This is a genomic window from Streptomyces sp. NPDC001410, assembly GCF_042895235.1.
Taxonomy (GTDB): Bacteria; Actinomycetota; Actinomycetes; order Streptomycetales; family Streptomycetaceae; genus Streptomyces.
Genome location: NZ_JBIAWE010000009.1, coordinates 166734 through 223220 on the forward strand (window position 1 = coordinate 166734; position 56487 = coordinate 223220).

52 protein-coding genes and 1 riboswitch (2 of these 53 running past the window's edge) are annotated in these 56487 nt (G+C 70.8%); of the genes, 36 read left to right on the forward strand and 16 right to left on the reverse strand.

What is annotated here, in order from left to right:
- Positions 1–156, forward strand: partial view of a hypothetical protein gene (locus ACFY3C_RS21245; protein WP_390771858.1) — the end only. Its footprint begins 219 nt before the window's first position; the window shows 156 of its 375 coding nt (coding positions 220–375); the start codon falls outside the window, past its left edge; it ends in the stop codon at positions 154–156.
- Between the two features lie 116 nt (positions 157–272).
- Here the strand turns inward: ACFY3C_RS21245 and ACFY3C_RS21250 are convergent, their stop codons facing one another.
- Positions 273–1091, reverse strand: a complete 819-nt coding sequence (locus ACFY3C_RS21250) for a C40 family peptidase (RefSeq protein ID WP_386577110.1) — start codon at positions 1089–1091, stop codon at positions 273–275.
- 745 nt (positions 1092–1836) lie between these two features.
- Between ACFY3C_RS21250 and ACFY3C_RS21255 the strand changes: the two genes are divergently transcribed.
- The 14 genes from ACFY3C_RS21255 to nuoN are packed head-to-tail and all read left to right on the forward strand — an operon-like array spanning position 1837 to position 17739.
- Positions 1837–2196 (forward strand): NADH-quinone oxidoreductase subunit A, encoded by a 360-nt coding sequence (locus tag ACFY3C_RS21255; protein WP_003992243.1) that lies wholly within the window; start codon positions 1837–1839, stop codon positions 2194–2196.
- Between the two features lie 15 nt (positions 2197–2211).
- Positions 2212–2766, forward strand: a complete 555-nt coding sequence (locus tag ACFY3C_RS21260; protein ID WP_023547484.1) for an NADH-quinone oxidoreductase subunit B family protein — start codon at positions 2212–2214, stop codon at positions 2764–2766.
- Positions 2763–3527, forward strand: a complete 765-nt coding sequence (locus ACFY3C_RS21265; RefSeq protein WP_386577111.1) for an NADH-quinone oxidoreductase subunit C — start codon at positions 2763–2765, stop codon at positions 3525–3527. The genes ACFY3C_RS21260 and ACFY3C_RS21265 overlap by 4 nt, the downstream gene beginning before the upstream one ends.
- Positions 3524–4864 (forward strand): NADH-quinone oxidoreductase subunit D, encoded by a 1341-nt coding sequence (locus ACFY3C_RS21270; protein ID WP_389187400.1) that lies wholly within the window; start codon positions 3524–3526, stop codon positions 4862–4864. Before ACFY3C_RS21265 ends, ACFY3C_RS21270 begins: the two co-directional genes overlap by 4 nt.
- On the forward strand, positions 4861–5643 hold the full coding sequence (gene nuoE / locus ACFY3C_RS21275; protein ID WP_386577113.1) for an NADH-quinone oxidoreductase subunit NuoE: 783 nt from the start codon (positions 4861–4863) through the stop codon (positions 5641–5643). Before ACFY3C_RS21270 ends, nuoE begins: the two co-directional genes overlap by 4 nt.
- Entirely contained in the window at positions 5643–6986 is a 1344-nt protein-coding gene (gene nuoF / locus ACFY3C_RS21280; protein ID WP_386577114.1) for an NADH-quinone oxidoreductase subunit NuoF, read from the forward strand. The genes nuoE and nuoF overlap by 1 nt, the downstream gene beginning before the upstream one ends.
- Entirely contained in the window at positions 6983–9487 is a 2505-nt protein-coding gene (locus tag ACFY3C_RS21285) for an NADH-quinone oxidoreductase subunit G (protein ID WP_390771859.1), read from the forward strand. Before nuoF ends, ACFY3C_RS21285 begins: the two co-directional genes overlap by 4 nt.
- Positions 9484–10848 (forward strand): NADH-quinone oxidoreductase subunit NuoH, encoded by a 1365-nt coding sequence (gene nuoH / locus ACFY3C_RS21290; RefSeq protein WP_390771860.1) that lies wholly within the window; start codon positions 9484–9486, stop codon positions 10846–10848. The genes ACFY3C_RS21285 and nuoH overlap by 4 nt, the downstream gene beginning before the upstream one ends.
- Complete coding sequence (nuoI, locus tag ACFY3C_RS21295) at positions 10841–11470, forward strand: NADH-quinone oxidoreductase subunit NuoI (protein WP_390771861.1); 630 nt, start codon at positions 10841–10843, stop codon at positions 11468–11470. Before nuoH ends, nuoI begins: the two co-directional genes overlap by 8 nt.
- On the forward strand, positions 11467–12309 hold the full coding sequence (locus ACFY3C_RS21300; RefSeq protein WP_390771862.1) for an NADH-quinone oxidoreductase subunit J: 843 nt from the start codon (positions 11467–11469) through the stop codon (positions 12307–12309). Before nuoI ends, ACFY3C_RS21300 begins: the two co-directional genes overlap by 4 nt.
- On the forward strand, positions 12306–12605 hold the full coding sequence (gene nuoK / locus ACFY3C_RS21305) for an NADH-quinone oxidoreductase subunit NuoK (RefSeq protein ID WP_386577119.1): 300 nt from the start codon (positions 12306–12308) through the stop codon (positions 12603–12605). The genes ACFY3C_RS21300 and nuoK (ACFY3C_RS21305) overlap by 4 nt, the downstream gene beginning before the upstream one ends.
- Before the next feature lie 15 nt (positions 12606–12620).
- Positions 12621–14516, forward strand: coding sequence for an NADH-quinone oxidoreductase subunit L (gene nuoL / locus ACFY3C_RS21310; protein ID WP_386577120.1), 1896 nt, complete (start codon positions 12621–12623; stop codon positions 14514–14516).
- A gap of 5 nt (positions 14517–14521) precedes the next feature.
- Positions 14522–16093 (forward strand): NADH-quinone oxidoreductase subunit M, encoded by a 1572-nt coding sequence (locus ACFY3C_RS21315; protein WP_390771863.1) that lies wholly within the window; start codon positions 14522–14524, stop codon positions 16091–16093.
- Positions 16090–17739, forward strand: a complete 1650-nt coding sequence (nuoN, locus tag ACFY3C_RS21320) for an NADH-quinone oxidoreductase subunit NuoN (RefSeq protein ID WP_390771864.1) — start codon at positions 16090–16092, stop codon at positions 17737–17739. Before ACFY3C_RS21315 ends, nuoN begins: the two co-directional genes overlap by 4 nt.
- Positions 17740–17800: 61 nt before the next feature.
- Here the strand turns inward: nuoN and ACFY3C_RS21325 are convergent, their stop codons facing one another.
- Entirely contained in the window at positions 17801–18346 is a 546-nt protein-coding gene (locus ACFY3C_RS21325) for a hypothetical protein (protein ID WP_390771865.1), read from the reverse strand.
- A 328-nt stretch (positions 18347–18674) separates the two neighbouring features.
- Here ACFY3C_RS21325 and recQ point away from each other — a divergent pair, with 328 nt between their 5' ends.
- Complete coding sequence (recQ, locus tag ACFY3C_RS21330; RefSeq protein WP_390771866.1) at positions 18675–20714, forward strand: DNA helicase RecQ; 2040 nt, start codon at positions 18675–18677, stop codon at positions 20712–20714.
- A gap of 69 nt (positions 20715–20783) precedes the next feature.
- Here the strand turns inward: recQ and ACFY3C_RS21335 are convergent, their stop codons facing one another.
- From ACFY3C_RS21335 to fahA, 4 genes are all read right to left on the reverse strand, one after another.
- Positions 20784–21722, reverse strand: a complete 939-nt coding sequence (locus tag ACFY3C_RS21335; RefSeq protein WP_389187430.1) for a M56 family metallopeptidase — start codon at positions 21720–21722, stop codon at positions 20784–20786.
- Positions 21723–21922: 200 nt separating this feature from the next.
- Positions 21923–22300: a GntR family transcriptional regulator gene (locus ACFY3C_RS21340; protein ID WP_390771867.1), complete on the reverse strand. Its 378-nt coding sequence runs from the start codon at positions 22298–22300 to the stop codon at positions 21923–21925.
- The gene (locus tag ACFY3C_RS21345) at positions 22297–23076 is read right to left on the reverse strand and encodes a hypothetical protein (protein ID WP_390771868.1); all 780 of its coding nucleotides are present in this window, start codon (positions 23074–23076) and stop codon (positions 22297–22299) included. The genes ACFY3C_RS21340 and ACFY3C_RS21345 overlap by 4 nt, the downstream gene beginning before the upstream one ends.
- 125 nt (positions 23077–23201) lie before the next feature.
- Positions 23202–24419 (reverse strand): fumarylacetoacetase, encoded by a 1218-nt coding sequence (gene fahA, locus ACFY3C_RS21350; protein ID WP_390771869.1) that lies wholly within the window; start codon positions 24417–24419, stop codon positions 23202–23204.
- A gap of 272 nt (positions 24420–24691) precedes the next feature.
- Between fahA and ACFY3C_RS21355 the strand changes: the two genes are divergently transcribed.
- The 3 genes from ACFY3C_RS21355 (at position 24692) to ACFY3C_RS21365 (ending at position 28155) form a co-directional block, all read left to right on the forward strand.
- Positions 24692–25942 carry an ATP-grasp domain-containing protein gene (locus tag ACFY3C_RS21355; RefSeq protein ID WP_390771993.1) on the forward strand — a complete coding sequence of 417 codons (1251 nt, stop codon included), beginning with the start codon at positions 24692–24694 and terminating at the stop codon, positions 25940–25942.
- A 44-nt stretch (positions 25943–25986) separates the two neighbouring features.
- Positions 25987–27189, forward strand: coding sequence for an FAD-dependent oxidoreductase (locus ACFY3C_RS21360; RefSeq protein WP_390771870.1), 1203 nt, complete (start codon positions 25987–25989; stop codon positions 27187–27189).
- Between the two features lie 153 nt (positions 27190–27342).
- Complete coding sequence (locus ACFY3C_RS21365; protein ID WP_390771871.1) at positions 27343–28155, forward strand: HAD family hydrolase; 813 nt, start codon at positions 27343–27345, stop codon at positions 28153–28155.
- 35 nt (positions 28156–28190) lie between these two features.
- Here ACFY3C_RS21365 and ACFY3C_RS21370 read toward each other — a convergent pair whose 3' ends face one another.
- Entirely contained in the window at positions 28191–28679 is a 489-nt protein-coding gene (locus ACFY3C_RS21370) for a transglycosylase SLT domain-containing protein (RefSeq protein ID WP_386577131.1), read from the reverse strand.
- 5 nt (positions 28680–28684) lie between these two features.
- Positions 28685–28898: riboswitch (cyclic di-AMP (ydaO/yuaA leader) on the reverse strand.
- 499 nt (positions 28899–29397) lie between these two features.
- Between ACFY3C_RS21370 and ACFY3C_RS21375 the strand changes: the two genes are divergently transcribed.
- From ACFY3C_RS21375 to ACFY3C_RS21390, 4 genes are all read left to right on the forward strand, one after another.
- Positions 29398–30408, forward strand: coding sequence for a polyprenyl synthetase family protein (locus ACFY3C_RS21375; protein WP_386577132.1), 1011 nt, complete (start codon positions 29398–29400; stop codon positions 30406–30408).
- A 247-nt stretch (positions 30409–30655) separates the two neighbouring features.
- The gene (locus ACFY3C_RS21380; RefSeq protein WP_390771872.1) at positions 30656–31852 is read left to right on the forward strand and encodes an outer membrane lipoprotein carrier protein LolA; all 1197 of its coding nucleotides are present in this window, start codon (positions 30656–30658) and stop codon (positions 31850–31852) included.
- A gap of 39 nt (positions 31853–31891) precedes the next feature.
- A complete protein-coding gene (locus ACFY3C_RS21385; protein WP_386577134.1) occupies positions 31892–32866 on the forward strand; it encodes an ABC transporter ATP-binding protein in 975 nt (324 codons plus the stop codon).
- Positions 32853–33755 carry an ABC transporter permease gene (locus ACFY3C_RS21390; RefSeq protein ID WP_390771873.1) on the forward strand — a complete coding sequence of 301 codons (903 nt, stop codon included), beginning with the start codon at positions 32853–32855 and terminating at the stop codon, positions 33753–33755. The genes ACFY3C_RS21385 and ACFY3C_RS21390 overlap by 14 nt, the downstream gene beginning before the upstream one ends.
- Positions 33756–33780: 25 nt before the next feature.
- Here ACFY3C_RS21390 and ACFY3C_RS21395 read toward each other — a convergent pair whose 3' ends face one another.
- Complete coding sequence (locus ACFY3C_RS21395; RefSeq protein WP_390771874.1) at positions 33781–34368, reverse strand: flavodoxin family protein; 588 nt, start codon at positions 34366–34368, stop codon at positions 33781–33783.
- A 205-nt stretch (positions 34369–34573) separates the two neighbouring features.
- Between ACFY3C_RS21395 and ACFY3C_RS21400 the strand changes: the two genes are divergently transcribed.
- Positions 34574–35839: a tetratricopeptide repeat protein gene (locus tag ACFY3C_RS21400; RefSeq protein ID WP_390771875.1), complete on the forward strand. Its 1266-nt coding sequence runs from the start codon at positions 34574–34576 to the stop codon at positions 35837–35839.
- A gap of 54 nt (positions 35840–35893) precedes the next feature.
- Here ACFY3C_RS21400 and ACFY3C_RS21405 read toward each other — a convergent pair whose 3' ends face one another.
- From ACFY3C_RS21405 to ACFY3C_RS21415, 3 genes are all read right to left on the reverse strand, one after another.
- Entirely contained in the window at positions 35894–36361 is a 468-nt protein-coding gene (locus ACFY3C_RS21405; protein ID WP_390771876.1) for a VOC family protein, read from the reverse strand.
- A 43-nt stretch (positions 36362–36404) separates the two neighbouring features.
- The gene (rarD, locus tag ACFY3C_RS21410; protein WP_390771877.1) at positions 36405–37355 is read right to left on the reverse strand and encodes an EamA family transporter RarD; all 951 of its coding nucleotides are present in this window, start codon (positions 37353–37355) and stop codon (positions 36405–36407) included.
- Positions 37356–37493: 138 nt separating this feature from the next.
- Positions 37494–38348, reverse strand: a complete 855-nt coding sequence (locus ACFY3C_RS21415) for an SDR family oxidoreductase (protein ID WP_390771878.1) — start codon at positions 38346–38348, stop codon at positions 37494–37496.
- A gap of 92 nt (positions 38349–38440) precedes the next feature.
- On the opposite strand from ACFY3C_RS21415, the gene ACFY3C_RS21420 reads away from it, so the two are divergent.
- Positions 38441–38851: a winged helix-turn-helix transcriptional regulator gene (locus ACFY3C_RS21420; RefSeq protein ID WP_390771879.1), complete on the forward strand. Its 411-nt coding sequence runs from the start codon at positions 38441–38443 to the stop codon at positions 38849–38851.
- A 16-nt stretch (positions 38852–38867) separates the two neighbouring features.
- Here ACFY3C_RS21420 and ACFY3C_RS21425 read toward each other — a convergent pair whose 3' ends face one another.
- The 5 genes from ACFY3C_RS21425 to ACFY3C_RS21445 all read right to left on the reverse strand — a co-directional run bounded on the left by ACFY3C_RS21425 (position 38868) and on the right by ACFY3C_RS21445 (position 45702).
- Entirely contained in the window at positions 38868–39965 is a 1098-nt protein-coding gene (locus ACFY3C_RS21425; RefSeq protein WP_390771880.1) for a 2-oxoacid:ferredoxin oxidoreductase subunit beta, read from the reverse strand.
- Positions 39958–41886 carry a 2-oxoacid:acceptor oxidoreductase subunit alpha gene (locus ACFY3C_RS21430; protein ID WP_390771881.1) on the reverse strand — a complete coding sequence of 643 codons (1929 nt, stop codon included), beginning with the start codon at positions 41884–41886 and terminating at the stop codon, positions 39958–39960. Before ACFY3C_RS21430 ends, ACFY3C_RS21425 begins: the two co-directional genes overlap by 8 nt.
- Before the next feature lie 295 nt (positions 41887–42181).
- On the reverse strand, positions 42182–42841 hold the full coding sequence (locus tag ACFY3C_RS21435) for a response regulator transcription factor (protein ID WP_315903872.1): 660 nt from the start codon (positions 42839–42841) through the stop codon (positions 42182–42184).
- A gap of 155 nt (positions 42842–42996) precedes the next feature.
- Positions 42997–44361, reverse strand: a complete 1365-nt coding sequence (locus tag ACFY3C_RS21440; RefSeq protein ID WP_390771882.1) for a sensor histidine kinase — start codon at positions 44359–44361, stop codon at positions 42997–42999.
- Positions 44362–44514: 153 nt separating this feature from the next.
- Entirely contained in the window at positions 44515–45702 is a 1188-nt protein-coding gene (locus tag ACFY3C_RS21445; protein WP_386577145.1) for a sensor histidine kinase, read from the reverse strand.
- A gap of 220 nt (positions 45703–45922) precedes the next feature.
- Between ACFY3C_RS21445 and ACFY3C_RS21450 the strand changes: the two genes are divergently transcribed.
- From ACFY3C_RS21450 to htpX, 11 genes are all read left to right on the forward strand, one after another.
- Positions 45923–46339, forward strand: coding sequence for an NADH-quinone oxidoreductase subunit A (locus ACFY3C_RS21450; RefSeq protein WP_386577146.1), 417 nt, complete (start codon positions 45923–45925; stop codon positions 46337–46339).
- Positions 46330–46980: an NADH-quinone oxidoreductase subunit B gene (locus tag ACFY3C_RS21455; protein ID WP_390771883.1), complete on the forward strand. Its 651-nt coding sequence runs from the start codon at positions 46330–46332 to the stop codon at positions 46978–46980. Before ACFY3C_RS21450 ends, ACFY3C_RS21455 begins: the two co-directional genes overlap by 10 nt.
- Entirely contained in the window at positions 46977–48311 is a 1335-nt protein-coding gene (locus ACFY3C_RS21460; RefSeq protein WP_390771884.1) for an NADH-quinone oxidoreductase subunit C, read from the forward strand. The genes ACFY3C_RS21455 and ACFY3C_RS21460 overlap by 4 nt, the downstream gene beginning before the upstream one ends.
- Positions 48308–49276, forward strand: a complete 969-nt coding sequence (locus ACFY3C_RS21465) for an NADH-quinone oxidoreductase subunit H (protein WP_381655411.1) — start codon at positions 48308–48310, stop codon at positions 49274–49276. Before ACFY3C_RS21460 ends, ACFY3C_RS21465 begins: the two co-directional genes overlap by 4 nt.
- On the forward strand, positions 49276–49827 hold the full coding sequence (locus ACFY3C_RS21470; protein WP_386577149.1) for a NuoI/complex I 23 kDa subunit family protein: 552 nt from the start codon (positions 49276–49278) through the stop codon (positions 49825–49827). The genes ACFY3C_RS21465 and ACFY3C_RS21470 overlap by 1 nt, the downstream gene beginning before the upstream one ends.
- On the forward strand, positions 49824–50447 hold the full coding sequence (locus ACFY3C_RS21475) for an NADH-quinone oxidoreductase subunit J (protein ID WP_390771885.1): 624 nt from the start codon (positions 49824–49826) through the stop codon (positions 50445–50447). Before ACFY3C_RS21470 ends, ACFY3C_RS21475 begins: the two co-directional genes overlap by 4 nt.
- The gene (gene nuoK / locus ACFY3C_RS21480; protein ID WP_386577151.1) at positions 50447–50833 is read left to right on the forward strand and encodes an NADH-quinone oxidoreductase subunit NuoK; all 387 of its coding nucleotides are present in this window, start codon (positions 50447–50449) and stop codon (positions 50831–50833) included. The genes ACFY3C_RS21475 and nuoK (ACFY3C_RS21480) overlap by 1 nt, the downstream gene beginning before the upstream one ends.
- Positions 50830–52851, forward strand: a complete 2022-nt coding sequence (locus ACFY3C_RS21485; protein ID WP_390771886.1) for an NADH-quinone oxidoreductase subunit L — start codon at positions 50830–50832, stop codon at positions 52849–52851. The genes nuoK (ACFY3C_RS21480) and ACFY3C_RS21485 overlap by 4 nt, the downstream gene beginning before the upstream one ends.
- A gap of 6 nt (positions 52852–52857) precedes the next feature.
- Complete coding sequence (locus tag ACFY3C_RS21490; RefSeq protein WP_386577153.1) at positions 52858–54432, forward strand: NADH-quinone oxidoreductase subunit M; 1575 nt, start codon at positions 52858–52860, stop codon at positions 54430–54432.
- Positions 54429–55952, forward strand: a complete 1524-nt coding sequence (locus ACFY3C_RS21495) for an NADH-quinone oxidoreductase subunit N (protein ID WP_390771887.1) — start codon at positions 54429–54431, stop codon at positions 55950–55952. The genes ACFY3C_RS21490 and ACFY3C_RS21495 overlap by 4 nt, the downstream gene beginning before the upstream one ends.
- A 212-nt stretch (positions 55953–56164) precedes the next feature.
- Positions 56165–56487: the start of a zinc metalloprotease HtpX gene (gene htpX / locus ACFY3C_RS21500; RefSeq protein ID WP_389187511.1), read on the forward strand. 541 nt of this gene lie beyond the right edge of the window; only the first 323 of its 864 coding nucleotides appear in the window; its start codon is at positions 56165–56167; its stop codon lies off the right edge, out of view.

Sequence of the window (56487 nt, forward strand, 5' to 3'; positions counted from 1 at the left end):
CGCCGGGCCGTCAACGCCCTCCTGGGCGCGGACAATTCGGACACCGGGCGCTGTCGGATCCGGGAGCTGTTCCGCCCGCCCGAGACGGAGGTCCTCAAGCGCGTCGACGAGCTGCGGTACCGGATGGGTCTCCCCAACACCTTCGACCTGGGATGAGCCCAATAGGGCGAATTTGCCCGGATCGCCCTGGAGGTGAGGGGGCGGGATGAGCCCGAAGGGCCGCTGCCCCCGAGCGGCTGCGGCCCTGCGCGCGTAAGTGGTGTGCCGAGTGCTCAGAGCACCCGCACGGCGCCGGTCGGCGGGTCGTACGACAGCGGCTTCTCCACGATGCCCGTGGACGGGTTCTGCGCACCGACGAACATGCCGTCGCCGGCGTAGATCGCCACGTGGTACGCGCTGCCCGCGCTGCCCCAGTAGAGAATGTCGCCCGGCTGCAGGTTGCTCAGCGAGACCGGGGTGCCCTGGGTGGACTGGTCCTGGGAGACGCGCGGCAGGCTGATGCCGGCCTGCTTGAAGGCGGCCTGCACGAGGCTGGAGCAGTCCCACGCGTTGGGGCCGGAGGCGCCCAGAACGTAGCTCTTGCCGATCTGTGCCTTGGCGAAGGCGAGGACCGCCGCGGCCGAACCGGTGGCCGTGGACGAGCCGGTGGAGGTGCTCGTGCCGGTGTTCGCCGTGGTGGAGAGCGTCGTCCGCTCCGCGCTGCGCGAGGCACGCTCGGCGGCGGCCTTGCGGGCGGCCTCCTGAGCCTTCTTCTTGGCCTCCGCCGCCTTCTGCTTCGCGTCCGCGAGGTCCGACTTGGCCTGCTTCGCGGCGTTTGCGGCGGCCTGGTCGCGCTCGGCCTGCAGCTGGTAGTTCGCGGCGGCCTGCTGCGTGGCGTCCGCGGACTGGGCGACCTGAGCGGCCAGGTCGGCCGTCAGGGTGGGCAGTTCGAGGGTCTGCGTCACCGGCTCGGCCGCGTTCGCCGAACCGGACGCACCGGCGACTGCCAGGGTGCCGAGGACGCCACTGGCGACTCCGGCCCGCACGGCGATGGTCGAGGCGCTGCTGCGGCGGGGCTTCCGGTGGCTGCGTATGTGAGCGGTGTGGGACATGGGAATAACCGGTACCAGGGGCTCCTTCATATCTTCAAGAAACGTGTGCTGCGCCACAGTTGTTCAATCGAGACCTCGAAACCCGGGCGTGTCGCTCTTTATTGACGCCGTAACGGACATTGCGGACGACCGTGATCAAGCCTTTGATCACGGCCTTTGATCATTACGTCCGAATTGCCCCGCACCTACCACTGGTTCGGGTGGATGGCCAAGCCCGGTTCTCGGACCGCTCTCATGGATGTGGCGGAGGTCACGGAACGGTTACCGGAAGGGTGGCGTCACGCGCGGGCGGCAGCTCGTGAACGTGTGCACGCATTCGCCGCGCGTCCACATCCCGCCTCGGGGCTCCCCCTGATGTGTGAATGCGGTCCTCTATCAGGGCCCTGGGTTCAGCGCCAATTTGCATGCAGCGGAACTCTCTTGATATGGAGACGACCCCTCCGGCCTGCGGCGACGAGCGAAAATGTCACTTCTGGTGATCACCTGAACGCTTCGCGTACGAAGATCACCCATCATCCGACTTCATGATCCTTCGTCAGGTGGTGGAGATCACAAAGCTTGTGTAATACCCCGTGTCGCAGATCACAGAGTGGCGGGCATAAGATGCGAGGCAGTTGGGCTTGTGACCTGCTTCACATGTTCTCGATCTTCGCCCGGGACGACCGGGGCTCGTGGGACCGGTGAGGCGGGTGTGAGCCCAGTGCAACCGCCACCAGTCAGTGCCGACTGAGAGGAGCGAGGAGCGGTGAACGCGTATGCGCCCATCCTCGTACTGGGAGCCCTCGGGGCAGGCTTTGCGATCTTCTCCGTGGTCATGGCCACGCTGATCGGTCCGAAGCGGTACAACCGCGCCAAGCTCGAGGCCTACGAGTGCGGTATCGAGCCGACCCCCACGCCGGCCGGCGGCGGGCGCTTCCCCATCAAGTACTACCTGACGGCGATGCTCTTCATCGTCTTCGACATCGAGATCGTCTTCCTCTACCCCTGGGCCGTCACCTTCGACGCCCTGGGGATTTTCGGGCTCGTGGAGATGCTGCTCTTCGTGCTCACCGTCTTCGTCGCGTACGCGTACGTATGGCGGCGCGGCGGCCTGGAATGGGACTGAGGGGCCTTTAAAGACATGGGACTCGAAGAAAAGCTGCCGAGCGGCTTCCTGCTGACCACCGTCGAGCAGGCCGCGGGCTGGGTGCGCAAGGCGTCCGTCTTCCCCGCCACCTTCGGCCTGGCGTGCTGCGCCATCGAGATGATGACCACCGGCGCCGGCCGCTACGACCTCGCGCGCTTCGGCATGGAGGTCTTCCGCGGCTCGCCGCGCCAGGCGGACCTGATGATCGTCGCCGGCCGGGTCAGCCAGAAGATGGCGCCGGTGCTCAGGCAGGTCTACGACCAGATGCCCAACCCCAAGTGGGTGATCTCCATGGGCGTCTGCGCCTCCTCGGGCGGCATGTTCAACAACTACGCGATCGTCCAGGGCGTCGACCACATCGTCCCCGTCGACATCTACCTCCCCGGCTGTCCGCCGCGGCCCGAGATGCTGATGGACGCGATCCTCAAGCTCCACCACAAGATCCAGACCTCCAAGCTCGGCGTGAACGCCGAGGAGGCGGCCCGCGAGGCGGAGGAGGCGGCGCTCAAGGCCCTGCCCACGATCGAGATGAAGGGGCTGCTGCGGTGAGCGACGCGAACGGCACCAACGGCGCGAACGGGTCCGCGAACGGGGTGAACCCCGAGAAGGACCTCTCCGCCTCCAACCTCCCCGGCCAGCGCGGCCAGGGCGGCGAGGAGATCCGCGTCCAGCGCGGCATGTTCGGCGCCGCGGGCGGCGGCGACACCTCCGGCTACGGAGGCCTGGTCCGCTCGGTCCGGCTCCCGGGTCCGGCGAACCGGCCCTACGGCGGCTGGTTCGACGAGGTCGCCGACGAACTGGAGGGAGCCCTGGAGGAGCAGGGCCTCCTCCCGGAGAACGCCATCGAGAAGACGGTCGTCGACCGGGACGAGCTGACCTTCCACATCGAACGCGAGCACCTGGTCCGCGTCGCCCGCACCCTGCGCGACGACCCGGCCCTGCGCTTCGAGCTGTGCACGGGCGTCAGCGGCGTCCACTACCCGAGCGACAAGGGACGCGAGCTGCACGCCGTGTACCACCTGCGCTCGATCACCCACAACCGGCTCGTCCGTCTCGAGGTCAGCGCCCCCGACAGCGACCGGCACATCCCGTCCCTGGTCTCCGTCTATCCGACCAACGACTGGCACGAGCGCGAGACCTACGACTTCTTCGGGATCGTCTTCGACGGTCACCCGGCCCTGACACGGATCATGATGCCGGACGACTGGCAGGGCCATCCGCAGCGCAAGGACTACCCCCTCGGCGGCATTCCCGTCGAGTACAAGGGCGCCCAGATCCCGGCTCCGGACCAGCGGAGGTCGTACTCGTGAGCACGCAGTCAGCATCCGCGGCCTCCGCCGCTTCGGCGCGCGAGACCACCGAGGGCACCGTATATACGGTCACCGGTGGCGACTGGGACGAGGTCGTCCAGTCCGCGGCCCGCGCCGACGACGAGCGCATCGTCGTCAACATGGGTCCCCAGCACCCGTCCACCCATGGAGTGCTCCGCCTGATCCTGGAGATCGAGGGCGAGACGGTCACCGAGGCCCGCTGCGGCATCGGCTACCTCCACACGGGCATCGAGAAGAACCTCGAGTACCGCACGTGGACGCAGGGCACCACGTTCGTGACGCGCATGGACTACCTGACGTCCTTCTTCAACGAGACCGGCTACTGCCTCGCCGTCGAGAAGCTCCTCGGCATCGAGGACCAGATCACCGAGCGCGCCAAGATCATCCGGGTGCTCCTGATGGAGCTGAACCGGATGTCCTCCCACCTGGTGTGCATCGCCACCGGCGGCATGGAGCTGGGCGCCACCACGATCATGATCTACGGATTCCGTGATCGTGAAATGATTCTCGACATCTACGAGCTCATCACGGGCCTGCGCATGAACCACGCGTACATCAGGCCCGGCGGACTCGCCCAGGACCTGCCGCCCGGCGCGGTGGACCAGATCCGCGAGTTCGTGAAGAAGATGAAGAAGAACCTCCCGGAGTACGACAAGCTCGCCACCGGGAACCCCATCTTCAAGGCCCGTATGCAGGACATCGGCTACCTCGACCTGGCCGGCTGCATGGCCCTCGGCGCCACCGGCCCGATCCTGCGCTCCGCCGGCCTGCCGCACGACCTGCGCAAGGCCCAGCCGTACTGCGACTACGAGACGTACGACTTCGACGTCCCGACCGCCGACAGCTGTGATGCCTACGGCCGCTTCCTGGTCCGCCTGGAGGAGATGCGCCAGTCGCTCAGGATCGTCGAGCAGTGCCTGGACCGGCTCCAGCCCGGCCCGGTCATGGTCGCCGACAAGAAGATCGCCTGGCCCGCCCAGCTCGCCCTGGGACCGGACGGACTCGGCAACTCCCTCGACCACATCAAGAAGATCATGGGCACCTCCATGGAGGCCCTGATCCACCACTTCAAGCTGGTCACCGAGGGCTTCCGCGTCCCGCCCGGACAGGCGTACACGGCCGTCGAGTCACCCAAGGGCGAACTCGGGGTGCACGCCGTCTCCGACGGCGGCACCCGCCCCTACCGGGTCCACTTCCGCGACCCGTCCTTCACCAACCTGCAGGCCATGGCGGCGATGTGCGAGGGCGGCCAGGTCGCCGACGTCATCGTCGCCGTGGCGTCCATCGACCCCGTGATGGGAGGCGTCGACCGGTGACCACCTCTTCTTCGGAGCGGGGCGTCAGCCTGGGCATGCCCGAACTGCCCGCACCCGCGTACCCGGACGACGTCCGGGCCCGGCTGGAGACGGACGCGCGTGAGGTGATCGCGCGCTACCCGGACTCCCGGTCCGCCCTGCTGCCGCTGCTCCACCTCGTGCAGTCGGAGGAAGGGCATGTCACACGCACCGGAATGCAGTTCTGCGCGGACATGCTCGACCTGACCACGGCCGAGGTCACCGCCGTCGCCACCTTCTACACCATGTACCGGCGCAGGCCGTCCGGTGACTACCAGGTGGGCGTGTGCACCAACACGCTGTGCGCGGTGATGGGCGGCGACGCGATCTTCGAAACCCTCCAGGAGCACCTGGGCGTCGGCAACGGCGAGACCACCGACGACGGCAAGGTCACCCTGGAGCACATCGAGTGCAACGCTGCCTGCGACTTCGCGCCGGTCGTGATGGTCAACTGGGAGTTCTTCGACAACCAGAACCCCGGCAGCGCCAAGCGTCTGGTGGACGACCTGCGCGCCGGACGGCCCGTGCAGCCCACGCGCGGGGCGCGGCTGTGCACCTTCAAGGAGACCGCGCGGATCCTGGCCGGTTTCCCCGACGAGCGGCCAGGGGCCGTCGAGGAGAGCGGCGGTGCGGGACCCGCTTCGCTGGTGGGCCTTCGCCTGGCAAGGGGAGAGGCCGCACCCGCGCGCGTGGTCCATCCGCGCGGCCAGGAACCAAAGGACGCTCCGTCCGCGGGCCGGGCCGAGGAGGAGGGGGAGTGATGACCGTGACCGAACTCAAGGACACCAGCCCCGAGAAGCTGCTCGCACCCGTGCTGTCGGCCTTCTGGGACGAGGACCGGTCCTGGACTCTGGACGTCTACCGGAGGCACGAGGGGTACGAGGGGCTCCGCAAGGCGCTCGCCATGTCGCCGGACGACCTGATCGCGTACGTCAAGGACTCAGGTCTGCGCGGGCGCGGCGGCGCGGGATTCCCGACCGGAATGAAGTGGCAGTTCATTCCCCAGGGTGATGGAAAACCGCACTATCTAGTCGTCAACGCCGACGAGTCGGAGCCCGGGACCTGCAAGGACATCCCGCTCCTCTTCGCGAACCCGCACAGCCTCATCGAGGGCATTGTGATCGCGTGCTATGCCATCAGGTCGTCGCATGCCTTCATCTATCTGCGTGGTGAAGTCGTCCCCGTTCTGCGGCGGTTGCACGAGGCCGTGCGCGAGGCCTACGCGGCGGGATACCTCGGCGAGAACATCCTGGGCAGCGGACTCGACCTCGAACTCACCGTGCACGCCGGCGCCGGCGCGTACATCTGCGGTGAGGAGACCGCACTGCTCGACTCGCTCGAAGGCCGCCGTGGTCAACCGCGGCTCCGTCCCCCTTTCCCTGCGGTCGAAGGGCTCTATGCCTGCCCGACTGTTGTGAACAACGTCGAGTCGATCGCGTCGGTTCCCGCCATCCTGAAAAACGGCAAGGACTGGTTCAGGTCGATGGGGAGCGAGAAGTCGCCCGGCTTCACGCTCTACTCGCTCAGCGGTCACGTCGCGAGCCCCGGCCAGTACGAGGCGCCGCTCGGCATCACGCTCCGCCAGCTCCTCGACATGAGCGGCGGCATGCGGCCCGGGCATCGCCTCAAGTTCTGGACGCCGGGCGGCTCCTCGACACCGATGTTCACCGACGAGCACCTCGACGTCCCGCTCGACTACGAGGGAGTGGGCGCAGCGGGTTCCATGCTCGGGACCAAGGCCCTGCAGTGCTTCGACGAGACGACCTGCGTGGTGCGGGCGGTGACCCGCTGGACCGAGTTCTACGCCCACGAGTCCTGCGGCAAGTGCACACCGTGCCGTGAAGGGACGTACTGGCTCGTGCAGTTGATGCGGGACATCGAGGCCGGCAAGGGCGTCATGTCCGACCTCGACAAGCTGAACGACATCGCCGACAACATCAACGGCAAGTCCTTCTGCGCCCTCGGCGACGGCGCCGCCTCGCCGATCTTCTCCTCGCTCAAGTACTTCCGCGAGGAGTACGAGCAGCACATCACGGGCCGGGGCTGCCCCTTCGACCCGGCAAAGTCGACGGCCTGGGCCGACCGCCCGGAGGTGAACGCATGACCGTGACCACCAGCGCTCCCTCCGGAGGGGGAGAGGCGGCGGTCCCGCCGGAGGACCTCGTCACGCTGACGATCGACGGCGTGGAGATCAGCGTGCCCAAGGGCACCCTGGTCATCCGCGCCGCCGAGCAGCTCGGCATCGAGATCCCCCGCTTCTGCGACCACCCCCTCCTCGACCCGGTCGGCGCCTGCCGCCAGTGCATCGTCGAGGTCGAGGGCCAACGCAAGCCCATGGCGTCCTGCACGATCACGTGTACGGACGGGATGGTGGTGAAGACTCAGCTCACCTCCCCGGTCGCCGAGAAGGCCCAGCACGGTGTGATGGAGCTGCTGCTCATCAACCACCCGCTGGACTGCCCGGTCTGCGACAAGGGCGGCGAGTGCCCGCTGCAGAACCAGGCCATGTCGCACGGCAACGCGGAGTCCCGCTTCGAGGGCCGCAAGCGGACGTACGAGAAGCCCGTCCCGATCTCCACACAGGTGCTGCTCGACCGTGAGCGGTGCGTGCTGTGCGCCCGCTGCACCCGTTTCTCCAACCAGGTCGCCGGCGACCCGATGATCGAGCTGCTCGAACGGGGCGCGCTCCAGCAGGTCGGCACCGGCGAGGGCGACCCCTTCGAGTCGTACTTCTCCGGGAACACCATCCAGATCTGCCCGGTCGGCGCGCTCACCTCCGCGGCCTATCGTTTCCGCTCCCGCCCCTTCGACCTGGTCTCCTCGCCGTCGGTGTGCGAGCACTGCTCCGGTGGCTGCGCGACCCGCACCGACCACCGGCGCGGCAAGGTCATGCGGCGGCTCGCCGCCAACGACCCCGAGGTCAACGAGGAGTGGATCTGCGACAAGGGACGCTTCGCGTTCCGGTACGCGCAGCTCAAGGACCGCCTCGACACCCCGCTCGTACGTAACGCCGAAGGTGTCCTGGAGCCCGCCTCCTGGCCGGAGGCGCTGGAAGCGGCCGCGCGCGGGCTGACCGCAGCCCGCTCCCGGGCCGGTGTCCTCGTCGGCGGCCGCCTGACCGTCGAGGACGCCTACGCGTACAGCAAGTTCGCGCGCGTGGCGCTCGGCACGAACGACATCGACTTCCGCGCGCGCGTGCACAGCGGCGAGGAGGCCGACTTCCTGGCGGCCCGGGTCGCCGGCCGCGGCCGTGACCTCGACGGTACGGGCGTCACGTACACCTCCCTGGAGAAGGCGCCCGCCGTCCTGCTCGTCGGGTTCGAGTCGGAGGAGGAGGCGCCCGGCGTCTTCCTGCGGCTGCGCAAGGCCTGGCGGGGGCACAAGCAGCGGGTGTTCTCGCTGGCCACACACGCCACCCGCGGCCTGGAGAAGGCGGGCGGCACGCTGCTGCCGGCCGCTCCCGGCACCGAGACCGAGTGGCTGGACGCCCTCGCGAGCGGTGTCGGCCTGGAGGAGCCCGGTACGAAGGCCGCCGAGGCCCTGCGTGCCGAGGGCGCGGTGATCGTCGTGGGAGAGCGGCTCGCCGCGGTGGCCGGCGCACTCACCGCCGCCGTACGCGCCGCCTCCGCGACCGGCGCACAGCTGGTGTGGATCCCGCGACGGGCGGGCGAGCGCGGCGCCGTCGAGGTGGGCGCGCTGCCGTCGCTGCTGCCGGGCGGCCGCCCCGCGACCGACCCGCGCGCGCGGGAGGAGGTCGCCGCCGTCTGGGGGCTCTCCGAACTGCCCCTGCGCTACGGCCGCGACACCCACCAGATCATCGAGGCCGCCGCCACCGGCGAACTGTCGGCCCTGGTGGTCGCCGGAGTCGAGGCCGCCGACCTGCCCGACCCGGCACGCGCGCGCGAGGCGTTCGACAGCGTCGGCTTCCTGGTGTCGCTGGAGCTGCGGCCCAGCGAGGTTACCGAGCGCGCCGACGTCGTCCTGCCGGTCGCCGCGGTCGCCGAGAAGGCCGGCACCTTCCTCAACTGGGAAGGCAGGGTCCGCTTCTTCGAGGCCGCGCTCAAGCCCGACCAGATGACCCGCCGCCTCGCCCCGACCGACGGGCGTGTGCTGCAGATGCTGGCCGACGCCATGGACGTCCACCTGGGCCTGCCGGACCTGCGCACCGCTCGCGCGGAGATCGACCGGCTCGGCGCCTGGGACGGCCCGCGCGCCTCCGAGCCCATGGAGACCGCGACCGCGCTGCCCCGCCCCGCCGCGGGTGAGGCCGTACTCGCCGGACACCGGCTGCTGCTCGACCACGGTGTCCTGCAGGAGGGCGACGAGGCGCTCGCCGGCACCCGGCACGCCGCACGCGCGCGGGTGTCGTCGGCGACCGCCGCCGAGGCCGGCGTCAGCGACGGCGATCTCCTCGCCGTCACCGGGTCGGCCGGCACGGTCGAACTCCCCCTCCAGATCACCGAGATGCCCGACCGGGTGGTCTGGCTCCCGCTGAACTCCGTCGGCTCGGGCGTCGCCTCCGACACCGGCGCGCAGCCCGGCTCCCTCGTCCGTATCGGCCCGGCGGCACGCGCCGACGCGGCCCCCAAGGAGGTGGAGGCATGAGCCCGTACCTCGCCGCTGAAGACCTCTCGATGTTCGGCAGCGACCCCTGGTGGCTGGTCGTCGTCAAGGCGGTGTTCTGCTTCGCCTTCCTGATGGTGACCGTGCTGTTCTCCATCGTCTGGGAGCGCAAGGTCGTCGCCTGGATGCAGCTGCGCATCGGTCCGAACCGGCACGGCCCCTGGGGCATGCTCCAGTCGCTCGCCGACGGCATCAAGCTGATGCTCAAGGAAGACATCATCGTCAAACGCGCGGACAAGGTGGTCTACGTCCTCGCGCCGATCGTCGCGGCCATCCCGGCCTTCATGGCGATCGCGGTGATCCCCTTCGGTCCGGCCGACGACGAGATCTCGATCTTCGGGCACCGCACCGCGATGCAGCTGACCGACCTGCCGATCGCGATGCTCTACATCCTCGCGGTCGCCTCCGTCGGCATCTACGGCATCGTCCTCGCGGGTTGGAGTTCCGGATCCACCTACCCGCTGCTCGGCGGCCTGCGCTCCTGCGCGCAGATGATCTCCTACGAGATCGCCATGGGCGCCGCGTTCGCCTCCGTGTTCCTCTACTCCGGGTCGATGTCGACGTCGACGATCGTCGAACAGCAGCAGGACCGCTGGTACATCCTGCTGCTGCCGGTCTCCTTCATCCTCTACATCGTCACGATGGTCGGCGAGACCAACCGCGCCCCCTTCGACATGCCGGAGTCCGAGGGCGACCTGGTCGGCGGCTTCAACACCGAGTACTCCTCGATCAAGTTCGCGATGTTCATGCTCGCCGAGTACGTGAACATGGTGACGGTCTCGGCCGTGGCGACCACCCTGTTCCTCGGCGGCTGGCGCGCCCCGTGGCCGATCAGCGGCTTCTGGGAGGGCGCGAACCACGGCTGGTGGCCGCTGCTCTGGTTCGTCATCAAGGTCCAGCTGCTGCTGTTCTTCTTCATCTGGCTGCGCGGCACGCTCCCGCGCGTGCGCTACGACCAGCTGATGAAGCTCGGCTGGAAGGTCCTCATCCCGGTCTCGGTGACCTGGCTGATGCTCGTCGCGACCGTGCGGGCGCTGCGCAACGAGAACTACGACTTCGCCGACATCGCCCTCTACGTCGGCGGCGGGGTCCTGGCCCTGCTGCTGATCTCCTTCATCGCCGACATGTTCCGCGAGAAGGCGAAGACGGCCGAGCAGCCCGCCGCCCAGCAGCCCGGGTTCGACCCGATGGCGGGCGGATTCCCCGTACCGCCGCTGCCCGGACAGGAGCTGCCGCCGGTGCCGAGGCGCCGCTCGCGCCGGGACCGGGAGCTGATTGTCAGTGGCGGATCGGACACTGTCAGTGACGGATCTTCGGATGGAAAGGAGGCGTCCGATGGCTGAGGAGCCCAAGGAGACCAAGCCCGGTTTCCAGAATCCCGTGGCCGGCTTCGGCGTGACCTTCAAGGCCATGTTCAAGAAGCGGCTGACGGAGCAGTACCCGGAGCAGCAGAAGACCACGGCTCCGCGGTTCCACGGACGGCACCAGCTCAACCGCCATCCGGACGGCCTGGAGAAGTGCATCGGCTGCGAGCTGTGCGCCTGGGCCTGCCCCGCCGACGCCATCTACGTGGAAGGCGCCGACAACACCGACGAGGAGCGCTACTCCCCGGGCGAGCGGTACGGCCGCGTCTACCAGATCAACTACGCCCGCTGCATCCTGTGCGGGCTGTGCATCGAGGCGTGCCCCACGCGCGCGCTGACGATGACCAACGAGTTCGAACTGGCCGACTCCAGTCGCGCCAACCTGATCTACACCAAGGAGCAGCTGCTCGCCGGCCTCGAAGAGGGCATGGTCGACACGCCCCACGCGATCTTCCCGGGCACCGACGAACAGGACTACTACCGGGGCCTGGTGACGGAGGCCGCGCCGGGGACCGTACGACAGGTGGCCGTCTCCAAGGGCGAACAGCCTCAATCCCCAGGCCCTTCGGGCGCGGCCGAGGACGAGGAGGTGGACGCATGAGCCTGCAGCTCGCGGCCTACACCACCTCCACCGGTGAGGCCTTCCAGTTCTGGGTCCTCGGCACGATCGCGGTGATCGGCGCCCTGTGCACCGTCTTCATGAAGAAGTCCGTGCACAGCGCGCTCTCCCTCGCCGGGACCATGATCATCCTGGCGATCTTCTACCTCGCCAACGGCGCCTACTTCCTCGGGATCGTGCAGATCGTCGTCTACACCGGCGCGATCATGATGCTGTTCCTCTTCGTGGTGATGCTCGTCGGCGTCACGGCCGCGGACTCGCTGAAGGAGACCATCAAGGGCCAGCGCTGGCTGGCCCTTCTGTGCGGGGTCGGCTTCGGCGTCCTGCTGTTCGCCGGCATCGGGAACGCCTCCCTGAAGGAGTTCAACGGCACCGGCCAGGCGAACGCGCACGGCAACGTGGAGGGCCTCGCCGCCCTCATCTTCACCAAGTACGTCTTCGCCTTCGAAATCACCGGCGCCCTGCTGATCACGGCCGCCGTCGGTGCCATGGTGCTCACCCACCGCGAGCGCACCGAGCGCGCCAGGACGCAGCGCGAGCTGGCCGAGCAGCGCGTCCGCGAGGGCAAGCACCTGCCGCCGCTGCCCGCCCCCGGTGTCTACGCCCGGCACAACGCCGTGGACATCGCGGGCCTGCTGCCCGACGGCACCCCGTCCGAGCTGACCGTCAACAAGACGCTGCGCGAGCGCGGCCAGATCCGTGACGTGTCGGCGGAGGCGCTGGGCGACCTGCGGGCCCTGGAACAGCGCGCCGAGGAGCGCCTGGAACGGACCGAGATCGAGCCGACGACGTTCAAGCGGTCCGAGGAGGCGTCGAAGTGAACCCCGTCAACTACCTCTACCTCGCCGCTCTCCTGTTCACCATCGGCGCGACCGGGGTGCTGATCCGGCGCAACGCGATCGTCGTGTTCATGTGCATCGAGCTGATGCTCAACGCCTGCAACCTCGCGTTCGTCGTCTTCTCCCGGATGCACGACAACCTCGACGGCCAGATCATCGCCTTCTTCACGATGGTCGTCGCCGCCGCGGAGGTCGTGGTGGGTCTCGCGATCATCGTGTCGCTGTTCCGTACCCGCCACTCGGCCTCGGTCGACGACGCCAGCCTGATGAAGCTGTAAGGGGTCGGAAGAATCGTGGAGAACCTGATCGCGCTGCTGATTGCGGCGCCCCTGCTCGGAGCGGCCGTCCTCCTGGTCGGCGGCCGGCGGCTGGACGCCGTCGGCCAGTGGGTCGGCACCCTGTTGTCGGCCGTCTCCTTCGTGTTCGGCCTGATCCTCTTCGCCGACCTGCTCGGCAAGGACGCCGAACACCGCACCCTGACCCAGCACCTGTGGACGTGGATCTCGGTCGGCAGTTTCCAGGCGGACGTCACCTTCCGCCTCGACCAGCTGTCGATGACGTTCGTCCTGCTGATCACCGGCGTCGGCTCGCTGATCCACCTCTACTCGGTCGGGTACATGGAGCACGACGAGCGGCGCCGCCGCTTCTTCGGCTACCTGAACCTGTTCCTCGCGGCGATGCTGCTGCTCGTCCTCGCCGACAACTACCTGCTGCTGTACGTCGGCTGGGAGGGCGTCGGTCTCGCGTCCTACCTGCTGATCGGCTTCTGGCAGCACAAGCCCAGCGCGGCCACGGCGGCGAAGAAGGCCTTCCTGGTCAACCGCGTCGGCGACATGGGCCTGTCGATCGCGATCATGCTGATGTTCACCACCTTCGGCAGCTTCGCCTTCGGCCCGGTCTTCAGCCACGCCGGTGACGCCTCCGAGGGCAAACTCACCGCGATCGGCCTGCTGCTGCTGCTCGGCGCATGCGGCAAGTCGGCCCAGGTGCCGCTGCAATCCTGGCTCGGGGACGCCATGGAGGGTCCGACCCCGGTGTCGGCCCTGATCCACGCCGCGACGATGGTGACCGCGGGTGTGTACCTGATCGTCCGCTCCGCGGCCATCTTCAACCTGGCCCCCGACGCCCAGCTCGCCGTCACCGTCGTCGGTGCGGTCACGCTCCTTTTCGGTGCGATCGTCGGTTGCGCGAAGGACGACATCAAGAAGGCGCTGGCCGGCTCGACCATGTCGCAGATCGGCTACATGATCCTCGCCGCCGGCCTCGGCCCCATCGGCTACGTCTTCGCGATCATGCACCTGGTGACGCACGGCTTCTTCAAGGCCGGTCTGTTCCTCGGCGCCGGTTCCGTCATGCACGGCATGAACGACGAGGTCGACATGCGCAGGTACGGCGGCCTCAGGAAGTACATGCCGGTCACCTTCGTCACCTTCGGTCTCGGCTACCTCGCCATCATCGGCTTCCCGCTCCTGTCGGGCTTCTTCTCCAAGGACGCGATCATCGAGGCGGCCTTCGCGAAGGGCGGCACCCAGGGCTGGATCCTCGGCGGCGCGGCCCTGCTGGGCGCGGCCATCACCGCGTTCTACATGACGCGCGTGATGCTGATGACGTTCTTCGGCGAGAAGCGCTGGCAGCCGGACGAGAACGGCAACGAGCCGCACCCGCACGAGTCGCCCAAGGTCATGACGATCCCGATGGTCCTGCTCGCGTTCGGGTCGGTCTTCGCCGGTGGGCTGTTCAGCATCGGCGACCGCTTCCTGCACTGGCTGGAGCCGGTCACCGGCCACAGCGAGGGCCACTCGCCGGTCAGTGCGGCCACGGTCACCGGCGCGACGATGGTGTGCCTGGTCATCGGCGTCGGCATCGCCTGGGCCCAGTACGGCCGCAAGCCCGTCCCGGTCGTCGCCCCGCGCGGATCGCTGCTCACCCGGGCCGCCCGGCGCGACCTGCTCCAGGACGACTTCAACCACGTCGTCCTGGTGCGCGGCGGCGAGCACCTCACGCGCTCCCTGGTGTACGTCGACCACACTCTGGTCGACGGCGTCGTCAACGGCACGGCGGCCGGCTTCGGCGGCCTGTCGGGCCGGCTCCGCCGGGTCCAGAACGGCTTCGTCCGTTCCTACGCGGTCTCGATGTTCGGCGGTGCGGCACTCCTGGTCGCCGCGACCCTGCTGATGAGGGCGGTCTGATACCGATGTCGTTTCCTCTGCTGACAGCGACGGCGGCGCTCCCGGCCATCGGGGCCGTCGCCACGGCCGCCGTACCGGCCGCACAGCGCACCGCCGCGAAGTGGCTGGCGCTGCTGGTCTCGCTCGCCACGCTCGCCCTGGCGATCACCGTCCTGGTCCGCTTCGACCCGGACGGCGCCCGCTACCAGCTCACCGAATCGCACGCCTGGATCGCGGACTTCGGCGTCCGCTACGAAGTGGGCGTCGACGGCATCGCGGTGGCGCTCATCGCGCTGACCACGGTGCTGATCCCGTTCGTGATCCTCGCCGGCTGGCACGACGCCGATCCGCTGGAGACCGGCAGCCGCCGCTGGCGGCCCACCCAGGGCTTCTTCGCGCTGATCCTGGCGGTCGAGGCGATGGTGGTCATCTCCTTCGAGGCCACCGACGTCTTCCTCTTCTACATCTTCTTCGAAGCCATGCTCATCCCGATGTACTTCCTCATCGGCGGCTTCGGGGACCGTGCCCACGAGCACGGCGAGAAGGCGGCCGCCACCCAGCGGTCGTACGCGGCGGTGAAGTTCCTGCTCTACAACCTGGCCGGTGGCCTGATCATGCTGGCCGCGGTGATCGGCCTCTATGTGGTCGCCGGGAACTTCAGCCTCCAGGAGATCGCCCAGGCGCGCGCCAACGGCTCGCTGCACATGGCGACGAACACCGAACGCTGGCTGTTCCTCGGCTTCTTCTTCGCCTTCGCGGTGAAGGCGCCGCTGTGGCCGCTGCACACCTGGCTGCCCAACGCCATGCAGGAGGCCACCGCCCCGGTCGCCGTCCTCATCACCGCGGTCGTCGACAAGGTGGGCACCTTCGCGATGCTCCGCTTCTGCCTTCAGCTGTTCCCGGGGGCCAGCAAGTGGGCGACGCCCGTCATCCTCGTACTGGCGCTCATCAGCATCGTCTACGGCGCTCTGCTCGCCGTCGGCCAGCGGGACATCAAGCGCCTGGTCGCCTACGCGTCGATCTCGCACTTCGGCTTCATCATCATGGGCATCTTCGCGATGACCACCCAGGGCCAGTCCGGCGCCACGCTCTACATGGTCAACCACGGCATCTCCACGGCCGCGCTGATGCTGGTCGCCGGCTTCCTGATCTCCCGGCGCGGCTCGCGCCTCATCGCCGACTACGGCGGTGTGCAGAAGGTCGCCCCGGTGCTCGCCGGCACCTTCCTGATCGGTGGCCTCGCCACTCTCTCGCTGCCCGGACTCGCGCCGTTCGTGAGCGAGTTCCTGGTCCTGGTCGGCACGTTCACGCGTTACCCGGCGATCGGCATCATCGCCACCTTCGGCATCGTGCTCGCCGCGCTCTACACCCTCGTGCTGTACCAGCGCACGATGACGGGCCCGGTCAAGCCCGAGGTCTCGGCGATGCCCGACCTCCGCGCGCGCGAGCTGGTGGTCGTCGCACCGCTGATCGTGCTGCTGATCTTCCTGGGCGTCTACCCGAAGCCCGTCACGGACATCGTCAACCCGGCGGTCAAGCAGACCATGTCCGACGTACACAAGACCGATCCCAAGCCCTCGGTGGAGGCGGCCAAGTGAGCGCAACAGCCGTCCACAGCCTGTGGACAAACGCGGCCGAGCCGATCTCGAAGATCCCCACGCCGAAGATCGAGTACGGGCAATTGTCGCCGACCTTGATCGTCGTCGGTGCGGCGCTGGTCGGCGTGCTGATCGAGGCGTTCGTCCCGCGCCGGTCCCGTTACTACGCGCAGGTGTTCGTGGCCGTCGTGGCCCTCTGTGCCGCATTCGCCGCGGTGGTCGCCCTGGCGGCCGACGGCTACGGCACCACGAAGGCGCACATCGCGGCCATGGGAGCGATCGCGGTCGACGGGCCGGCCCTGTTCCTGCAGGGCACGATCCTGCTGGCCGGTCTGGTCGCCCTGTTCACCTTCGCCGAACGGCGTCTGGACCCGGAGGCGCACGGCAACCGGGTCGACTCGTTCGCGGCGCAGGCCGCGTCCGTGCCGGGCAGCGACAGCGAGAAGGCCGCCGTTAAGGCCGGGTTCACCACCACCGAGGTCTTCCCGCTGCTGCTCTTCGCGATCGCCGGCATGCTGATCTTCCCCTCGGCCAACGACCTGCTGACGCTGTTCGTGGCCCTGGAGGTCTTCTCCCTGCCGCTGTACCTGCTGTGTGCGCTGGCCCGCCGCAAGCGGCTCATGTCGCAGGAGGCCGCGGTCAAGTACTTCCTGCTCGGCGCGTTCGCCTCGGCGTTCACGCTGTTCGGCATCGCCCTGCTGTACGGCTACGCGGGCTCGGTGTCGTACGCGCGCATCGCGCAGGTCGTCGACGGCACGGTCACCAGCGTCGACCCGGCCCTCGCGGGCACCATGGGCAATGACGCGCTGCTGCTGCTCGGCAGCGCCCTGATCGCGATGGGCCTGCTCTTCAAGGTGGGCGCGGTGCCGTTCCACATGTGGACGCCCGACGTCTACCAGGGCGCGCCGACCCCGGTGACCGGCTTCATGGCGGCGGCGACGAAGGTGGCGGCGTTCGGTGCGCTGCTGCGCCTGCTGTACGTCGTCCTGCCCGGCATGCGCTGGGACTGGCGGCCGGTCATGTGGGCGGTGGCGGTCGTCACCATGCTGGGCGGCGCGATCATCGCGATCACGCAGACCGACATCAAGCGGCTGCTGGCGTACTCGTCGATCGCGCACGCCGGATTCATCCTCGCGGGTGTCATCGCGACCTCGAAGGACGGCGTGTCGTCCGTGCTGTTCTACCTGGCCGGGTACTCGTTCGTGACGATCGGTGCCTTCGCGGTGGTCACGCTGGTGCGCGACGCGGGCGGCGAGGCGACGCACCTGTCCAAGTGGGCCGGGCTCGGCCGCCGGTCGCCGCTGGTGGCGGCCGTGTTCGCGGTGTTCCTGCTGGCCTTCGCCGGTATCCCGCTGACCTCCGGTTTCGCCGGGAAGTTCGCCGTCTTCAAGGCGGCGGCGGATGGCGGTGCGGCCCCGCTGGTCGTGGTCGGTGTGATCTCCTCGGCGATCGCCGCGTTCTTCTACATCCGGGTGATCGTGCTGATGTTCTTCAGCGAGCCGAGGCCCGAGGGCCCGACCGTGGCCGTGCCGTCGCCGCTGACCATGGCGGCGATCGGGGTGGGCGTGGCGGTCACGGTGGTGCTCGGTGTGGCTCCGCAGTACTTCCTGAACCTGGCGAGCCAGGCGGGAGTGTTCGTGCGCTGAGGCCCGCGCCACGGCCCTGCGGCCCCGGTTCCTCCGAGCGAGGAGCCGGGGCCGTCGCCTGTCAGTGGCTCGACATTTTCGACATGCCCGGCATCGCCGACGAAGGGCACGTCACGGTCGGGTTCCACTGGGAGAAGAGACCGCGGGGGTTCTTCTTGTAGAGCCACACGTGCAGGTCGTAGTGGGTGGGCATGCCCGGGTAGTGGCCGGCCATCGGGCCCTGGAAGTCCTGCCCGAACAGGCGGGGCCGCTTCATGTTCTTGCCGGTGACCGGGACCACCCACTCCACCCCCACGAGCCGGCGCCCGCCGTCGGCGGCGTTCTCGTAGAGCAGGCCGGCCGGCTTCTTCGGGTCGAGGGAGCCGAAGCGGGACTCGTTGAAGTAGTGGAAGCCCATGGCGCCCTCGGCGCTGGCCAGACACACGTGCGGCTCGTAGCCGTCGGCGGTCGCGAACGGCTCGTAGCGGTACAACGCCGTCGCCGTGTACGCCGCGGTCAGCTGCGGGTCGGTGAAGACGTCCTGGCCGGCGGCGTGGGCGGGCACGGAGGCGGGCACGGCGAGGGCCGAGACGAGGGCGAGGGCGGCTCCGGCGAGGCGAGCGATCATGGGGCGGGGCTCCTAGGGCAGACGCGGGTGTACCGGAGTGCGAAGCGTGGTCCGGCGGCGGGCGGGCCTCCCCGGCCCGCTCCAGCAGCCTGTCCCCGGGCGAGGGGAGTGGCCATCCAGAGGCGCCCAATGGGTTGAGCGGTGACCTTTGGGCAGCACCCGACGCACCCGATGGGGTGCAGGATCGACTGTCCGGAAACAGTCGGTGGGCTGATACGACAAATCACTCGCACCTGTGGACAACTTCCGACGCTGTCGGCGCGGGCGCCTATCGTGGACGCAGTGGTCGAGGGACGACGCACGGGGGACGGACTCGGGGGACAGGACGATGGGCGCGACGGGCGGGATCAGCGAGATGCCAAGGACGACCGAGGGGCCGGGCGCGGCCGCGAGCGAGGCGCTGGCCACGTTGCACCGGGTCTTCGGATACGAGGCCTTCCGCGGTGAGCAGGAAGCGATCATCGAGCATGTGGCGGCGGGCGGGGACGCCCTCGTCCTCATGCCGACCGGCGGCGGCAAGTCGCTGTGCTACCAGATCCCGGCCCTGGTCAGACCCGGTACGGGCGTGGTGATCTCGCCGCTGATCGCGCTGATGCAGGACCAGGTGGACGCCCTGCGTGCCCTCGGCGTGCGGGCCGGCTTCATCAACTCCACGCAGGACTTCGACGAGCGGCGCGTGGTCGAGGCCGAGTTCCTCGCCGGCGAGCTGGACCTGCTGTACCTGGCCCCGGAGCGGCTGCGGGTCGAGGCCACGCGCGACCTGCTCTCCCGCGGCAAGATCTCCGTCTTCGCCATCGACGAGGCGCACTGTGTGTCCCAGTGGGGCCACGACTTCCGCCCCGACTACCTGGCCCTCTCCCTGCTCGGCGAGCGCTGGCCGGACGTCCCGCGGATCGCCCTCACCGCCACGGCCACACACGCCACCCACCAGGAGATCACCCAGCGGCTGGACCTGCCGAGGGCCCGCCACTTCGTCGCCAGCTTCGACCGGCCCAACATCCAGTACCGGATCGTGCCCAAGGCCGACCCCAGGAAGCAGCTGCTCGCCTTCCTGCGGGAGGAGCACGCGGGCGACGCCGGCATCGTGTACTGCCTCTCCCGCAACTCGGTGGAGCGGACGGCCGAGTTCCTGAGCAGCAACGGCATCGAGGCGGTGCCGTACCACGCGGGCCTGGACGCGGGCACGCGCGCGGCCCACCAGTCCCGGTTCCTGCGCGAGGAGGGCCTGGTCGTGGTCGCGACCATCGCCTTCGGTATGGGCATCGACAAGCCGGACGTGCGCTTCGTCGCCCACCTGGACCTGCCCAAGTCGATCGAGGGCTACTACCAGGAGACGGGCCGCGCGGGCCGCGACGGACTGTCCTCCACCGCCTGGATGGCCTACGGCCTCAACGACGTCATCCAGCAGCGCAAGCTGATCCAGTCCGGCGAGGGCGACGAGGCGTTCCGCCGCCGGGCCTCCACCCACCTCGACGCCATGCTCGCCCTGTGCGAGACCGCCCAGTGCCGGCGCGGGCAGCTGCTGGCCTACTTCGGCCAGGAGCCCTCCGCCACGGGGTGCGGCAACTGCGACACCTGCCTGACCCCGCCGGAGACCTGGGACGGCACGATCGCCGCGCAGAAGGTGCTGTCGACGGTGGTACGGCTGCAGCGGGAGCGCGGGCAGAAGTTCGGCGCGGTACAGATCGTCGACATCCTGCTCGGCAAGCGCACCGGCAGGGTGATCCAGTTCGACCACGACCAGCTGTCCGTGTTCGGCATCGGCCAGGACCTCGCCGAGGCCGAGTGGCGGGGTGTCGTCCGGCAGCTGCTGGCGCAGGGGCTGCTGGCGGTCGAGGGGGAGTACGGCACGCTGGTGCTCACCGAGGCGAGCGGTTCGGTGCTGCGGCGGGAGCGGGAGGTGCCGCTGCGCAAGGAGCCGATGAAGCCGGCCACGTCGCGGTCGGGCTCGGGTGCCTCCTCCGGCCGGGGCGAGCGCAAGGCCAAGGCCGCCGCGGTCGAGCTGCCCGACTCGCTGCTCCCCGCCTTCGAGGCCCTGCGTGCCTGGCGCGCCGAACAGGCCCGGGAACAGGGCGTCCCGGCGTACGTCATCTTCCACGACGCCACCCTCCGGGAGATCGTCACCTCTTGGCCCGGCTCGGTGCGGGAGTTGGGCACGGTGAGCGGGGTCGGCGAGAAGAAGCTGGCGACGTACGGGGAAGGGGTGCTGGAGGTGCTGAACTCCCTGGACGCACCGGGCACCGCTGCCGGTGGCTCCCCCGCGGGTGGAGCCTCCCCTGCCAGCGGCGCCTCGCCCGCGCCCGGCGACTCCCCGGACGACTACTGGCCCGAGCCGGGGGAAGAGCCGGAGCCGGACGACTGGATGTAGCGCGCCGAAGGCGACGTACGACGGTCTGGGGGCGGCAGCCCCCAGTGGGGTCAGGACAGGACACGGGGGTCAGGACAGTGCCGTGAGCCCCGGTGCGAACGTGATCAGCAGTGGCAGCAGCGGGACCAGTGCCGCCACCGTCGTCGTCAGGGCCCGGTGCCGGCGGAGCAGGCGCGGCGGGGGCTCCAGGAGGCGGTCCACGCGTTCGCCCAGGAGGCGGCGGCTGGAGGCGCAGGACAGGACACCGCGGTGCTGGTTCAGCTCGATCAGGGCCAGGGCGGTGGTGAGGTGGCCGCAGCGGCGGGAGGCCGTGTCGTCGGCGGCCAGTTCGACCAGCCGGTGCGTCTGGTCGCAGAAGTGGGCGAAGAGCGGGACGCGCGGGAAGCCCGTGGCGAGCGCGGTGGACAGGTGGAGCAGCCAGTCGTGGTGGGCGCGGGCGTGGCCGCGCTCGTGGGTGAGGACCGCGTCCAGCTGATGGTCGGTCAGGCGGTGCAGCGCCCCGGTCGTCACGACCAGCTGGGGCGGGTGGCCCGGCATCCACCAGGCGTCCGGGTACTCGTCCTCCAGCACCAGCATCGGTCCGCGTGCCGCCGGCAGTCCCGCGGGCAGGTCGGGGGCGCGTTCGCGCAGGTGCGCCCGGGTCTGGCCGCGGCGGCGGCGGGCCTCGGCGATCTCCCGGGCGAGCATCGCGGTCGTCCAGGCGGCCCCGCAGGCCAGCAGCAGGGTGAGGGCGACGGCCCAGACCGGGGCGGTGGAGAGGTCGTACGCGGCGGTGACGGCGGGCGGCGCGGGGGCGAAGACATGGTCGCGGACGGTGTGGAAGACGGCCGCTGCGCCCAGCACGAGCGCGGTCAGACAGCACAGCAGGACCGTGGCGACCAGGCACTGCCACACCCACAACGCGACCACGGGGTCCCGCTCGGGCCAGGCGGCCCGGGTCAGCGCGCGGGGCGCCGGTACGGCGGCCGTCAGGGCGACGACGCTCAGCAGGAGCAGGCAGACGGTCATGCCGGGGCTCCGGTTCCTGGTCGGAGAGGTGTGCGGGCGTCAGGTGGTGCGGGGTGACGCGCCGGGGAGCGCGTCGCGTGGTGCGTGTTCCCGCCAGTATGACGGTGAGAGACGGGACGAGGCAGGTGTCGACGGCGATCCGGTTGCCCTCGTTCGCGTCCGGCTCGCCTCGACTCCGAGTTCGGCAGTCCTCCCTCTCCCTACTCCCGCAACGCCCGCCGCACCGCCTCCAGCACCTCTTCCTCCCCGAACCCCAGAGCCCGCGTCCACGCCACGAAGTCCTTGGTCGCCTCAGCGAGTTCCGCCGCCGCGCGGCGGCGCGCCACCGTCGGCAGCCGAGCCACCCGCGTCCCCGCGCCACGCCGGGTCAGGATCAGGGACGCCGCCTCCAGTTCGCGGTAGGCGCGGGCCACCGTCCCCGCCGCCAGGCCCAGGTCGGCCGCCAGCTGCCGTACGGTCGGCAGCCGTTCGCCCTCCGGCAGCCGGCCGGTGGTGATCAGGGCGGCCAGCTGGGCGCGGATCTGTTCGTACGGCGGGACGGGGCTCGTCGTGTCGACCCGCACGGCGGCGCCGCTCACCGGCGAACCCCGAGGTCCGCCGGGCGCCGCCACGCCGCCCGGGGCGAGCAGATGGTGAAGAGCATCCACGGCCCGGTCACCAGCGAGACCAGCGCCAGCGGCAACAGCACCACGGTGGCCGTGGTCCCCACGGTCCCGTCGCACGACAGGCTCAGCAGCGAGGCCGCCGCGGTCGTGGCCGCGCCGAGCAGGGAGACCGAGACGACGAGCCCCCACGCCGCGACGATCGCGAGTGTGCGGTCGCGGCGGGATTGCTCGTCGCCGGGCCGGGTGGCGATCCGCCGCAGCGACCAGCCGCAGGCGGCCGTGGCGACGGCGAGGGAGACCAGCATCGGCAGGCCGTAGTACAGCCCGGGCCAGGGGCCGTGCGACTCGGTCACGCCCCGGCAGGTCAGGGTGAGTGAACGGCCCGCCCGCCACAGGTCGTCCGGCGAGGCCACCACGCCCGCGACCGTCAGCAGCACCACCAGCGCGCCCGTGAGGACGAGCAACAGCCAGGTCATCCGGGGCGGTACGTAGTCCCGGATCCGGCGCGGCGCGAGCCCGGCCGTGCGGACGGCACCCCGGGCCGGTGGGGTCAGCGCGTCGCCCACCAGCACGCCGGTCACCGCGCAGAGGCCGAACGCCGGGACGGCGTACAGCACCTCGTGGCCGTGGTCGAGTGTGGAGAGCGAGAAGGCCGCGAGCGCGCCCGTGGCCAGGCCCGTCCAGCGGGCGTAGCGGTCGACGGGCGCGCGGGACGCCGGAGCGGTCGCAGCAAGGTCGGCATCAGTCATGACGAACCCCCGTGAAAGTGAGCATCTTGTACTCACCGCTTGTATCAAGCGGTGAGTACAAGATGGCGTCACGGCGGGCTTGTGTCAAATGCTTGCTACAAGCCTCGGTCTGTTCGGCGCAAAGCTCAGCCCGACACGACGCGCCCGCTGACCTCCCCCAGTCCCACCCGGCCCCCGTCCGCCCCCGGCGCCCAGGCCGACAGCGTCACGACGTCGCCGTCCTCCAGGAACGTCCGCTTGCCGTCCGGGAGTTCGAGCGGGTCGCGGCCGTTCCAGGTCAGCTCCAGCAGCGAGCCGCGCTGGTTCTCCGCCGGGCCGCTCACCGTGCCCGAGCCGTACAGGTCGCCGGTGCGCAGGGACGCCCCGTTCACCGTCATGTGGGCGAGTTGCTGGGCCGCGGTCCAGTACATGCTGGAGAACGGCGGCTCGGACACCACATGGCCGTTGATCGCGACGGAGATCCGCAGGTCGTAGCCGCCGGGCTCGATCTCCGGCGCGGAGTCGTCCAGGTAGGGCAGCAGCGGGTGCGTGCGCTCCGGAGGCGCCACGCGCGCGTGCTCCAGCGCCTCCAGCGGGGTGATCCACGCCGACACCGAGGTCGCGAAGGACTTGCCGAGGAACGGGCCGAGCGGGACGTACTCCCAGGCCTGGACGTCCCGCGCCGACCAGTCGTTCAGCAGGCACAGTCCGAAGACGTGGTCCCGGAAGTCGCCGAGCGCGACCGGCCTGCCCAGCTCGGAGGGCACGCCCACCACGAAGCCGACCTCGGCCTCGATGTCCAGCCGGATCGAGGGGCCGAAGACGGGCGCCGGGTCGGCGGGGCCCTTGCGCTGCCCGGACGGCCGTACGACGTCCGTGCCCGACACCACCACGGTGCCGGAGCGGCCGTGGTAGCCGATCGGCAGGTGCTTCCAGTTGGGGGTCAGGGAGTCCTCGGCGTCCGGCCGGAAGATCTGGCCGACGTTCCGGGCGTGGTTCTCGGAGGCGTAGAAGTCGACGTAGTCCGCGACCTCGAAGGGCAGGTGGAGGGTCACCGACGACAGGGGGTGGAACAGCGGTTCGATCGTGGACCGGTGCGAGGGCACGGTCACCCACGCCGTCAGCGCGCGCCGCACGTCCGACCAGGCCGTGCGTCCTGCCGCCAGCAGGGGGGTGAGGGTGGGCTGTGCAAGCAGGGAGACGTACGGCGAGCCGAGGGCGGCGGTCGCGGCGCCCGCGTCGAGGACGTGGTCACCGAGCCGGACGCCGACCCTCCGCTCCGTGCTGCCGGAGGGTGAGAACACGCCATAGGGAAGGTTGTGCGAACCGAAGGGGTCGCCCTCGGGGACGTCGAAGGGGGGCATGGGGTACTGCCTCGCTCTCATCCGGGCCATGCATGGCGGGTGCGTTCCATGTGGTCGCGGCACACGTTACGGCTGAGTTGCTCGTCTTGGGCAGTGCCCCATGCGTTGCCCGAAAGGTTGTCCGGACAGTGTCTAAAGAGTTCGCAATGTCCGAATAAGCCTTGTGGGAGGTGGCAATTCCGGCTTAGCGTCCTTTCGGGGGACACGGACGGGGTGGGTCCGGTCCGTAGGGGGGACACGTGGGGGGACCCGTGGCCAGGAACACCGTCGGCGTGCCTTTCGAGGCGGACCGTGACGTGCCGGGACTGATCGTCAAGTTCGGCGACTACCCGGTGCACCACGGCGGTGTCGGCGCGATCCGCAGCCTGGGCCGCCTCGGCGTCCCGATGTATGCGATCACCGAGGACGCCCACACACCCGCGGCCGCATCCCGCTACCTCAAACGAGCGTTCGTGTGGCCGACGACCGGCGCCGAGGACCCGGGCCGGCTGGTCGAGGGCCTGCAGCGCATCGGCCGCCGGATCGGCCGTCCGACCGTCCTGGTCCCGACGGACGAGGAGGCCGCCGTCCTGATCGCCGAGCACCAGGACGAGCTGGCCGGCCTCTTCCTCTTCCCGCGTGTCGACCCCGCGCTGCCGCGCCGGCTGGCCAGCAAGCAGGGCCTGCACGAGCTGTGCGCGGAACACGGCATCGCGAGCCCGTCGGCCGCGTTCCCGGAGTCGTACGACGAGATCGTCGCCTTCGCCGACACGGCCCGCTTCCCGATGGTGGCCAAGAACCGCGAGGCGTTCGTACGGCGCAGCCGACCCGCCGTCAATGGCACCACGAGGATCGCCACCCGCGAGGGCCTGCTCACCCTCGCCCGGGACTGGGGCGAGCAGCCCGGCGTGATCCTCCAGGAGTACCTGCCGAGGGAGGAGGCCGAGGACTGGATCGTGCACGCCTGCTTCGATGCCGACTCCCACCCGCTCGCGCTCTTCACCGGCGTCAAGGTCCGCTCCTGGCCGCCGCACGCGGGCATGACGGCGAACGCGTACGTCGTCGACAACCCGGAACTCGCCGACCTCGCCGCTCGTTTCGTCAAACAGATCGGCTTCACCGGCATCATCGACCTCGACCTGCGCTTCGACCGGCGCGACGGACAGTACAAACTCCTCGACTTCAACCCGCGCACGGGCGCCCAGTTCCGGCTCTTCGAGAACGAGTCGGGCGTGGACGTCGTCCGCGCGATGCACCTGAATCTGACCGGCCGTGCCGTACCGGAGGGGGAACAGCGCGCCGGTCACCGTTTCGTCGTGGAGAACATCGATCTGCCCGCCCTCCTCGCCTACCGCCGCAGCGGCTACACGACGCCGCACGCGCCGGCGAAGGCGAGCGGGACGGAGCTGGCCTGGCTCGCGGGTGACGACCCGATGCCGTTCCTCACGATGCTCGCCCGCTTCGTGCGCCCGGGCGCGAAGCACCTGTATCAGCTGTGGCGCACCAACCGCCGCGGCAGCAGCACCACTCCCACCACGAAGTAGGCAAGGCCACGAAGGTGGCGCACCGCGTCCTGGGGAGGGACTTCGTGATTCGACCGGTTGCAGTCATCGGGGCCGGGCCGTACGGCCTGTCCACCGCCGCCCATCTGCGGGCGCGCGGCATCCCCGTCCGCGTCTTCGGCGCCCCCATGGTCAGCTGGCGCGCCCACATGCCCGAGGGCATGCTCCTCAAGTCGACCCCCGCCGCCTCCAACCTCGACTGCCCGCAGCCCGGCCACACCCTCGCCGACTACTGCGACGCGGCCGGTGTCCGCCGGCTGGTGACCGACGAGGACATCGTCCCGGTGGAGACCTTCATCGCGTACGGCGAGTGGTTCCAGGAGAAGCTGCTGCCCGACCTGGAGCAGGTCCGGGTCGTCTCCGTGGACCGCGATAAGAGCGGCGGGTTCGAACTCAAGCTGGACTCGGGGGAGTTGTTCACCGCACGCGCGGTCGTCGTCGCCACCGGGCTGTCCGGGCTGGCCCATCTCCCGGCGGAGCTGGCGGCAGCGGCGGCCGACGGTCCGGCGCTCACCGGTCCGGTCTCCCACAGCTCCCAGCACCACGACCTCACCCGCTTCGCCGGCAAGGAGCTGATCGTCGTCGGCGCCGGCCAGTCCGCGCTGGAGGCGGCCACCCTCGCGGCCGAGGCCGGCGCCCGGGTGCGCGTGGTCGCGCGCGGCCGCGGCCGGGTCGCCTTCGGCGCCCCGCCCTGGGAGCAGCCGAGGCTGCGCCCCGAGTCGCCCTTCGGCCGTGCCTGGTCCCTGTGGGCGCTCAGCCACTACCCCCACGCGTACCGCTTCCTGCCCGCCCGCACCCGCCACTACCTGGTCCGCCGGGTCCTCGGCCCGCTCGGCGCCTGGTGGCTGCGCGACCGCTTCGAGGGCAGGGTGCAGGTCCAGGAGGTCGAGCGGGTGGTGGGCGCCGAGGCCCCGGACGGCAGCCCGGTCCTCACCGTCCGCACCCACGGCAAGGGCACCGAGCGGCTCTCGGCCGACCACGTCATCGCGGCCACCGGCTACCGCGTGAACATCGCCGCGATGGACTTCCTCGGCCCTGAGCTGCGCACCCGGCTGGCGGTGAGCCGGGGTACGCCCAGGCTCGGACCCGGGTACGTCTCCTCCGTCCCCGGCCTGTACTTCACCGGCCTCCCGGCGGCGTCCTCGTACGGCCCGGTGATGCGCTTCGTCTGCGGCACGGAGTTCGCCTCGCCGCGCCTGGCCGGGCATCTGGCGGCGGCACACGGCTGAGCCGCGGACGACGCCGTCTCGCTCACCGGCAGGTCCGATCGCGTCAACTCCACACCATCAGGGCGGCGGCAGGGGCCACTTGGGGCTGAGGGGCACACAAGTCCGGGAACTTCAGGGTGAGTCGGCGGGGCGTGGGATCCGTATTCTCTGATCATGGCCGCACCCCCCGCATACTCACTGATCGCCACCGACCTGGACGGGACGCTGCTGCGCGGCGACGACACCGTCTCCGACCGGTCGCGCGCCGCGCTGGAGCGGGTGGCACGGGCCGGCGCCCGGCACCTGGTGGTGACGGGCCGCCCGGCTCCTCGGGTACGGCCCCTCCTGGAGAGCCTCGGCAGCACGGGGCTCGCGGTGTGCGGGCAGGGCGCGCAGGTCTACGACGCCGGCGCCGACCGTCTGCTGTGGTCGGTCCGGCTGGACCGGGAACTGGCCGAGACCGCGCTCGGCAAGATCGAGGCCGAGGTGGGGCAGGTCTACGCGGCCGTCGACCAGGACGGCGTGGACGGGCTCACCCTGATCGAACCCGGGTATCTGATGCCGCACCCGACCCTGCCGGCCGTGCGGGTCGGCCGCCGCGACGACCTGTGGTGCGAGCCCATCAGCAAGGTGCTGCTGCGCCATCACACGCTGTCCGACGACGAGTTGGCGGCGATCGCACGCTCGGCGGTGGGCTCGCTGGCGACGGTCACGATGTCGGGGCCCGGGACCGTGGAACTGCAGCCGTCCGGGGTCACCAAGGCGACGGGGCTGGCGCTGGCCGCCGAGTACCTGGGGATCGCCGCCGGCCGGGCCCTCGCGTTCGGCGACATGCCCAACGACATCCCCATGTTCGACTGGGCCGGACGCGGCGTCGCCATGGCGAACGCCCACCCCGAACTCAAGGCCGTCGCCGATGAGATCACCAAGTCGAACGAGGACGACGGCATCGCCGTCGTCCTCGAAAGACTGTTCCCGACCGACTGACCGGGATATCAGTAGTGGCCCGCCGTGGGCGCCGGTCAGTAGGCGCCGAAGACGTTGTCGATCGACCCGTAGCGCGCGGCCGCGTAGTTGCAGGCGGCCGTGATGTTCGCGACCGGGTCGTAGATGTCGAAGGACGTTCCGGCCACGTGGTACGCGTTGAACGTCGGGTCGATGACCTGGAGCAGGCCCTTGGACGGGATGCCCTTGGCCGCGTTGGAGTCCCAGAGGTTGATGGCCGCCGGATTGCCGGACGACTCGCGGATGATGTTGCGGTAGATGCCGTTGTACGTCCCTGGGATGCCCTTCTGGGCCATGATCGCGAGCGACTCGCGGATCCAGCCGTCGAGGTTGTTCGGGTACCCGGCGAGCGTGGTGGACGGCGTGGTGGCCGTGGGGGTGGCCGCGGAGGCGCTGGTCGCGCCGATGACGGGAAGGGCGAGCACAGCGGCGCCGGTGCCGATGACGGCGAGCTTGCGGACGAGGCGGTTGGTGCGGGTGCGGCGGGGCTGAGCGGCAGCAAGCATGGGGACGTTCCTCTCCGTCGCCTACGAGGTGAGCTGTCGGGTTCGGGCGGGGAGGTGCCCGGCCGTACCTCTGGGGGGAGGCACGACTTCACCCCTAGCCGTCCCGGCGCGACATGCGTCGTCCGGTCCGGCGGCTTACCTGGGTCCCCCGCTCCTGCCGTACGAATGAGTTCGTCGATGGGTGGTGTCAGACGCGGCAGGATTCGGCGTTCGTCTGACTGGCCCGGAAGCTATGCGACAGCACATGTCAGGAACAAGTACTTGATTCACCCAATGAGGCACTTGACCTTGATCTGTTCCGAATGGGGCACTTGATCCTTTGCGGTTGCCAACGCTCAACTGCCCGATGTGGAAAGGGGAGAACGGGGGTGGCGCCCATTGGCCGATTCCTGGGCCCGCGTGACCCAACTCACGAAATGGCAAAGAGTACCAAATCAGACATGGGGGATTCGGGAGATTTGCTGGGTGTGGTGCAAAAGGAGTACTCCGCCCGCCGTGCGGTTCGCGACAAATCGGGCGAGATCCTGTTAAGTCATTGTGTACCCATACTTATCAGATGATCAAAAACATACCGACCCTGATCCGATACCGCCCGGGCTGGACCGGTGGGCGCTATCGGTGATCGAAACAGGACCGGATACGCTGACTTGAGTGATGGCAACGACCTATCGACAAACCGTGTAATCGCCAGCAGACACCAGCAGACAGGAGACCCCTCGTGACCGTCGTCGGGCCGTTCGGGCTGAGCGTGCGGGACCAGGCTCTGGAAGCCGATGTCCAGGCCGGATTGGCGGCTGTCGAGGAAGGCTTGCTCGAAGCCACCAAGAGCGAGGTCCCGTTCATCACGGAGGCCGCGCAGCACCTCGTACGGGCCGGTGGGAAGCGGTTCAGGCCGCTGCTCGTCATGCTCGCGGCGCAGTTCGGCGATCCGTACGCGCCGGGCGTCGTGCCGTCGGCCGTCGTCGTGGAGCTGACCCACCTGGCCACGCTGTACCACGACGACGTCATGGACGAGGCTTCCGTGCGGCGCGGCGTGGACAGCGCCAACACCCGCTGGGGCAACTCGGTCGCGGTCCTCACCGGCGACTTCCTCTTCGCCCGCGCCTCCCAGATCCTCGCCGACCTCGGCCCCGAGGCGGTCCGGGTCCAGGCCCTCGCGTTCGAGCGGCTGGTCACCGGGCAGATCCTGGAGACCGCGGGCCCCTCGGACGGCCGCGACCCGGTCGACCACTACCTGGACGTGCTCGGCGGCAAGACGGGCTCCCTGGTGGCCGTGTCGTGCCGGTTCGGCGCCATGATGTCCGGCGCCGACGAGACGGTCGTCGACGTGCTCACGCAGTACGGCGAACGGCTCGGGGTCGCCTTCCAGCTCGCGGACGACGTCCTGGACATCGCCTCCGACTCGCACGAGTCCGGCAAGACCCCGGGCACGGACCTGCGCGAGGGCATCCCGACGCTGCCCGTGCTCCGGCTGCGCGAGCGGGCCGCCCGCCTCGGCCTGGCCGAGGACATCGCGCTGTGCGAGCTGCTCGACTCCGACCTCAGCGACGACGCCCGGCACGCCGAGGCGCTGACCGCGCTGCGCGCGCACCCCGCGCTGGAGCAGGCCCGCCGGGACACCGTCCGGTACGCGGAGGAGGCGCGGGCGGCGCTGGCCCCGCTGCCGGAGTGCGACGCCAAGGCGGCGCTGCTCGAGCTGTGCGACGCGGTGGTGCACCGGGCCGGCTGACCCGTCCCGCACCTGTCTTGAGGGCGGTGTCTCCCGCACGACCCCTACGGGTCGGGGGAGGCGCCGCCCTCGCGTGTCATACCGCAGGCGTACACGGAGTTGGCTCCGTGGTCTGACGCTTCCTCACGGCCGATTTGGTCAGATGGAAACCACGGAAATCACCACTCCTCACCGATTCGGGTGAGAATGGCGGCTCAGGTGGACCAGTGTGGGGACAGCCGCCGCCGACGACGGAGGTAAGGCACAGATGGCACCGTACGAATCCGACGAGGCAACGGGCGCCGGGCAGGGCGAGGACCTGCCCACGGGGCGCCGCAAAGCCGCCCGGTACGTGGTTCCGGTCGCGGTGGTGGGGGTGGCGGCGGCCACGATCGGGCTGGTCCCGGCTCTCGCCGACTCCGGTTCCCCCGATCTGCCGAAGATCACCGCGCAGCAGCTCATCGAGAAGATCGCCAAGTCCGACGTGCAGCAGCTGTCCGGCACGGTGAAGGTCAGCACCGACCTCGGCCTGCCGGACCTCGGCGGCCTGGAGAGCAGCCTGGCGTCCGGGGCGGCCCAGGGCGGCGACGGCTCCTCCGCCGACCCGACGTCCAAGCTCACCGAGCTGGTCTCCGGCACGCACACCCTGCGCGTGGCGACCGACGGCCCGGACCGGCAGAAGCTCTCGCTGCTGGAGAGCGGCTCCGAGTACAGCCTCATCCACGACGGCAAGGACGTCTGGGGCTACGACAGCAAGAGCAACGAGGTCTTCCACGGCACTGCCGCCGACTCCGGCAAGGAGCACCGGGCCGAGGCGCCGGCCACGCCCAAGGACTTCGCCGACGAGGCCCTGAAGTCGGTCGACGACACCACGTCCGTGACCGTCGACGGCACCGCGCAGGTCGCCGGACGCGACGCCTACAAGCTGCTGATCAAGCCGAAGCAGTCCGGCACCACGGTCGGCGCGATCAGCATCGCCGTCGACGCGAAGACGGGCATGCCGCTCAAGTTCACGCTCACCCCGAAGAGCGGCGGCGCCGCCGTGCTCGACGCGGGCTTCACCCAGGTCTCCTTCGCCAAGCCGGCCGACTCCACCTTCGACTTCACCCCGCCCAAGGGTGCGAAGGTCACCGAGGAGAAGAAGGCGTCCAAGGCACCCGAGCACGCCCCGAAGTCCGGCGAGGACTTCGCCCAGGGCATGGAGGGGGCCAACGTGCTCGGCAAGGGCTGGACGTCCATCGCCACCTTCGACACCGGCGCCAAGGGCGGCATGCCGTCCGGCTCCGAGGGCGGCGCCTTCGGCGGCTTCCTCGGCTCGCTCGGCGACCACGTCTCCGGGAAGTTCGGCAAGGGCACGGTCTTCTCCACCCGCCTGGTCAACGCCCTGATCACCGACGACGGCAAGGTGTACGCCGGAGCGGTCACCAAGGACACGCTGGTCAAGGCGGCCAACGAAGGGAAGTAACCCTTCCGGGGTACGGAACACGACGAATCGAGGGAGCCGATGGACGAACCGTCCGCCACGGAGCAGGACTCGGGGGACGCGCCGGCGCACGTCATCGCCACGCGCGGCCTCACCAAGCGCTACCGCGGCGGACAGCTCGCCGTCGACGGTCTCGACCTGACCGTCCCGGCGGGCAGCGTCTTCGGCTTCCTCGGCCCCAACGGCTCGGGCAAGACCACCACCATCCGCATGCTGATGGGCCTGATCGAGCCGACCTCGGGCACGGCCCGCGTCCTGGGCCGCCCCATGCCGCGGGCCGGCCGCGCCGTCCTCCCGCAGGTCGGCGCGCTGATCGAGGGCCCCGCCCTGTACGGCTTCCTCTCCGGCCGGGACAACCTGCTGCGCTACGACGCCGCCGACCCGACCGCCGACCCGCGCACCCGGCGGACCCGGGTCGCGGCCGCCCTGGACCGGGTGGGCCTCACGGCCGCCGCGGGCAAGAAGGCCAGGGCGTACTCGCTCGGCATGAAGCAGCGCCTGGGCCTGGCCGCGGCCCTGCTCCAGCCGCGCAAGCTGCTCGTCCTGGACGAGCCCACCAACGGCCTCGACCCGCAGGGCATGCGGGAAATCCGCGCCCTGATCCGGGAGTTGGCCTCCGACGGCACGACCGTCTTCCTCTCCTCCCACCTCCTCGACGAGATCGAGCAGGTGTGCACGCACGCGGCGGTGATGGCACAGGGCCGCCTGATCACGCAGGGCGCGGTGGCCGACCTGGCGGCCGGGGCGCGCGGCCGGCTGGTGGTGACCACACCGGACGCGGGCGAGGCGGCCCGGCTGCTGAAGGAGCAGGGCGTAGGGGACGTCACCGTGGACGGCGACCGGGTGACCGGCGAGCCGCCCGAGCGGGACCTCGCCGAGGTCAACGCAGCACTGGTCACGGCGGGCGTCCGGGTCCGGGGCCTCACACTCGAACGGGCCTCCCTGGAGGACGCGTTCGTGGCACTGACGGGAGAGGGATTCGATGTCGCGGGCTGAGGCCGAGGCACTCCAGGCACCGGCCACCGCGGCCGGCCCCGGCCGTCCGAACCCCCTGTGGACCTTCGGGCTGCTGCGCAGCGAGCTGCTCACCACCGTCCGCCGCTGGCGCACCCTCGCGCTGCTCGGGGTGCTGGCGGCGGTGCCGGTGCTGGTCGGGATCGCGGTGCGGATCGAGACGCGGGGCGGCTCGACGGCGGGCCCGAGCGGCGGCGAAGGGCCGGCGTTCATCGCGCAGATCACCAACAACGGCCTTTTCCTGGTGTTCACGGCGCTGGCCGCGACCCTGCCGTTCTTCCTGCCGATGGCGGTCGGCGTGGTCGCGGGCGACGCGATCGCCGGCGAGGCGGGCGGCGGCACCCTGCGCTATCTGCTGGTCGCCCCGGCCGGCCGCACCCGCCTGCTGCTCACCAAGTACACGACGGTCATGGCCTTCTGTGTGCTGGCCACCCTGGTCGTGGCCGTCTCCGCGCTGATCGTCGGCGCGCTGCTGTTCCCGCTCGGCGACCTCACCACCATCTCCGGCACCCGGATCAGCTTCGCCGAGGGCCTCGGCCGGGCGCTGCTGATAGCCCTGGTCGTCGCCGCCTCACTGGTCGGCGTCGCGGCCCTCGGCCTGTTCGTGTCGACGCTGACCAACAGCGGCATCGCGGCGATGGCGACCACCGTGGGCCTGCTCATCACCGTCCAGATCCTCGACCAGATACCCCAGCTGCACGCGCTGCAGCCGTACTTCTTCTCCCACTACTGGCTGTCCTTCGCCGACCTGATGCGCGACCCCGTCTACTGGGACGACCTGGTCAGAAACCTCGGCCTCCAGGCGCTGTACGCGGCCGTGTTCGGCTCGGCGGCCTGGGCGCGGTTCACGACGAAGGACATCAACACGTAGGGCGCGGCGAGCCGCGCGGGACGGCTCAGGCGTCCTGGTGCGGGAAGCGGGCGAGGGGCGCCTCCTGCGCGAAGAACGTCTTGGCGCGCGTCAGCGCGTCGGTGTCCTTCCGCACGTCCCCGGGCGCGCTGCCGTTGCCGAGCAGCACCCCGCCGAAGCGCATCTTCAGATACGCGGCCGAGTTGTTGAGGGTGCCGACGAGGGGTTCGGCGACCGACGGCTCCCGTTCGGCGAACGCCGCGACACCCCACAGCGTGCGCCCGGCCATCGTCGCCCTGAAGTCGATGCCCGGGGTGCGCAGCCAGCCCGCCCAGTAGTCCAGGTACCGCTTGGTGAGGCCGGAGACCGAGTACCAGTACAGCGGCGAGACGATCACGATGTCCGTGGCCGCGAGCGTGGCGTCCAGCAGCAGGCCGGTCTCGGGGTCCGCGGGCTGCCGTACGTGGTCGCTGTCGTGCCGCATGTCCACGAAGTCGGGCAGCGGGTGCTCGGCCAGGCGGATCCACCGCTGCTCGACGTCTCCGGGCAGCTGCGCGGCGGCCTCGCGGGCCAGCAGTTCGGTGTTGCCGTCGAGGCGGGCACTGCCCAGGACGAACAGGAAACGGCGGCTCATGGGTCCCCCAAAGCGATCGATGTCATTCCGCGAATACCGGCGCATGCATTTTATGCACACGCAAGCAGTTGGGTTCAAGAGGAGTCAGGGGTGCGGCTGGTGCGAGGCTGTGACGTCGCGGTGACGCGGGAACCGAGCTGAGCCGACAGACTGGTTGGTAGGACGCGTACGACCGGGGTGCGACGCCGGGGGAGTGAGGGAACCGATGTCTCGACTCAGCTTCGAGAAGAAGCGGGTGCAGCAGCCCGTGACACACCCTGCCGTGGTGCAGGTCCGGGTGTCCGGCGCGGGCAGTGCCTCGGTGGGTGGGACGTCGGTCGTCGCGGCTCCGGGCGAGGAGATCCAACACGCCGTGCTGAACCACCTCCAGCGCCTGGCCATCAGCCTGGGCACCCCCATACGAGCCACGATCCACGACGACCGCGCCGGCTGCGTGGTCCCCCTCGAGGTCTCGGCGGACGGCTCCAGCAGGGTGGCGGGAGACCCCGTCCGGGTCGCTCCGCGCGGCCCGCAGCCGACTTCAGCGCGGCCGGCCTCCCCGGTCGCGTCGGGCACGGTCCAGGCACCCACCGGGCAGTTCGGCCCGCCACCGGTGATGGATGCGCCCCCGGTCCGGTCCGCCGTGCCGGACGCCGTGGATGCGCCCTCGGTCCGGTCCGCCGTGCCGGACACCGTGGACGCACCCCCCGCCTCCGTCGCCGTACCCGAGAGCGCCTCCGCTCCGAAGGCCGACCTCGTGTCCGGCTCCGCTCCGAAGGCCGACCTCGTGTCCGCCCCCGCCCCGAACCCCGACCTCGTGTCCGCCTCCGCTCCGAAAGCCGACTTCGTGTCCGCCCCCGCCCTGAAGCCCGCCCCCGTGTCCGTGTCCGCCCCGGCCGCCGTCCCCCTGCTCGACCCCGAGCCCGCTCCGGTCGCGTCGCCGACCCCCACCCCCGCCCGCGGCTTCGACGCCGTGGCCGAAGAGGTGCTCGGGGACGAGCCCGTGACCGAGACCGCGGAGGGGGCCGAGTTGCTGACCGAGCCGATGGCGCGGATCAACGAGGCTGTCCGGAGCGGCCGTATCGAGGTCGCGGCGGAACTCGCCGACCGCACGGTCGTCGAGGCGTCCGGGGTGCTGGGCCCCCGCCACCCCGAGGTGCTGCACCTGCGCGAACTGACCGCCTACATCGCCTACCTGGCGGGTGACCCGGTCCGCTCCTTCGGCCTCTCCCTGGAGCTCGCCCGGATGCGCCGGCAGGCCGCGGACGCCGAGGGCGCCTACGGCAACGTGCGGAGTGCGGCCACCGCCTGGCGGGCCGTGCGCGACCCGGAGGAGGGCCTGCGGATGGGCCGCGACCTGATCGACCTGTGGACGGACCTCACGGCGGAGCCGGGACCCGCGGCCGAGGACCCGCAGCCCCTGGAGTCGGCCCGCGCCCGCATGGTCCGCCTGACCGACCGCGCGGCCAAGGCGGCGCAGGCACAGGCGTAGGCGTAACCGGCCGGCAAGCCCCCGTCCGCAAGCCCCAGTTCGCACGCCCCCGGGCTACTGCACGCAGAACTCGTTGCCCTCCGGGTCCGCCATCACCGTCCACGCGCCGGCGGGCTCCTTCACCTCGCGCAGGACCCGTGCGCCGAGGGTCGTCAGTCGCGCCACCTCGTCCGCGCGCCGCTCGGCGCCGGGGTGCAGGTCGAGGTGGAGCCGGTTCTTGCCGGACTTCGTCTCCGGGACGCGCTGGAACAGCAGCCGCCGCCCCAGCCCGGTGCCGGAGTCCGGGTCGTAGGGATCGTCGGGGTGCCGTACCGCGATCAGGTCACGGAAGGCGGCGCGGCCGTGGTGCTCGACCGTGGCCTCCTCGGGCAGCGCGCCGAGCGACAGCAGCCGTGCGACGAGCGCGCTGTTGTCCTCGGCCGTGTAGTGCAGCGCGGCGGCCCAGAAGTCGGCCTGTGCGTGCGGGTCGGCTGAGTCGATGACGAGCTTCCAGTGCAGTGGTGTGGATGTCTGCGTCGACATGGGCACCACTTATAGCGCCCACCACTGACAGCCGGCCCCTGCGTCAGGCGTCCACCGCGGCTGAGCTGGGCGTCTCGGTGCGGGGCGGCACGACCATCGCCCGCGGCCTCCGCGCGGCACGCAGCGCGTCCGTGGTGAGCAGGACCAGCGCCAGCCAGACCAGCGCGAAGCCGGCCCAGCGCGCGGCGGGCATCTCCTCGTGGAAGTAGAGGACGCCGAGCAGGAACTGGAAGACGGGGGCCAGGTACTGCAGCAGCCCCAGCGTGGACAGGGGCACGCGGATCGCCGCCGCGCCGAAGCAGACCAGCGGCAGCGCGGTGACGATGCCGGTCGAGGCTAGCAGGGCCGTGTGCCCCGCGCCCTCACTCGCGAAGGTGGACCGGCCGTGGGCGGTCAGCCAGAGCAGGAAGGCGAGCGCGGGCAGGAACTGGATCGCGGTCTCTGCGGCCAGCGACTCGATGCCGCCGAGGGCGACCTTCTTCTTCACCAGCCCGTAGGTGGCGAACGAGAAGGCGAGGCAGAGGGAGATCCACGGCGGACGGCCGTAGCCGACGGTCAGGACGACCACGGCGGCGACGCCCACCCCGACCGCGGCCCACTGCACGGGCCGCAGCCGTTCCTTAAGGATCAGCACGCCCATCGCTATGGTCACCAGCGGGTTGATGAAGTACCCGAGGGACGTCTCGACCACATGGCCGGCGTTCACGGCCCAGATGTAGACGCCCCAGTTCACGGTGATGACGGCCGCGGCGAGCGCGATGAGGCCGAGCCGCCGCGGCTGCCGCAGCAGTTCCCCGGCCCAGGCCCAGCGCCGTATGACGAGCAGGGCGACGGCGACGATGACGAGGGACCACACCATCCGGTGGGCCAGGATCTCCAGGGCTCCGGCGGGCTTCATCAGCGGCCAGAACAGCGGGACCAGTCCCCACATGCCGTACGCGGCGAAGCCGTTCAGCAGGCCTGTCCTGTGTTCTCCCTTGGACGTCCCGGCCACGGGCCCCTCCTTCTCGCCTCACTCACGCACGCGAGAACGAAGGTAACGCCGAGCACCCCCGTCTGTCATGCCCGTATCGCCATACGGTCATGACAGGCGGTCATGGCAGGCGGGGGTGCAGGTCAAACCCTTGGACTGTCAGCCCTTCAGCGCGGCGGCGACCGCCTCGGCGAGCGGAGTGCTCGGGCGGCCGGCCAGGCGGGACAGGTCGCCGGTGGAGACGACGAGTTCGCCCTTCTCGATGGACGCGTCGACGCCGACGAGGATCTCGACGAACGGCGCGGGCACGCCGGCGCCCGCCAGGATGCCCTTCAGGACCTCACCGGTGACGGCGTTGTAGGCGATCTCCTGGCCGGTCTGCCGGCTCAGCTCGGCCGCGTACTCGGCGAGGCTCCACGCCACGTCGCCGCCCAGCTCGTACGTCGTGTTCTCGTGGCCCTCGCCGGTCAGCACGGCGACCGCGGCGGCCGCGTAGTCGGCGCGCGAGGCCGAGGAGACCCGGCCCTCGCCGGCCGCCGCGACGACCGCGTCGCGCTCCAGCACCGGGGCCAGGTTCTCGGTGTAGTTCTCGTGGTACCAGCCGTTGCGCAGCAGGCTGTAGGGCAGACCGGAGGCGAGCAGCGCCTCCTCGGTGGCCCGGTGGTCGTCGGCGAGCGCGGCCTTGAGGCTGCCCGGGGCGCTGGTGTACGCGAGCAGCGCCACGCCGGCCGCCTTGGCGGCGTCGATGACGACCCGGTGCTGCTGGACCCGGCCCTTGTCGAACTCGTTGCCGGAGATCAGCAGGACCTTGTCACCGGCCGCGAACAGGCCGTCGAAGGTCTCGGGCGCGTTGTAGTCGGCGACCGCGAGCTTCACCCTGCGGGCCGCGAAGTCGGCGGCCTTCGCCTCGTCGCGGACGACGGCGGTGATCTGCTCCGCCGGAACCTTCTCCAGCAGCTGTTCCACGACGTGGCGGCCGAGGTGTCCGGTCGCTCCGGTGACGACGATGCTCATGGTTCACAAACTCCTTGTGGGGTGGCTATGGCACTCACCCTAGGAGGTGCACTAACCAAGCGAAAGTACCCACTTTGAAGTAAGGTACTGGCATGGCAGTAAGTAACACGCGTGCGCGCACCGGAGCCGAGGCCGAGGCCATGTGCCCCTACCGGCTCGTCCTGGAGCACGTCACCAGCCGCTGGGGTGTGCTCGTCCTGATCGAGCTGATGGAGGGCTCGCGGCGGTTCAGCGAGCTGCGGCGGGCGATCGACCAGGTGGGCCGCATCAGCGAGAAGATGCTCACCCAGACCCTGCAGACCCTGGAGCGCGACGGCCTGGTCCACCGGGACGCCAAGCCGGTCATCCCGCCCCGCGTCGACTACTCGCTCACCGGCCTCGGCCGGGAGGCGGCGGAGCAGGTGCGGTCCCTGGCGCAGTGGACGCACGACCGCATGGGCGAGGTGGAGAAGTCCCGCCGGACGTACGACGAGGCCCGGGAACTCCGCTCCCGGGCCTCGTGATCGCAGAGCGGCGGGATCAGCCGACGACCGTCCAGGTGTCCCCGCCGGCCAGCAGCGCGGCCAGATCGCCCTTGCCGTGCTGCTCGATGGCCGTGTCCAGCTGCTCGGACATCCGGACGTCGTACACCGGCCGCTCGACGGAGCGGAACACACCGATCGGGGTGTGGTGCAGCGTGTCGGGGTCGGCCAGCCGGGAGAGGGCGAAGGCGGTGGTGGGTGATGCGGACTTCGCGTCGTGCACCAGGATGTCCGCCTCGTTCTCCGGGGTCACCGTCACCACCCTCAGATCGCCGCTCTGCCGGTCCCGTACGACACCATGCGCGCCTCCACCACTCTCGGCTTCGCTCGAGCGGGAGGTGCCCCCACCGCCGAACCGGATCGGCTGCCCGTGCTCCAGGCGGATCAGCGCCTCGTCCGCCTGCTGCTTGTCCTTCAGGGCGTCGAAGGCGCCGTCGTTGAAGATGTTGCAGTTCTGGTAGATCTCGATGAGGGCCGTGCCCGGGTGGTCGGCGGCCGCGCGCAGCACCTCGGTCAGGTGCTTGCGGTCGGAGTCGATCGTGCGCGCGACGAAGGACGCCTCCGCGCCGATCGCCAGCGACACCGGGTTGAACGGCGCGTCCAGCGAGCCCATCGGAGTCGACTTGGTGATCTTGCCGACCTCGGAGGTCGGGCTGTACTGGCCCTTGGTCAGGCCGTAGATCCGGTTGTTGAACAGCAGGATCTTGAGGTTGACGTTGCGGCGCAGGGCGTGGATCAGGTGGTTGCCGCCGATGGACAGGGCGTCGCCGTCACCGGTGACCACCCACACGCTCAGGTCCCGGCGGGAGGACGCCAGGCCCGTCGCGATGGCCGGGGCGCGGCCGTGGATGGAGTGCATCCCGTAGGTGTTCATGTAGTACGGGAAACGGGAGGAGCAGCCGATGCCCGAGACGAAGACGATGTTCTCCTTCGCCAGGCCCAGCTCCGGCATGAACCCCTGGACGGCGGCCAGGATCGCGTAGTCACCGCAGCCCGGGCACCAGCGCACCTCCTGGTCGGACTTGAAGTCCTTCATGGACTGCTTGGCCTCGGCCTTGGGAACCAGCTGCAGCAGCGAGTGGGTGGCGTCAGTCATCGATGGCCTCCTTCAGCGCGGCGGCGAGCTGTTCCGCCTTGAACGGCATGCCGTTGACCTGGTTGTACGAGTGGGCGTCGACCAGGTACTTCGCCCGGATCAGGGTGGCGAGCTGCCCGAGGTTCATCTCGGGGATCACCACCTTGTCGTACGAGGTGACCACCGCTCCGAGATTGCGCGGGAACGGGTTGAGGTGGCGCAGATGGGCCTGTGCGATCGACTCGCCGGCCTTGCGCAGCCGCCGTACCGCGGCCGTGATCGGCCCGTACGTCGAGCCCCAGCCCAGGACCAGCGTTTTCGCCCCGTGCGGGTCGTCGACCTCGATGTCCGGCACGTCGATGCCGTCGATCTTGGCCTGGCGGGTGCGGACCATCGAGTCGTGGTTGGCCGGGTCGTAGGAGATGTTGCCCGTGCCGTCCTGCTTCTCGATGCCGCCGATGCGGTGCTCCAGGCCCGGGGTGCCCGGGATCGCCCACGGGCGGGCCAGGGTCTGCGGGTCCCGCTTGTACGGCCAGAAGACCTCGGTGCCGTCCTCCAGCGTGTGGTTCGGGCCGGACGCGAACTGCACGCGCAGGTCCGGCAGCTCGTCCGGGTCCGGGATCCGCCACGGCTCGGAGCCGTTGGCCAGATAGCCGTCGGAGAGCAGGAACACCGGGGTGCGGTACGTCAGCGCGATCCGGGCGGCTTCCAGGGCCGCGTCGAAGCAGTCGCCCGGGGTCTTCGGGGCGATGACCGGCACCGGGGCCTCGCCGTTGCGGCCGTACATCGCCTGCAGCAGGTCCGCCTGCTCGGTCTTGGTCGGCAGACCGGTCGAGGGGCCACCGCGCTGGATGTCCAGGATCAGCAGCGGCAGCTCCAGGGAGACCGCCAGGCCGATCGTCTCGCTCTTGAGCGACACACCGGGCCCGCTCGTCGTCGTCACCGCGAGCGAGCCGCCGAAGGCCGCCCCCAGCGACGCGCCGATGCCGGCGATCTCGTCCTCCGCCTGGAAGGTCCGCACGCCGAAGTTCTTGTGCTTGCTCAGCTCGTGCAGGATGTCCGAGGCCGGCGTGATCGGGTACGAGCCCAGGAACAGCGGCAGATCCGCCTGCTGCGACGCGGTGATCAGGCCGTAGGCGAGGGCGAGATTGCCGGTGATGTTGCGGTAGGTGCCGACCGGGAAGGTCTCGGTGGCCGGGGCGACCTCGTAGGAGACCGCGAAGTCCTCGGTCGTCTCGCCGAAGTTCACGCCCGCCCGGAACGCGGCGATGTTCGCCGCCATGATCTCCGGCTTCTTCGCGAACTTCGACTTCAGGAACTTCTCGGTGCCCTCGGTCGGCCGGTGGTACATCCAGCTCAGCAGACCCAGCGCGAACATGTTCTTGCTGCGCTCGGCCTCCTTGCGGGAGAGGTCGAACTCCTTCAGCGCCTCGACGGTGAGGGTGGTCAGCGGCACGGGGTGCAGGCTGTAGCCGTCCAGCGAGCCGTCCTCCAGCGGGGAGGCGGTGTAGCCCACCTTCTGCAGGGCACGCTTGGTGAACTCGTCCGTGTTGACGATGATCTCGGCGCCGCGCGGCAGGTCGCCGATGTTGGCCTTCAGGGCGGCCGGGTTCATCGCGACCAGCACGTTCGGCGCGTCGCCCGGGGTGAGGATGTCGTGGTCGGCGAAGTGGAGCTGGAACGAGGAGACGCCGGGCAGGGTGCCGGCGGGGGCGCGGATCTCGGCGGGGAAGTTCGGCAGGGTGGAGAGGTCGTTGCCGAAGGACGCGGTCTCCGAGGTGAACCGGTCACCGGTGAGCTGCATGCCGTCACCCGAGTCCCCCGCGAACCGGATGATCACCCGATCCAGGCGCCGCACATCCTTGGCTCCGCCCGGTTTGCGCTGCTCTCCCACGACGGTTCCGTCGGCCTGCTCCGCTGGGCTGCTGACCTGACTGGTCACTGAACTGGACCTCCTTCGAGGCGGCTGTCCGGAGATGGTCGTCCCAGGGACCATCCCGATATCAACCCTACGTCGGTTAGGGTCGCCTTCCCGTGGCCATCCGCGGACGGGTGGCTTTTCGAGACGGCTGGTCGCGCTGACTGCTCATGCTTTCCCGTATCGCCGGAGCATCGATCAAGACGCTCCCCGCGTGTTTCCCGGTTGTCTCCTGCTGTCTCCTGCGGCCTCCCACCCGGACGTCCGGTCTCCACAGAAGCCGGACGGACTGACATACTGCTGACACAGTGTCAGCCCGTTACGAGTTCAGGTACGTGAGCACGGCCAGAACACGCCGGTGATCGCCGTCGCTCTGGGAGAGCCCGAGCTTCAGGAAGATGTTGCTGACGTGCTTCTCCACGGCCCCGTCGCTGACCACCAGCTGCCGGGCGATCGCCGAGTTCGTCCGGCCCTCCGCCATCAGCCCCAGCACCTCGCGCTCACGCGGGGTGAGCCCCGCCAGCACGTCCTGCTTGCGGCTGCGCCCGAGCAGCTGCGCGACCACCTCGGGGTCCAGCGCCGTACCGCCCTCGGCCACCCGCACCACGGCGTCCACGAACTCCCGCACCTCGGCGACCCGGTCCTTGAGCAGATAGCCCACGCCCCGGCTGGAACCGGCCAGCAGTTCGGTGGCGTAGCGCTCCTCCACGTACTGCGACAGCACCAGCACCCCGAGCCCGGGGTGCGCCTTGCGCAGCCGTACGGCCGCCCGCACGCCCTCGTCGGTGTGCGTCGGCGGCATCCGTACGTCCGCCACCACCACGTCGGGCAGCGTGCCCTGCGCGTCCAGGTCGGCGATGGTCTTGATCAGCGCCTCCGCGTCCCCGACGCCCGCCACGACATCGTGCCCGCGGTCGGTCAGCAACCGGGTCAGGCCCTCCCTGAGCAGCACCGAGTCCTCGGCGATGACGACCCGCACCCTGTCCTCCACGATCTCCCGGCCCCCCACAGCCCGACCTTCCGACGGTGTCCTGTACGAAGGTCCAGCATTCCAGCATTCGGGCCGTCGTGCGCAGGAGCCGGGGAATCACAGGGGGATGTCGCAGGAGGCCGTACCGCGGTCGACGTGCGCCCTCAGGCCCGCCAGGGCAGCTCGGCGATCACCCGGGTGGGGCCGCCGGCCGGTGAGTCCACCACCAGGACTCCGTCGACCGCGTCCAGACGGCCGGCCAGGCCCGCCAGGCCCGAGCCGCGGGTCGCGTCCGCGCCGCCCACGCCGTCGTCCATGACCTGGAGCATCAGCCGGTCCTCCGCATGCCACACGTCGACCGAGGCGGAGCGCGCCCGGCTGTGCTTGCTGATGTTCTGCAGCAGCTCGGAGACGGTGAAGTAGGCGATGCCCTCGATGGCCGGGGCCGGCCGGGCCGGCAGGTCGACCTCCACCCGCACCGGGACCGTGCAGCGGGAGGCGACCGAGGAGAGGGCCGCGTCCAGGCCCCGGTCGGTCAGCACGGCCGGATGGATCCCGCGCGCGAGGTCGCGCAGCTCCTGCAGGGCCGTCTTCACCTCGCCGTGGGCCTCCTCCACCATCCGGGCCGCCGCCTGCGGGTCCTCCCGCAGCTTCTCCTTGGCCAGGCCCAGATCCATGGCCAGGCTCACCAGCCGGGCCTGCGCCCCGTCGTGCAGGTCCCGCTCGATGCGGCGCAGATCGGCGGCCGCGGTGTCCACCACGATCCCGCGGTCCGACTCCAGCTCCACGACCCGCGCCGACAGCCGCGACGGCCCGAGCAGCCCGCGCACCAGCAGCCCGTCCACCGTGGTCAGGCCCCGCACGATCCAGGGCGTGGCCAGCGTGAACAGCAGGCCGACCAGCGCGGTCACGGTGATCTCGAACGGGTTGTCGAGATAGACGCTGTGCTGCGCGTCACCGTACAGCTGCAGGCCGCCCTGGCCGCCGTACATCGGGAACACCCAGAACCACAGCGGGTACGTCAGCAGCGCCCAGCCGTACGCCCAGAAGTTCACCGCCACGACGAACGAGAACAGCGCCCAGGGAAACTGCAGCAGCGCGTACAGCAGATGCCGCCACGACGTGCCGCTCTTCAGCACCGCGCCCATCCACCCGAACGCGCCCGCCCGGCGCGCCCGCAGCGGCTCCGGGTCGGCCACCTCCAGGCGCAGCAGCGCACGCGCGCGCGTGCGCTCCAGCGCGCCGAAGCCGCGGCAGCCCGCGAGCGCCGCCGCCAGCACGGGGATCCCGAGGAAGGTCACCAGCAGGCCCGCGCCGAGCGCCACCATGGTGACCGTCCAGCTGAACAGCACGACAGCGATCGGCAGACTCAGCAGCACGTAGCCGAACTCGCGCCAGCTGCGCGCCTCGAACGGCGCCCGCAGCGCGGCGGGCAGCAGGTGGCGCCGCTCCCCGTCGGGGGCGGGGAAGCCGGATCCGGCCGGGTGCCCGTGTCCCCGCCCGTACTCCTGTCCGTACTCCGTGGCCATCGGCGTCGTCCCGTTCTCCTCGTCCTGGCGGCGTGCTGCCGTGTCTCCCAGCCTGGTGCGCGGCGACTTCCCGGGCCATGGAGGCCGTCGGCCTCTTGGGCCGGGGGTTTTCCCCACCCTCCGAGGGCCTGCGGGGGTGCGCCGGGGGTGCGGCTACTCCTTGCGGTCCCGCCAGGGCAGCTCCGCCGTGACCACCGTCGGGCCGCCGACCGGCGAGTCGACCACGAACAGGCCGTCCACCGCGCCCAGCCGCTCCGCCAGCCCCCGCATCCCGCTGCCGCCCTCCAGGCTGGCGCCGCCACGGCCGTCGTCCCGGACCTGGATGAGCAGCCGGTCGTCCGAGCGCCACACCTCCACCGAGGCCGAGCGCGCCTGGCTGTGCTTGCTGATGTTCTGCAGCAGCTCGGAAACGGTGAAGTAGGCGATGCCCTCGATGGCCGGGGCCGGGCGGGCCGGCAGGTCCGCCGTCACCTGCACCGGGACCGTGCAGCGGGAGGCGACCGAGGAGAGGGCCGCGTCCAGGCCCCGGTCGGTCAGCACGGCCGGATGGATGCCCCGGGCGAGATCCCGCAGCTCCTGCAGCGCGAGCTTCACCTCGCCGTGCGCCTCGGCCACCATCGTGGCGACGTGCTCGTCGGCCTGGCCCTCCCGCAGCTTCTCCTTGGCCAGGCCGAGGCCCATCGCCAGGTTCACCAGCCGGGCCTGCGCCCCGTCGTGCAGGTCCCGCTCGATGCGGCGCAGATCGGCGGCCGCGGTGTCGACCACGATCCCGCGGTCCGACTCCAGCTCGGCGATACGGCGTTCCAGCTCGTCGGAGGGCGACAGCAGCCCGCGCACCATCGCCCGGTCCACGTTGGCCAGTCCCCGCGTGATGAACGGCAGCACCGGCCACAGCACGAACAGCGAGGTCAGTACGAGGGTGAAGGTGAGGATCCCCCAGGGCAGCCGGATGGAGTCGTACAGCAGCGTCCGCCAGCCCACCGGGTCCTTCAGCGCCAGCCACAGCCGCTGCATCGGCCCCCCGCCCCGGGCGATCGGCAGCGGCGTCGGTTCCTCGACCCGCACCCCGAGCAGCGCCCGGGACCGGATCCGCTCCAGCTTGCCCAGCTGCCGGGCGCCCAGCAGACAGACGGCCAGCAGCGGGAGCCCGATCACCGTGAGGGTGAGGACTCCGCTGACGAACACCACGGTGAACACGTAGGTGAAGCCGAGCAGCGCCACCGGCAGGTTCAGCAGGAGATGCGCGATCTCCTTCCAGACGTGCGCGTCGAGGGCGAACCGGGCCGGAGGCAGCCGGTCGGAGCCGTCGGTCCGGCCGGCGGCGGAGGCGGGAGCGGTCATACCGGCCAGCCTGCCGTGCCAGGCACCCCTTGCGCCATGCGGTCCACCGCCCCTGTTCCCTGGGGAAAACCCCACCCTCCGCACGCTCCCCGCATCTCACGGTGTGACGGGCTGCTTACCGTGTCTTTATCAGGGCCTAGACTCCGGTGCGTACAGATCCTCGAATCACGTTGCATCACAGGGTTCACCAAGTCACGAGGTCAGGGAGCGAGGGCGGACGGTGCGGGAGACGTTGGGGCACTCGACGATCGCCGCGGCGGACGTCGCGGCCGACTACTTCCGGTCCTACTCGGTCGTGGGACTGCTCGCCCTCATCGGCGTGCTCTTCGTCGCGGTCGCGTTCGGCGCGGGTCGGTTGCTGCGCCCGGTCGTGCCCACCCCCGAGAAACTCCTGACGTACGAGTGCGGCGTCGACCCCGTCGGCGAGGGCTGGGCCCACACCCAGGTCCGCTATTACGTCTACGCCTTCCTCTACGTGATCTTCGCGGTCGACTCGATCTTCCTGTTCCCCTGGGCGACGGTCTTCGCCGCCCCCGGCTACGGCGCGACGACCCTGGTGGAGATGTTCATCTTCCTCGGCTTCCTCGCCGTGGGCCTGTTGTACGCCTACAAGAAGGGGGTCCTGACATGGGTGTGAACCCGTCCGCCGACGCGAACCCGTCCGGTGCGGAGCCTCTCCTGCTTCCCGAGCCGAAGCGGCTGGGCGCCCTCGCCCGGCTCGCGCCCGAGCCCATGAAGGTGGTCCTGAACTGGGGCCGCCGCTACTCGCTGTGGGTGTTCAACTTCGGCCTCGCCTGCTGCGCGATCGAGTTCATCGCCGCGTCGATGGCCCGCCACGACTTCATCCGCCTCGGCGTCATTCCCTTCGCGCCGGGCCCCCGTCAGGCCGACCTGATGGTCGTCTCCGGCACGGTCACGGACAAGATGGCTCCGGCCGTGAAGCGCCTGTACGAGCAGATGCCGGAGCCCAAGTACGTCATCTCCTTCGGCGCCTGCTCCAACTGCGGCGGCCCGTACTGGGACTCCTACTCCGTCACCAAGGGCGTCGACCAGATCATCCCGGTCGACGTGTACGTCCCCGGCTGCCCGCCGCGGCCCGAGGCACTGCTCCAGGGCATCCTCAAGCTCCAGGAGAAGATCGCCCGCGAGTCGCTGGAGGAGCGGTACGCCTCCCACCGGCCGTCCGCCGCCGCTCTGCAGAGCGGCCTGGTGAAGCCTCCGGTGTCTGCCTCGGCTTCGGCCTCGGCCTCGGTCTCGTCTGAGGAGGGCGCGCGATGAGCACGGCCGGCTGGCTGCCCGCCCCCGCCGAGGAACTCTTCGGTCCGCAGGCCACGGCCGAGGAGTCGTACGAGGTCCTGACGGTGGACGTTCCGCCGTCCTCCTGGCTCAGCGCCCTGGAGGCGGCCCGTACGACCCTGTCCTGCACCTACTTCGACTGGCTGAGCGCCGTCGACGAACCGGGCACGGGCTTCCGTGTCACCGCCCACGTCGTCGCCCTCGCGCCGGTCCGCCGCCTGCTCCTGCGGACGACGGTCCCGCACGAGGCGCCGAAGCTGCCGTCCGCCGTCGGCGTCTACGCGGGCGCGGCCTGGCACGAGCGCGAGACCCACGAGATGTTCGGGGTCGACTTCGAGGGCCACCCGGGCCTGGAGCACCTCCTCCTCCCGGAGACCTTCGAGGGCCACCCCCTGCGCAAGGACTTCGTCCTCGCCGCCCGCGTGGCCAAGGCCTGGCCCGGAGCCAAGGAGCCGGGCGAATCCGAGCACGGCGGCCCCAAGCGCCGCCAGATGCTCCCGCCGGGTGTCCCGGACCCGAACGAGTGGGGCCCGCTGAAGGGCCAGCTGCCGCCTGCCCCGGCCCGCCCGGCCCGTCCGGCCCGCGCGGCGGGGGAGCGGCCGACGCGTGCGGCCGGGGAGCGCGCCGCGACCGGCGAGCGTCCGGTACGGCGGACGCGTACGGCGGCGGAGGGCTCGGCCAGCCAGACGGCCGGCCAGGCCGAAGAGACTGCGGCTGGAGCGGCTGGAGCGGCTGGAGCGGCTGGAGCGGCCGGGGCGGCCGCGCGGCCGCGTCGGATGAGGAGCGCGAGCGAGGGCTCGGTGAGCCAGGCGGCAGCCGAGGGCGCGGCGGAGGCACCCACAGGTCCGCGCCGCGCGCGCAGCGCCTCGGAAGGCTCGGCCTCCCAGCGCGCCCCGCGCAGCTCGGACGCCCCCTGGCACCACGCGCGCCCGGCGTTCGAGGAACAGCAGAAGCCTGAGCAGGCACCGGAGCGAGGGCAGGCGTCAGAGCCTGAGCAGGCATCGGAGCCGCAGCAGGCTCCGGAGCGCGAGCAGGCACCCGAGGAGAGCCGGGCGCCCGAACCGCAACCCGAAGCACCCAAGGCGCCCAAGGCACCTGAAGCCCCCAAGGCCCCCGAAGCGCCCAAGGCACCTGAAGCCCCCAAGGCCCCCGAAGCGCCCAAGGCACCTGAAGCCCCCAAGGCCCCCGAAGCGCCCAAGGCACCTGAAGCACCCAAGGCCCCCGAAGCGCCCAAGGCACCTGAAGCACCCAAGGCCCCCGAGGACCAGAGCACCTCCGACACCCCTGACGACCCCACAGGAGGCCCGCAGTGAACGACGCGCTGGACGTCGCCCTGCGACTCGTGGCCGTGTTCGTCGTCTTCCTGACCTTCCCCCTCATCGTCGGCCAGACCGAGCACAAGGTGATGGCCCACATGCAGGGCCGCCTCGGCCCGATGTACGCGGGCGGCTTCCACGGCTGGGCCCAGCTCATCGCCGACGGTGTGAAGTTCGCGCAGAAGGAGGACGTGGTCCCGGCGGGCGCCGACCGCCGCGTCTTCCAGCTGGCCCCCGCCGTGGCCCTGCTGCCGTACCTGCTCGTGCTGCTCGCCATCCCGATCGGGCCGAGCGAGGGAGCGGTCGGCCAGGTCCTGGACGCGGGCGTCTTCTTCGTGCTCGCGGTGATGGGCGTGGGCGTCCTCGGCTCGCTCATGGCCGGCTGGGCAAGCGCGAACAAGTTCTCCCTGCTCGGCGGCCTGCGCACGGCCGCCCAGCTGCTCGCCTACGAACTCCCGATGCTGCTCGCCGCGGCCTCCGTGGCCATGGCGGCCGGCACCGTCTCCCTGCCGGGCATCCTGCACGCCTTCCACTGGTGGTGGCTGCCCTGGCAGATCGTGGGCGCCGTCGTGTTCTTCGTGGCCGGCCTCGCCGAACTGCAGCGCCCGCCCTTCGACATGCCCGTCGCCGACTCGGAGATCATCTTCGGCGCGTACACCGAGTACACCGGCCTGCGCTTCGCGCTGTTCCTGCTCGCCGAGTACGCCGGAATCATCGTCCTGTGCGGTCTGACCACCGTCCTCTTCCTGGGCGGCTGGCACGGCCCCTGGGGCGCCGACGGCCTGGGCTGGCTGTGGACCCTGCTGAAGACCGCGATCCTCGCCTTCGTCGTCATCTGGCTCCGCGTCACCTACCCCCGCCTGCGCGAGGACCAGCTCCAGAAGCTCTCCTGGACCCTCCTCGTCCCCCTCTCCCTCGCCCAGATCGCCCTCACCGGCATCGTCAAGGTGGTGATCTCCTAGTGGCCCCCTTCCCCGGCTCAGGCCTCGCCAAGGGCCTGGCCGTCACCCTGCGCACGATGACGAGGAAGCACGTCACCGAGCAGTACCCGGACGCCCAGCCCGAACTGCCGCCCCGCACCCGTGGTGTGATCGGCCTGTTCGAGGAGAACTGCACGGTCTGCATGCTGTGCGCCCGCGAGTGCCCGGACTGGTGCATCTACATCGACTCCCACAAGGAGACGGTCCCGCCGGCCGCCCCCGGCGGCCGCGAGCGCAGCCGCAACGTCCTCGACCGGTTCGCCATCGACTTCTCCCTGTGCATGTACTGCGGTATCTGCATCGAGGTCTGTCCTTTCGACGCGCTGTTCTGGTCCCCGGAGTTCGAGTACGCCGAGACCGACATCCGCGAACTCACCCACGAGCGCGACAAGCTCCGCGAGTGGATGTGGACCGTCCCGGCCCCGCCCGCCCTGGACGCCGGCGCGGAGGAGCCGAAGGAGATCGCCGCCGCCCGCAAGACCGCCGAGAAGCTGGCCGCCGCGCAGGCCGAACCGCAGGAGGGGGAGTCGTGAGCCTCGCCGCAGCCCAGCACGGCTTCCTGTCCCCGACCGGTGTCGAGATCGCCTTCCTGCTCGTCGGCCTGGTCACCTTCGGCGCGGCCCTCGTCACCGTCACCACCCGGCAGCTGGTGCACGCCGCCCTGTGGCTGGTGGTCACGCTCGGCGGCCTCGCCGTCGAGTACCTCCTGCTCACCGCCGAGTTCATCGCCTGGGTGCAGGTCCTCATCTACGTCGGCTCCGTCGTCGTCCTCCTCCTGTTCGGACTGATGCTCACCAAGGCCCCCATCGGCCGCTCCCCGGACGCCGACTCCGGCAACCGCTGGATCGCCCTCGCCGTCGCGGTGGTCGCCGCCGGTGCCCTGGTGTGGGTGGTCGTCGACGCGTTCCGCACGACCTGGATCGACCTGACCGGCCCGGCCGCCGGCAGCACCCGGGGCACCGGCGAGAGCCTCTTCCAGAACTGGGTCCTGCCCTTCGAGGCCCTCTCCGTCCTCCTGCTCGCGGCCCTGGTCGGCGCGATCGTCCTGTCCCGCAAGGCGAAGGCGGACACGGCCTCCGGCACCCCGGACAAGGCCTCCGGCACCCCGGCCACCCCCGCGACCGTCCCCGGCGAGAAGGAAGGCGCCCGCTGATGCACCTCGCCTACCCCGCCGTCCTCTCCGCCCTCCTCTTCTGCACCGGCCTGTACGGCGTCCTCGCCCGCCGCAACGCGATCCTGGTCCTGATGTCGGTCGAGCTGATGCTCAACGCCGTCAACCTCAACCTGGTCGCCTTCGACGTCTGGCTCAGCCGGGCCGCCGAGGAGACCCTGCACTCCGGTCAGGCGCTGACCCTGTTCATCATCGCCATCGCCGCCGCCGAGATCGGCATCGGCCTGGCGATCGTGCTCGCCGTGTACCGCAACCGCGGCACCTCCGACATCGACAAGCTCCGCGACACCGCCGAGGGCCACGGCGACGACATCGACGGCCCCGGCACGGACACCCCCGCGGCCGAGAAGGCTGAGGCCACCGCGTGACCACGACCACCCTCGCCGTCCTCGTCCCCCTCCTGCCGTTCCTGGGCGCCGCTGCCGGCCTGCTGCTGGGCCGCACCGCCCCCGGTTTCGTCCGCCCGCTCGCCGTGCTGCCGGCCCTGGCCGCGCTCGTGCTGGCCGCGCTGGTCGCCGTACGCCAGGGCGGCGGCCCGCCCATCGTGGCCCACACCGAGCTGACCCCGACCGGTTCGGTGCCGATCGAGCTGTCCCTGGACATCGACGGCTTCGCCGCGCTCGTCGCCGTCCTGGTCGCCTTCGTCGCGACCTGCGTGCAGATCTACTCCACGGGCTACCTGCGCGACGACCCGCGCTACCCCTCGTACGCGGCCCTCGTCTCCCTGTTCACCTCCGCGATGCTCCTGGTCGTCTACTCCGGCGACCTGATCGTGCTGCTGGTCGGCTGGGAAGTCATGGGCATCTGCTCCTACTTCCTGGTCGGCCACTACTGGGAGACCCCCGAGGCCCGTGCCGCCTCCCTGAAGGCCTTCCTGGTCACCAAGCTCGGTGACGTGCCGTTCCTCATCGGCCTGTTCGCCCTGGGCACGGACGCCGGCTCGTTCCAGATCACCCGCGTCCTGGGCGCCGCGGCGAGCGGTGGCATCGACCACCCGACCCTGGTCGCCCTGCTGCTGCTCGCGGGCGTGGCCGGCAAGTCGGCCCAGTTCCCGCTGCACACCTGGCTCCCCGACGCGATGGCGGGCCCGACGCCCGTCTCGGCGCTGATCCACGCCGCGACGATGGTCGCCGCCGGTGTCTACTTCGTCGCCCGTCTCCTTCCGGTGTTCGAGGCGTCCCAGGCCGCGATGGTGGTCCTCGCCGTCATGGCCGCCGTCACGATGACCGGCTCCGGCCTCGCCGCGCTCGCCCAGGACGACATCAAGCGAGTCCTCGCCTACTCGACGATCGGCCAGCTCGGCTACATGACCGGCGCCCTCGCCGTCGGCGACCGCGGTGCCGCCGTCTTCCACCTCCTGTCGCACGGCGCCTTCAAGGCGCTGCTGTTCCTCGCGGCCGGCGTGATCATCCACGCCGCCGGCACCAACTCGCTGGCCGCCATGTCCCGCATGAGCCACCTGCGCGACCGCGTCCCGGACGCCTACTGGACGATGACCGTGGCGCTCCTCGCGCTCGCCGCCGTCCCTCCCTTCAGCGGCTTCTTCTCCAAGGAGTCCGTGCTGGGCGCCGCCGAGCACGTGGCCACCGGCCACACCGACCACGCCCCCGGCGCGGCGGGCTGGATCGTCCTCGCCGCCGGTCTGCTCACGGCCCTGCTCACCGCCGCCTACGCCACGCGCCTGTGGCTGCTGGCCTTCCGCGGCAAGGGCGCCGAAGCCCCCGACCACGGCCGCCAGCCGCTCACGATGACCGTCGTGCTGTGGGTCCTCGCCCTGCCGTCCCTGGCCTTCGGCGGGCTCGCCTACCGCTCGCTGCCCGCCTGGTTCGACAGCCGCGACCTGACCCCGACGCTCCTCACCTCCGTCCTCGGCACCGGCCTCGCGCTGGTCGGCGGGCTCCTCACCTACGGCACCTGGCAGCGCACCCGCGCGCTCGCCGCCCGCGTCCCGGCAGCGCCCGCGCCCTCCTTCGAGTGGGAGAGCCTTCAGGGCGAGGCCGCCGCCCACCCGGAGGGCGACGCGAGCCTGGTCGAGGCCCATGCCCTCGCCGACCACGGGCCGGCCTACGGCGACCTCGCCCACGCGCCCGACCCCGGACGGCTGCTGCTCGGCCCGCTGTACCGGCACGCGGCCGTCGGCTTCCACCTGGACGCCGTCTACTCGGCGCTGTTCGTCCGCCCCGTGCAGGCCGGAGCGAGCCTCGTGCGGTTCCTCGACAGCGCGGTCGTGGACACCTACGTAGGCGGTGCGGCCGCCCTGCCCCGGCTGCTCGGGGCCGCGGTGCGGCGCGCGCAGACCGGCAATGTGCAGACCTATGTGAGCGCGCTGCTCGCCGGTGCCGTCGTCCTGACGGTGACCGTCGTCCTCGTCGCCACGGGAGCGTGAGCAGGCGTGATCGATATCAACGAGTCCGTGATGCAGTTCCTTCTGGCATTCGTCGTCGTCGGCCCGCTCCTCGGCGCGGTCGCCGCTCTCCTGCCGGCCCCGCCCGGGCTGAAGGGGAAGTCGCCCGAGCAGGCCGTGCTGCGGCACGGTGTGACCGTGACCGGCGCGATCCTCATCGCGGCGATCGTCCTCGCGCTCGGCTTCGACCACGACCAGCCGTCGAAGATGCAGGCCACGACCGACATCAGCTGGATCCCCGCACTCGACGTGCGGATCCACCTCGGCATCGACGGCATCTCCCTCCCCCTTCTGGTCCTGACCGCGCTGCTGACCTTCCTCTGCGCGCTCTACTCGTACTTCAAGCCGCCGGCGGGCCCGTCCCCGAAGGCGTTCGTCGCGCTGGTGCTCCTGCTCGAGTCCGGCACCCTCGCGACCTTCGCCGTCCTCGACCTGCTGCTGTTCTTCCTCGCGTTCGAGATGGTGCTCATCCCGATGTACTTCCTCATCGCCCGCTGGGGCGGCGAGGGCCGGACCCGGGCCGCGTGGAAGTTCATCCTGTTCACGCTGCTCGGCTCCGTCGTCATGCTGCTCGGCCTGCTCCTGATCGGCATCAAGGCGGGCACGTTCGACATGGTGGCACTCGCCACTGACAACGGCCGGTCGCTGACCGCATCCGTGCAGGTCATCGCCGTTCTGACGATCGGGCTCGGGCTCGCGGTCAAGACGCCGATGTGGCCGCTGCACAGCTGGCTGCCCGACGCCCACACCGCCGCCCCGACCGTCGGCTCGGTCCTGCTGGCCGGCGTGCTGCTGAAGATGGGTACGTACGGATTCGTCCGGATCCTGCTGCCGATCGCGCCGGACGGCTTCCGCACCTTCGCGCCCTACCTCGCCGCGTTCGCGGTCGTCGGGATCATCTACGGGTCCCTGGCCTGCCTGGCCCTCGCCAAGCAGGGCGCGAAGGGCGACCTGAAGCGGCTGATCGCCTACTCCTCCGTCGGCCACATGGGCTTCGTCCTGCTGGGCATCGCCACCATGACCCCGACCGGCGTGAACGGCGCCCTCTTCGCCAACATCGCCCACGGCCTCATCACCGGCCTCCTGTTCTTCCTGGTCGGCGCGCTGAAGGACCGCACGGGCAGCACCGACCTCGACACCCTGGCGAAGGAGACGGGGGCGGCCCTCTACGGCAAGGCCCCGCGCCTCGGCGGACTGCTCGCCTTCGGCGCCGTGGCCTCGCTCGGCCTGCCCGGACTCGCCGGGTTCTGGGGCGAGATGCTGGCCCTGTTCGGCTCGTTCAACCCCGCCGCCGACCTCAGCCGGCCCGCGTTTCTCACCTTCATGGCGATCGGCGCGTTCGGCACCCTGCTGACGGCCGCGTACATGCTCATCGTGGTCCGCCGGGTCTGCATGGGCGCCGTACCGCAGGACATGCCGAAGCTCGCGGACGTCCACGGCTACGAGTTCGCGGCCTGGACCCCGCTCGTCGCCCTCACCGTCGTCGCCGGACTGTGGCCGAGGGTCCTGCTCGGCCTGACCGACCCGGCCGTGCAGCAGCTCCTGGCAGGAGGCACCCGATGAGCGCCCTGGCCCAGCCGCTGGCCCAGTCCGTGGTCCAGTCCGTCGACTGGCTCGCGATCGCGCCGCCCACCATCGCCGCGGTGGTCGGGCTCGCCGTCCTCGTCGCCGACCTGTTCGTCCCCGAGGCGCGCAAGCCCCTCCTCGGCTGGATCTCCGTCGCGGGCCTCGCCGCCGCCACGCTGATGCTGCTGCCGCTGCTGGACGGCGACCGCAGCACCTTCTGCCTGCCCGGCGACGCGAGCGTGTGCAGCTACACAGCCGACCACTTCACCCTCGTCATCCAGTTCCTCGCCCTCGGCGGCGCCCTGCTGGCCGCCCTGATGTCGGTGACGAACCTCAGGGACGATCACCAGCGCGTCCCGGCCGGGGAGTTCTGGTTCCTGCTGCTGTCCTCCGCGGCCGGCGCCGCCCTGCTGCCCGCCTCCCGTGACCTGGCCACGCTGATCGTCGCCCTGGAGGTCGCCTCCCTGCCCGCCTTCGCCCTCGTCGGCATCCGGCACGGCGACAAGCGGTCCTCCGAGGCGGCCCTGAAGTTCTTTCTGTCCTCGGTCACCGCCACCGCGGTCAGCCTGATGGGCATCAGCTTCGTCTACGCCTCCACCGGCACCCTCTACCTCACCCAGATCGCCCAGCGGATCCAGCACGTCGACGGCCGGCTCGACACCCTCGCCCAGACCGGCGTCGTCCTCACCCTCGTCGGCTTCGCCTTCAAGACGGCCGCCGTCCCGTTCCACTTCTGGGTGCCCGACACCTACGTGGGCGCGCCGCTGCCCGTCGCCGCCTATCTGTCGGTCGTCGGCAAGGCCGTCGGCTTCTCCGGCCTGATCCTCGTCACCGTCGTCGCCCTCCCGTCCTACGCCGACGTCTGGGGGCCCGCGCTCGCCGCGCTGGCCGCCCTGACCATGACCGTCGGCAACGTCGGCGCCCTGCGCCAGCAGGCCACGCGCGCGTACAGCGCCGTACGACTGCTCGCCTGGTCCTCGGTCGGCCAGGCCGGCTACCTCCTGGTGCCGATCGCCGCCGCCGCGTACGTCAAGGACGGCCAGAAGGCGATCGGCTCCACGGTCGCGTACGCCCTCATGTACGGCGCCGTGAACCTCGGCGCCTTCGCGGTGGCCGCCCTGGTGGGCCGTACGAAGTCCCTGAACCGGATCAGCGACTACCGGGGCCTGTACGCGTCCAACCCGGCCGCCGCCCTCCTCCTGGCGTTCTTCCTGCTCTGCCTCGCCGGGCTGCCGCCGGGCGTCATCGGCCTGTTCGCGAAGGTCACCGTGTTCGCGTCGGCCGTCGACGCGGGCCTGGGCTGGCTCGCCGTGGTCATGGCCGTCAACGTGGTGATCGCCCTCTTCTACTACCTCCAGTGGACGGCCCTGCTGTTCCGCGCCCCCGAGGGTGCCCCCGCGCGGCACCGGGTCCCGGCCCCCCTCACCGCCGCGCTCGCCATCACCGGAGTCCTTGGCGTGGTCCTCTCCGGCGCACCCCAGCTGGTCCTGCGCTTCGCGGCCACCGGACTGTTCTGAGGGTGCGCCGCGCGCGCGTGGGGCACCCGTGATCCCACGCGCGCGGCGAGGCGCAAGAGGCGCGCGGAAGGACGTAAGAGCACGTCACCCGTGCGGCCGACGTGCGCCGACGCCCGCTCAAGGGAACTTGCCGCCGCCGCCTGGCGTTGACCAGAGCGGGAGGGTCCACTGGACCAAAGGGTTCCCCTGCTGCACGACTTGGAGGGCGTACCGTGCACCGCCGGCACAACGGGCTCAGGACCGCCGTACTCCTCGGGGGACTGTCCGCACTCATCATCGTCATCGGCAGCTTCTTCGGCCGTACGGGACTGATCGTGGCGGTCCTGGTCGCGCTGGGCACGAACGCCTACGCGTACTGGAACAGCGACAAGCTGGCGCTCCGCGCGATGCGTGCCCGCCCGGTGAGCGAGTTCGAGGCCCCCGCGCTGTACCGAATGGTCCGCGAGCTGTCCACGCAGGCCCGCCAGCCCATGCCCCGCCTGTACATCTCCCCGACGGAGGCACCCAACGCCTTCGCGACCGGCCGCAACCCGCG

What these genes read in the sequence shown, in the direction of transcription:
- ACFY3C_RS21365 (WP_390771871.1), top strand. Translation starts at nt 27,343, where the DNA reads ATGGCCGCACCCCCCGCATACTCACTGATCGCCACCGACCTGGACGGG.
- ACFY3C_RS21425 (WP_390771880.1), bottom strand. Translation starts at nt 39,965, where the DNA reads ATGACTGACGCCACCCACTCGCTGCTGCAGCTGGTTCCCAAGGCCGAG.
- ACFY3C_RS21400 (WP_390771875.1), top strand. Translation starts at nt 34,574, where the DNA reads ATGTCTCGACTCAGCTTCGAGAAGAAGCGGGTGCAGCAGCCCGTGACA.
- nuoK (WP_386577151.1), top strand. Translation starts at nt 50,447, where the DNA reads ATGCACCTCGCCTACCCCGCCGTCCTCTCCGCCCTCCTCTTCTGCACC.
- ACFY3C_RS21420 (WP_390771879.1), top strand. Translation starts at nt 38,441, where the DNA reads ATGGCAGTAAGTAACACGCGTGCGCGCACCGGAGCCGAGGCCGAGGCC.
- fahA (WP_390771869.1), bottom strand. Translation starts at nt 24,419, where the DNA reads ATGCCCCCCTTCGACGTCCCCGAGGGCGACCCCTTCGGTTCGCACAAC.
- ACFY3C_RS21440 (WP_390771882.1), bottom strand. Translation starts at nt 44,361, where the DNA reads ATGGCCACGGAGTACGGACAGGAGTACGGGCGGGGACACGGGCACCCG.
- ACFY3C_RS21285 (WP_390771859.1), top strand. Translation starts at nt 6,983, where the DNA reads ATGACCGTGACCACCAGCGCTCCCTCCGGAGGGGGAGAGGCGGCGGTC.
- ACFY3C_RS21455 (WP_390771883.1), top strand. Translation starts at nt 46,330, where the DNA reads ATGGGTGTGAACCCGTCCGCCGACGCGAACCCGTCCGGTGCGGAGCCT.
- ACFY3C_RS21395 (WP_390771874.1), bottom strand. Translation starts at nt 34,368, where the DNA reads ATGAGCCGCCGTTTCCTGTTCGTCCTGGGCAGTGCCCGCCTCGACGGC.
- ACFY3C_RS21390 (WP_390771873.1), top strand. Translation starts at nt 32,853, where the DNA reads ATGTCGCGGGCTGAGGCCGAGGCACTCCAGGCACCGGCCACCGCGGCC.
- ACFY3C_RS21260 (WP_023547484.1), top strand. Translation starts at nt 2,212, where the DNA reads ATGGGACTCGAAGAAAAGCTGCCGAGCGGCTTCCTGCTGACCACCGTC.
- recQ (WP_390771866.1), top strand. Translation starts at nt 18,675, where the DNA reads ATGGGCGCGACGGGCGGGATCAGCGAGATGCCAAGGACGACCGAGGGG.
- ACFY3C_RS21370 (WP_386577131.1), bottom strand. Translation starts at nt 28,679, where the DNA reads ATGCTTGCTGCCGCTCAGCCCCGCCGCACCCGCACCAACCGCCTCGTC.
- ACFY3C_RS21335 (WP_389187430.1), bottom strand. Translation starts at nt 21,722, where the DNA reads ATGACCGTCTGCCTGCTCCTGCTGAGCGTCGTCGCCCTGACGGCCGCC.
- nuoI (WP_390771861.1), top strand. Translation starts at nt 10,841, where the DNA reads ATGGCTGAGGAGCCCAAGGAGACCAAGCCCGGTTTCCAGAATCCCGTG.
- ACFY3C_RS21300 (WP_390771862.1), top strand. Translation starts at nt 11,467, where the DNA reads ATGAGCCTGCAGCTCGCGGCCTACACCACCTCCACCGGTGAGGCCTTC.
- ACFY3C_RS21315 (WP_390771863.1), top strand. Translation starts at nt 14,522, where the DNA reads ATGTCGTTTCCTCTGCTGACAGCGACGGCGGCGCTCCCGGCCATCGGG.
- ACFY3C_RS21380 (WP_390771872.1), top strand. Translation starts at nt 30,656, where the DNA reads ATGGCACCGTACGAATCCGACGAGGCAACGGGCGCCGGGCAGGGCGAG.
- nuoH (WP_390771860.1), top strand. Translation starts at nt 9,484, where the DNA reads ATGAGCCCGTACCTCGCCGCTGAAGACCTCTCGATGTTCGGCAGCGAC.
- ACFY3C_RS21445 (WP_386577145.1), bottom strand. Translation starts at nt 45,702, where the DNA reads ATGACCGCTCCCGCCTCCGCCGCCGGCCGGACCGACGGCTCCGACCGG.
- ACFY3C_RS21345 (WP_390771868.1), bottom strand. Translation starts at nt 23,076, where the DNA reads ATGACTGATGCCGACCTTGCTGCGACCGCTCCGGCGTCCCGCGCGCCC.
- ACFY3C_RS21460 (WP_390771884.1), top strand. Translation starts at nt 46,977, where the DNA reads ATGAGCACGGCCGGCTGGCTGCCCGCCCCCGCCGAGGAACTCTTCGGT.
- ACFY3C_RS21415 (WP_390771878.1), bottom strand. Translation starts at nt 38,348, where the DNA reads ATGAGCATCGTCGTCACCGGAGCGACCGGACACCTCGGCCGCCACGTC.
- ACFY3C_RS21385 (WP_386577134.1), top strand. Translation starts at nt 31,892, where the DNA reads ATGGACGAACCGTCCGCCACGGAGCAGGACTCGGGGGACGCGCCGGCG.
- ACFY3C_RS21325 (WP_390771865.1), bottom strand. Translation starts at nt 18,346, where the DNA reads ATGATCGCTCGCCTCGCCGGAGCCGCCCTCGCCCTCGTCTCGGCCCTC.
- ACFY3C_RS21405 (WP_390771876.1), bottom strand. Translation starts at nt 36,361, where the DNA reads ATGTCGACGCAGACATCCACACCACTGCACTGGAAGCTCGTCATCGAC.
- nuoF (WP_386577114.1), top strand. Translation starts at nt 5,643, where the DNA reads ATGACCGTGACCGAACTCAAGGACACCAGCCCCGAGAAGCTGCTCGCA.
- ACFY3C_RS21250 (WP_386577110.1), bottom strand. Translation starts at nt 1,091, where the DNA reads ATGTCCCACACCGCTCACATACGCAGCCACCGGAAGCCCCGCCGCAGC.
- ACFY3C_RS21495 (WP_390771887.1), top strand. Translation starts at nt 54,429, where the DNA reads ATGAGCGCCCTGGCCCAGCCGCTGGCCCAGTCCGTGGTCCAGTCCGTC.